The following is a 57,671-nucleotide window of genomic DNA, read 5'->3' on the forward strand; positions in this document are numbered from 1 at the left end:
AGAAGGGCTTACCTGCTGATAAGTATGGCTGCTTAGTACTTCAAATGCGAGGGCTTGCAAAGCATCGCCGGCTAAAATTGCCGTGGCGTCATCAAAGGCTTTATGACAAGTAGGTTTACCTCTGCGTAAATCGTCGTTATCCATAGCAGGTAAATCATCATGGATAAGCGAATAGCTATGCAGCGCTTCAAGTGCTGCAGCAGGGCCGTCTAAGTCAGACAATTGCGCGCCAAGCATAGTACCACAGCTGTACACTAAAAATGGCCGAACCCGTTTACCGCCAAGCAACAAGCTGTACGACATAGCCTCAAGTAAGCGTGCGTCGGTTGTCGTTCGCTGTGCTAACAGCTGGTGAAGATGTTGCTCTACGCGCTGTTGATAAACAGGAATATTAGCTGGATGCACACTAGTTTCCTTGTTCAGGTTCAAAGGGTAACAAGCTTTCCTGTTGCTGTTGTTGCATTAAAATTTGTACCTTTTGTTCAGCCGTCTGTAATAATTGTTGGCTGTGGCGCGCAAGGGTAATACCCCGCTCAAACTGGGCTAACGATTGGTCTAAAGACAGTTCGCCTTGTTCAAGTTGTTGTACTATTTGTTCCAGCTCAGCCAAGGTTTGCTCAAACTGGCTTAAGTCAGCCTTTTTTTTACTCATATCACCCTCACAAAAGTGTGCGCAAAGTTACCTTAGCAGGCTATTATGGTCAATCAGAAAGCATAAGTGAAAGGCTAAATAGATAATTTAATGTAATTTATACTCAATCATTGTGTCTTGCTGTCGATAAACAGCTATCGTCTAAGATAAACTCGTACAGATGACCGTTTTGGCAGTGCTTTAGTTAAGGAGATAAGAGTGGATATAGCTACTCTGGTTGGATTGTTGGGCGCAATTGGTTTTATCATCATGGCGATGATATTAGGAAGTAGTGGCAACGTCGGTATGTTTATGGATACCGTGTCAGTGCTTATCGTATTTGGTGGCTCAATCTTTGTGGTTATTTCCAAATTTACGCTAACGCAGTTTTTTGCTTCAGGTAAAGCCGCGGCTAAAGCCTTTGTGTTTAAGATTGAAGCGCCAGAAGAGCTGATCGAAAAAGCGGTACAACTGGCTGATTCCGCGCGTAAAGGGGGGTTTTTAGCCTTAGAAGAAGCTGAAATTCCTAATGGCTTTATGCAAAAAGGCATTAACATGCTGGTTGACGGACACGATGCTGATGTGGTGCGGGCTACCTTATTAAAAGATATTAATCTTACCGAAAAACGTCACGAAGTGGCTATTGCCTTGTTTAAAAGTTTAGGTGATATCGCACCAGCGATGGGCATGATCGGCACATTAATCGGCTTAGTTGCCATGTTATCTAATATGGACGATCCTAAAGCAATCGGCCCAGCAATGGCGGTAGCCTTATTAACAACGTTGTATGGTGCTTTTATTGCAAACGTTGTTGCTATACCTATAGCGGATAAGTTGTCTATTCGTAATCAGCAAGAAAAGCAGAATAACCAGTTAATTCTAGATGCTATTTTAGGCATACAAGACGGGCAAAACCCGAAAGTGATTGAAGGTATACTGCGCAACTATTTAGCACAAAGTAAACGTGAACCAGCGGCGGAGTAAGTTATGAGTGATGATGCCGAAGACTGTAAATGCCCACCGCCAGGCTTGCCGGCCTACATGGGTACATTCGCTGATTTAATGGCATTGCTGATGTGCTTCTTTGTGCTATTGCTGGCGTTTTCAGAAATGGACGTAATGAAGTTTAAGCAAATTGCCGGTTCAATGAAATTTGCTTTTGGTGTGCAAAATAAAATTGAAGTAGAAGATATACCCAAGGGTACCAGCGTTATTGCGATGGAGTTTCGCCCCGGTAGGCCCGATCCAACACCCATCGAAACCTTGCAGCAACAAACTATAGAAATTACGCAACAGGTTATTGAGTTTCAAGCCGGTGAAGAAGACTCGGCCGGTGGCAGACAAGAGCAACGAGAAGATTTAAGCGGCGGTAAATCGGTAAGTAATGCCGAAGAAATTATGGATGGCGAATCCTCAGCCGCTGAAGCACAGTCAGAAGCCTTGCAAGAGCAAACTAATGAAATGGTGAAAAAACTCGCCGAGCAGCTAGAAAAGCAAATTATTGATGGCGCTATCGAACTTGAATCACTGGGTCAGCAAATTATTATTCGTATTCGTGAGAACGGTTCATTTCCGTCAGGTTCGTCATTTTTACAGCCAAGGTTTAAGCCTATAGTGCAGCGTATTGGTAGTTTGTTAAATGATGTTCCTGGTGAAATTACCGTTACTGGGCATACTGACAATATTCAAGTATCTGACGAGCTACATACCAATAACTGGGACTTATCAGCAAAACGTGCGGTGTCAGTGGCGTCCGAAATGATGAAGGCTGATGGTTTTGATAAAACGCGTTTAGTGGTGGTTGGTCATGCTGATACTAAGCCTTTAGTGCCAAATGATGATGAACTCGGTCGGCGGCGTAACCGCAGGGTAGAAATATCTATTATGCAGGGCAAAGCCAAAGAGTCAGATCCCATTAGCTTAGAGCCAAGCACGCCTTAGTGGCTCATTATTTATCAATAGGTAGCGCAGATTAGGTCTTTAAATAGAGATCAGCTATAATTTGCGCCACTTTTTTCTGCTGATAATGTGTTGCTGTTAGATGATAGAATTTATAATCAAATTACATCCGGAAATTGCGATAAAAAGCAAATCTGTGCGCAAACGCCAAACCCTGCTACTAGAGCGCAATATTCGCACTATTTTATTGCGTGTTAATGATAACACTGAAGTAAAAAATAACTTCGACCACTTAACGGTTCGCTGCCCTAGCGACGATACAGCGCTTAAACAACAGCTAATTGACCGCTTAAGCTGTATTCCAGGCATAGTGCATTTTTCTGAGATGCAATCCAGTAGCTTTAGCTCGCTGCATGATATTTATCAACAGGTTGCAGAAGTTTATGCTGATCAGCTGCACGATAAAACGTTCTGTGTACGCATACGTCGTGAAGGTAGCCATGAGTTTTCGTCTTTAGAGGCAGAGCGCTATGTCGGTGGTGGCTTAAACCAGTTGGTTAGCTCAGCGCGCGTAAAATTAAGTAAACCTGATGTCACCGTTGCATTAGAGATCAGAAAAGATCGGCTAATTATGGTGCGTAAGCAACATCAGGGGATGGGCGGCTTCCCGCTACCATCTCAGTCTGACGTACTGTCACTTATTTCTGGTGGTTACGACTCTGCCGTTGCCAGCTATTTGATGATCCGCAAAGGTTTGCGTACCCATTATTTGTTTTTTAATCTTGGTGGTGCCGCGCATGAGGCCGGTGTGCGTGAAATGGCACATTTAATTTGGCAAAAATACAGCCTGTCACATAAAGTGAAATTTGTTAGCGTAAATTTTGCGCCGGTGGTAGAACAAATTTTAGAGAATATTGATAGCGGCTTAATGGGAGTGGTGCTTAAGCGGATGATGATGCGTGCCGCCAGCGGTGTGGCTGAAAGTTTAGGTATTAAAGCCATTGTTACTGGCGAAAGTATTGGCCAAGTATCTAGCCAAACCATTACTAATTTAAGTGTAATTGATCGTGTTACTGAAACCTTAATTCTGCGCCCGTTGATCTATCATGATAAGCAAGAAATCATTGATATGGCGCGTAAAATAGGCGCTGAAGATATCGCAAAAAGTATGCCTGAATATTGTGGCGTAATTTCAAAAAAGCCTACAGTAAATGCGGTATTAGCAGAAGTATTGGCGACAGAACAAAACTTTGATTTTTCGGTGTTAGATCAGGTAGTACAAACTGCCAAAGTGCTAGATATTCGCACCATAGATTATCAGGCTGATCAGCAAGCGCATGTGGTTTCTGAACTCGCCGAACTGCCAGCAGACGCTATTGTGCTTGATATTCGTAGCCCTGAAGAAACTGACACGAAGCCCTTTAGGCTTGCTAGCCATAAGGTAGAGCAGCTACCGTTTTTCCGTTTAGCATCGCAGTTTGTTAATCTTGATCAGAGTAAGCAATATTATTGTTACTGTGAGCACGGCGTAATGAGCCGTTTGCAAGCGTTAGTGTTGCAAGAGCAAGGCTTTACTAACGTAGCAGTGTATCGGCCGTAACCGCATTAAGGTGCTGTAAAGCAGTTATTTGTTGCAGCAGTTGACGATTATGCGGCACGGCAATGTTATGCTGTGCCGCTTGTTTCACGATGTAGCCGCTTATCGCTGCTATTTCACTGCGCCGCTGATGGGCAATGTCTTGCTGCATAGAAGAGAAGTTTTGCGCGGTGTTGTGAATAACCCTCTGCACGTTAGCTTGTGTTTGGGCAAAATCTAATGGGTAACCGCAAGCCGTTGCTACCTGACAAACTTCAAGCAGTATCGCATTAATTTGTTGTTGGTAGCGACTATCGGCTAACGCACCATTACGACAATTATGTAGAGCACTCAGCGGGTTTATTACCGCATTAATAGCTAATTTTTGCCATAAAAACGGCTGTATATTATCGACTACAACAAGCGGGCCAAGTGCAATATTCATCGCCTGTTGTACTTGGGGTAAGTGCACTTTTGCCGCTGCGTTAAGCGGTGCTAATACGCTATCACCCTGTCCGGTATGCCGCACATTATTACCTTGTTTTAATGCACCATGAGTAGTGGTTAAAAACCATAAGCCTTGGGTGGGGAGCAGAAGTTGTAATGCGGGCTCTATAGTACCCATACCATTGTGGCTAAGCACGAGTTGAGCATCAGCGCTTAGCGCAGGCAGTAAGCTGTGTAGTGCATCAATTACTGAATAGCTTTTTACTGGTACTAATACTGCGTTAAGTGGTGCGATGGCTGAATGAAAATGCAACGCGTGCTGGTTAAATGTAATATCAATAGCGGCAGGTTGCCGCAGCCATAACTTTATCGGCTGTTTGGCGAGCTTAAGTTGGCTGGCGGCGAGTAAACCAATAGCGCCTTGGCCAACAACACACCAGCTTAGCGCCGGCTGCGCGGACGAATTGTGTGCCATAATTTGCGTACCGCATAAAACAACACGACACCAGTAACATCGGCCAGCAGATCGAGCCAATCGCCGTTACGACGCGTAAAGTAATGTTGTACCAGCTCAATAGCGCCGCCATAAGCACCTAGCAGTATAATTGCGGTAACAGGCGTTAGCCTAAAACCTTTCCATAGCAAGCCTGTCAACACGGCAAAAATACCTAAATGCGCCACCTTATCGATATGGGCAAAGCTGCCAATAACACGATGGCCGTTCAATTCAGCTAAAAAGCTTGCAGTAGCGAGCAAGAAACACAGTGCGCATAGCCCGCGATAAATATTTTGTGACACACTTAACCCTCGATCATATATGGCGCTCGGATTGTAGCAGTTTTGTGGTTATAATCTCTAGTAGACTGACTGGCTTAAGTTAAGGAGACGTTTAATGCCTTCGTTTGATATTGTTTCAGAAGTAGAACAGCAAGAAGTGCTAAATGCCGTAGAGAATTCTAATCGTGAGTTAGATACACGTTTTGATTTTCGCGGTGTACAAGCTGAGTTTTCTTTGAAAGACAAAGTGATTACGATGAAAGCTGATGCAGAATTTCAATTGCAGCAAATGCTGGAAATTTTTCTTGCTAAAGCAGTGAAGCGTGGCTTAGATGTGCGCTCATTTAAAGATGGCGATGTTGTACACTCAGGCAAAACCTATAGCCAGACTTTAAGCTTGCTACACGGCATTGAGCAAGATATGGCAAAAAAATTAGTTAAACTAATGAAAGATAACAAGCTAAAAGTTCAGGCGGCGATTCAGGGCGATCAAGTGCGAGTGACTGGAAAAAAACGTGATGATTTACAAGAGGCTATCGCGTTAGTGCGAAGTTCTGAATTAGAACAAGCGTTTCAGTTTACTAATTTTCGCGACTAATTTAGTTACTGCGCTACGCTAGCCATCCAGAGCGCCATTGACATTTTCATACTAGCTATTAGACTGCACGCGGCTCTATTCAAGAGCCGCTTTTTTTGGTGCTGCAATTAACCGCAGGTAAACGGGAATCTGGTAAAAACCAGAGCTGCCCCCGCAACGGTAAACAACTTATCTGTATTCATAGCCACTGTCAGATGATGGGAAGGCGAGTACGGGCATATGCAGGTTGTTAGCCCGGAGACCGGCCAGAAAAAATCCTTCAACTTGATTAAATGTGCGGCGGGCACATTTTCGGAGCTTACATGTTTAAACCTGCTTTGGCGGCCGTGTTGGTCGCATCCTGTTTTTCGGCTAATGCTGAGAACATCGAACATATCAGTATTTACGCTAACCGTACCGCTACGCCGCAACAAGACGTGCTAGCCAGTGTGACGGTATTGGAACGCGATGATATCGTCGCCCGTCAGGCCAACGACTTACCAGCCTTATTAGCGCAACTGCCGGGAATCAATTTATCCCGTGACGGCGGTCGGGGCCAGAACAGCGGCCTGTATATCCGTGGCGGCAATACCGGCCACTCCTTAGTGGTGATTGACGGCGTGCGCAGTGGTTCAGCTACCTTGGGTTATAAAACGTTGTCGATGCTGCCGCTGGAATTGATTGAACGTATTGAAGTTGTGCGGGGGCCGCGCGCTGCCTGGTATGGTGCTGATGCTCTGTCTGGTGTTATTGCTATTACTACACGCAAGGCTCAGGGAGTAGAACTTAATGCCAATGTGGGTAGCTATGGCCAGTTTGGCGCCGATGTTAGTGTTAGCCGGCAAATTGACGATCTTGCTGTAAGAGCAACTGCTGGTTATAGCCAGGCTGATGGTTTTAATGTGCGTAAAGATCTGGACCCGGACCGCGATGGTTATGATCAACGCTTTGCTAAACTGGCTGCCGATTATCAGACCAGTTTTGGTTTGTTACGGGCTCAGTTTGATGTTAATTCCGGCTTTTATCAGTTCGATACAGGTTGGGGCAATGAAGATCAAGCCGATACCCTTAACCGTACTTACCTGCTTGGCTGGGAGCATCAATCGGGGCAGTGGCAGCATCAGGCACAATTAAGCCGGATACTGGATGACGATACTATTTATGGCCCGCAATCACGTAGCCCATTTGTGACTGAGCGTGATGAGTTCAATTATCAAACCGGCACTGCTATCACTGATAATCTGAGTTGGTTAGGTGGGGTGAACTGGTATTCGGAAAACGTTGGCCGTTCTGGCGTTAACTATGTTGAAGACAGCCGCATTAACCGTGCGCTATTTACCGGTCTGAATTTTAAACAAGACAGTGTGCAGTTAGATGGTTCGGTACGGCGTGATTTAACCACGCAGTATGGTGGTAATAATACCTGGCAACTGGCGGCAGGTTACTGGTTTACTGATGCCTGGCAGCTAAGGATTAGTCGCGGTGCGGCTTTTAAAGCGCCAACCTTTAATGACTTATATTATCCGGGTCAAGGTAACTCTAACCCTGATTTAGCTCCAGAACGTACTTTAGCAGACGAAGTTGCAATCAGTTATCGTGTGGCGAATGGTAGTGTGCAACTGGCATGGTTTGAGAATGATATTGATAACCTGATCCAGCTTGATGAGAACTATACGCCGCAGAATATTGAGCAGGCAAAAATTTCGGGTATTGAGTTGGTTGTTCAGGTCGATGTTGCCGGTACGCGGCAAAACTTTGCTTATAGCTGGATTGATACTGAAAACACCTTAACCGGGCAGCGGTTAGCCAGACGGCCGGAAAATACTGTCAACTGGCGTGGTAGCTATGAGCTTAATAAGTGGACGATATTTATTACTGCCGATTATCAAAGTGCAACCTACCAAGGTGCCGACTGGCTATCAGGTAACGACTTACCGCTTGCGCCAAGCCATACTCTTTGGGGGGTTGGTGGTAGTTATACGCTAACGCAGGCGTTAACGTTAAGAGCTAAAGTAGATAATGTGTTTGATAAAAAGTACTACACTAGCCACAGCTACACCGCAGCAGGCGCTAACTTTGGTATTAGCATAAACTACACACCGCAGTAAAATCTATGTATCTGTGCCAGCCGTTTGCGTTTAATACTTTGCAGCCGGCTGGTGCTATGTGTTTGCTATTGCGGTAAATACTGATAATACCGATTTGGGTTTTGTGTTTGTTGCAGTGTTCGCCACAGCTCAGTTGCAAGTTTACTGTGTTGGTTATAAAAAGCTTTGCTAAAGACTAAATAACCAGTCGACTCATATAATGGCGGGTGAATTACCTCTAATTGCTCATTTAGCATATTAGGTAACTGCACGGTGTTAATTTCACATGTTGTAGTGGTGGCATCAACGCGGCCTTGTTGTAATAAATGCAAAGCCTGCTGTTGTGATTGTACTGGCATTATACTAACCCCTGCAGGGAATTCGTGTATAACATAGCCCAAAGGCCTAGCCATCACTATACCATCTTTAATTCGTTGCATGACATTATCGCCGGCACGTTGTACTAGACATGTAGCATGTTGATTTAACGCTAATCGGGAGTCGGGTAGGTTATCATTTTCTAGCGGAAATATTGCAAAGCTGAGGCGTGATTTATCAAAGGTAGCGACTACTGCATCGACTTTGTTTTGCTCTAATAATTGTAAACACCTTAGCCAAGGGCGGCGCTCAAATGTGACTTTAAGTTGAGGTACTAGGGCTATACCTTCTTGTAAGTGTTCAATTGTCGCACCTGGCGGTGTAGGAATTTGCGCACCATTACCCGCATAGTAAGGCAGTAACTGCTTGTCTTCATAGCAAAAACGTAGTTTAACCGGCTCATTGGCGAGCAACATATGGCTAGCACAAAGTAGAGAAAAACTAAGAATATAAGTGAGCTTTATCATTTGAGTAATGCCTTATATTGCTGTCTAAATTTCGCCATCTTTGGCGCAACAATAAACTGACAATAACCTTGCTCTGGTTGCTGTAAAAAATAGCCTTGATGATAGTGCTCTGCAATATAAAATTCTGTAGCGCAGTTTATGGCTGTAACTATATTGGTATTATAAACCTGTTCAGCATTTAGTGTCGTAATTAGCTGTTCTGCACTAGTTTGTTGCTCGCTGTTATGGGTAAAAATAACCGATCGATATTGAGTACCTATATCATTACCTTGTCGGTTTAACTGAGTAGGGTCGTGCAGGCTGAAAAAAATCAAACAAAGCTGCTCATAGCTAATTATGCTGTCATCAAACTCTACTTGCACGACCTCAGCATGCCCGGTGTTACCACTACATACCGCATGGTAATTTGCCTTGTCAGCCGAACCGCCCATATAGCCACTTAACGCCTGTATTACACCGTTAAGCTGATTCATGGCTGCTTCTAAACACCAAAAACAGCCTGCACCAAAGGTCGCTTGTTGTTGTGGCACGGTGTTCTCCTGAACTATAGGGCTTAGGTTGAAATACTATTATACTGGTTTTGCGCAACTGCGGTTATGTCGTAATCATTATTTTGCTGATCTTGAGTAGGTAGTTCAGCGTAATGAGCAGTCTATCGCATAAAATAGGAAAGACAACGTGACTATAGCCATTATTGGTGCCGGTATTGCTGGCGCTATCTGTGCAAGCGAACTAGTACGCAATGGCCATAAAGTTATAGTTTTTGATAAAGGCCGTAGCGCCGGTGGCCGCATGAGCAGCAAGCGCACCGAGAACGGTTATATTGATTTAGGCGCGCAGTATTTTACCGCGCGTTCTGAACTGTTTTCTCAGCAATGTATAACGTGGCAAGCTCATGGCGTTATTATGCCTTGGCAAGCTAAGCTGGCAGTGTATGAAAACGCTGAGCTGACGGCATCACCCGATAATATCGTCAGGTATATTGGTCAGCCCTCGATGCATAAGCCTGTGCAACAGCTACTACAACAAACTCAGCTGGTGCTGGAATGCTGTGTCGATAGAATACATTTTGACGGCAAACACTGGCGGCTATACCGCGACCAACAGCCACTTGGCAGCTTTAGTCAACTGGTCTTGGCCATACCGCAGCAACAAGCTGCGCTATTGTTGGCAAATGTTATTTCGCAATTTAATGTACTGGCCGCAGCCTTCGCTGCAGCCGCATTACAGCCGTGTTGGGCGGTAAATGTTGCCTTGCATCAACCTTCAGGCAATAACTTTGATGGTATTTCTGTTAAAGAAGATGCGGCCTTAACTTGGCTGGCCCGGCAAACTGCAAAACAAGGGCGAGTAACGACGGAGCAATGGTTATTGCATTTTTCGCCAACATTCTCTCAGCAACAACTTGATACAAGCGCTGAGCAAATGGCACTAGCATCGTTATCGCAGTTACAACGGATCTTAGGGCAGCAGTTGCAGGGCACTGTAACGCACTGCCATCGCTGGCGTTATGCGCAGCAAACATCGGATTATCCAATACAGGGTTATTTGCATCACGCTGATATGGCGCTTGCGCTGTGTGGTGATTGGCTAAATGGCGGTAGGGTAGAAAACGCTTGGTTAAGTGGCTACATGTTAGCGCAGCAGTTAAGCGTATGAGCCAGTCAGTGCTTATTATTGGTGGTAGCAGCGGTATTGGTTTAGCCTTAGCTGAGCATTATCAGCGATTGTCAGGCGTTGTTAGTGTTATAAGCCGGCAGAGCGCACCAAGCCATAATAGATGGCATTGGTTTGAAGATAGTTTTAATGATAATGCTCGCAGCGCTGATTGCGTGCAACGCGCGTTGCAGCAACAACCCGATACGATATTTATCTGTAACGGTGTGTTGCATGATATTAATGCTATGCCGGAGAAAACGATTCGACAGCTTAATACCGATATTTTATTGCAACGTTTGCACAGCAATGTGGCAGTGCCGGCACATTATTTACAGTTACTGTTTAGCTATATCAGCAAAAAGCCCAACATTAAACTGTTGGTGCTTAGCGCTAAGGTAGGCAGCATTACAGATAATGCACTCGGCGGGTGGTATAGCTACCGTATCAGTAAAGCGGCGTTAAATATGTTGGTAAAAAATTATAGCATTGAAGTAGGGCGGTTAAATATATCTGCAGCAATAGTGAGTGTGCACCCTGGCACTACTGATACTGCGTTATCTGCGCCCTTTCAGAAAAACGTACCGCCGACGCAACTGCAAACCACACTAAGTACCGCGGCCCGTATGGCGCAAGTTGCACAGTTAGTTCAACCAGAGCAAAGTGGGGCTTTGTTAAATTGGGACGGTAGCGAACTACCGTTTTAACGAAATAATAAAGGCGCGTAATGCGCCTTTATTATTTAATGGGTGAAGAGATTAACGCGGATGAGTTTCATCGGCTTGATGTTCATCAGCGGCTTTGCTTTCTAGGTTGTGTAGTTGTTGCTCTAACCGTTTCGGTGAACCCGTATTACGTGCAATAACCATGTAGGTTACGGGTACTACATAAATGGTCATCAGTGTAGCAAGTGACACACCAGCAAAAATAACCATACCAATAACCATCCGGCTTTCTGAGCCCGGACCCGTGGCAACAATCAGCGGTATGCTACTCATTGCGGTGGTAAAAGCGGTCATTACAATTGGTCGTAATCGTTGTGCTGCAGCTCGTTGGATTGCGCTAGTAAATTCAACCCCCGCATCACGCAATTGGTTAGCAAATTCGACAATTAAAATACCGTTTTTAGCTACCAAGCCGATTAACATGATTAAACCAATTTGGCTGTAAATATTCAGCGACATCCCCGCGAAATATAAGCCTGACAACGCCCCCACTAAACCAAGTGGTACAGTAATAAGAATAACTAACGGGTGAATAAAGCTTTCAAACTGTGCGGCTAACACCAGATAGGTGATCAGTAACGCGAGAATAAATACCATTAGTGTCGAGTCGCCACTTTCTTGATACAGCAGTGACTCGCCTTTGTAATCGATGCCTACAGTGTCATGAATTTCTGTAGCAACAATGTTTTCCAGGTATTCTAAGGCTTCGCCTAAACTATAACCTGGCGCCATACTCGCTGTTAGCGTAATGCTACGCATGCGGTTATAACGGTTTAAGCTTGACGATGTGGCCTCCTCACGCAATGTCACTAGGTTATCTAAAGGTATGAGTTTCCCAGAGGTATCTGAGCGCAAGTACACATTAGTAATACTACCAGGTGCGGTGAAGTCGTCATCTTTACCTTCAATAATAACGTCGTATTCTTTGCCGCGATCTAAAAAGGTGGTAACCCGTCGCCCGCCAAGCATCGCTTCTAGCGAGCGGCCAATTGCGCCAACCGATATCCCTAAGTCGCCGGCACGTTCGGTATTAATTTCGACTAAGATCTGTGGTACGGTTTCTTTATAATCATGATCTAACATCAGAATGTTGGGGTTTTCTGCCGCTTTTTCTATGACAATATCACGCCAGCGTGCCAACTCTTCATAGGTGTTGCCTTGTAATACAAATTGAATTGGCCGACCACCGCCACCGCCGCCGCCTAAACCGCTACGCATAAAGGTAAAAGCTCGCACATCGGGGATCTCATTTAGCTTGTCGCTAACTTCGCCCATCAGCTCCTGGGTCCGTCGTTTGCCGTTGTGCCAATTTTCTGTGCCAACAATAGCAATGCCACCACTATTACCCCAACCAGGTACACGCACTAACAAGCGGTTAAATTCGCCTTGTTGATAATAAGGCATTAAAACATCTTCAATTAAACGCATGTTGCGGCTATTACTGGTATAGCTGGCACCTTCTGCTGGGCTCATCATAACAAAAAAGGTACCGCGGTCTTCCGTTGGTGCTAGTTCGCTGGGTAGTATTTTTACCAACATATAACTGGCAACAAAGCACAAGGTGACCACAATTATCACCGGCCAACGCGTAGCGCACACCACTTCTAGTTGACGTTGATAGGCATTTTCTAACTTATGAAACGCAGCATGAAGCCACAAGCCTAACTTGCTTTCGCGTTTTTGATGGGTAAGTAGTTTGCTACACAACATCGGTGATAGTGTCAGTGCTGTAACACTTGAAAACGCCACTGCAGCTGACATTGCTAAAGCAAATTCGGTAAACAATTTACCAAGCTGGCCTTGCATAAAAACTAAAGGCACAAACACGGCAATAAGCACTAAGGTAGTGGCAACAACAGCAAAACCTACCTCGCGCGCGCCTCGATAGGACGCAATTAACGGATGTTCGCCTTGCTCAATGCGCCGATAAATATTTTCTAGTACAACGATTGAGTCATCTACAACCAAGCCTATGGCTAAAACCATTGCCAGTAAGGTCAGCAGGTTGATAGAAAAGTCTAGCGCGTACAGCACGGTTACCGCAGCCACTAGTGCTACCGGCACCGTCACCGCTGGAATAAAGGTAGCGCGAATATTACCTAAAAATAAGAAGATGACTAACACCACTAGTGCCATAGCAATGGCCAAGGTGTTGTACACTTCGTTTATCGACTCGGCGATAAACAATGACGAATCATAGCCCGATTCTATGGTTGTACCCTGTGGCAAGGTTTCTTTAATCCGTTCCATTTCAGCACGAGCCGCTCGCACTACTTCCAAAGTATTGGCTTTAGATTGCTTAATAATACCAATGCCGAGCAAGTTTTTACCGTCGCCGCGAAATTCGCTTTCTTCGTTTTCAGCGGTAAGCACCACGTTGGCAATTTCGCCTAGGCGCACTAGGTAGTTATTCTCACCGCGCTTAATCACTAAACGGCGAAAGTCTTGTTGTGTTTTGTAGTTACGTACTACCCGAACGGTAAAATCACGATCAGTCGATTTGATATTACCGGCCGGAAGCTCCACGTTTTCGGCGCGTAATACGGCCTCAACGTCTTGTACCGTAACGCCGCGCGAGGCCATTGCATCGCGATCTAACCAAACCCGCATCGCGTAATCACGAGCGCCGCCTAGCTGTAAGCGTGCGACACCATCGACAACTGAAAAGCGTTCAACGATATAACGGTCGGCGTAATCGGTCAGTTCAAGTGAAGTCATGGTTTCGCTGTTCAAAACAAACCAAACAATGGTGTCTTCGCTATCGCTGGCTTTAGATACCTCTGGCGGATCGGCCTGATCGGGTAAATTATTCAGTGCGCGCGATACACGGTCTCGCACATCGTTAGCGGCTGAGTCGATATCGCGTTCAACATTAAACTCAATTGAAATAAACGAGCGGCCATTACGGCTAGTTGAATTGATATTTTTAATACCTTCAACACCGCTAATACGATCCTCTAGCATTTGCGTAATTTTTGATTCAACAATCTCTGCCGATGCACCAGGATAGTTAGTACTAATACTGACAATAGGTGTATCAATATCGGGATATTCGCGCAGTGGCAGCATAGTAAAACAAACAATGCCGAACACAATAAGCAGAATATTTATAACAGTTGCAAAAACGGGGCGTTTAACCGAGGTATCAGACAACCACATAATTAACTCCCAACCTGATTTATGGTAACGCCAGATCGAAGTTTCTGAATACCTTCTACCACTACGACATCGCCTTCATTTAAGCCAGACAATATCTCGACCCAACCTGGTATGCGTTGACCTATGGTAACTTCAGTTTGATGCACGACGTTATTTGCATCGACACTATACACAAATTGCTTTTGCTGTTGGGGTACTAAGGCTTTTTCTGAAATTTGCATGGCCATGCGGTTATCCAGCTCAAGTTGCACATTTAACAGCATGCCTGGGCGTAAACGTAAATCCTCGTTAGGTAATGCACCGTGTACGGTTACCGTACGGGTTATTGGGTCTAAACGGGTATCAATAGCACTAACCTTGCCAAAAAACTCAATATCGCCATAAGCAGAGTTAGTCACAGTTAATGGCATACCTACTTTAATATCGGCCAAGTAATGCTCGGCAACGCTAAAGGCAACGCGCAGCACACTTAAATCGTCTAGCGTGGTAATAACTGTGCCGCTATTTACATAAGCGCCTTCACTCACAAGACGTAAGCCAAGATAGCCGGAAAACGGTGCTGCGATAGTCATTTCAGCCAGCTGAGCTTTAGCTATATCAAGTTGCGCCAGTGTGGTGTTTACCTTAGTTTGTTGTTCGTCTAACAACGACTGCGCAGTGGCTTGGGAGGTAGCGAGGTTTTTAAGTCGCGCCAATTGGCGTTTTTGATCTTCTAACACGCCTTCTAGCTCAGTTACCCGCGCACGCTCTTGCACGTCATGTAACTTAGCAACAATCGCACCGCGCTTAACGTGTTTTCCTTCACTAATATGCAATTCAGTAATAAAGTCATTAGTTGGTGAAACTAAAGCAATAGAATTATTCGCAATACCTGTACCTAACGAGCTGATACTCCGGATCATGGCTTTGGTTTCAACTTTGGCGGTGCTTACGGCGACGGCTGCCGAACCACGTTGTGAATCATTAGTCTGTTTGGGCATAAAATATAAATAGCCAACAAAAACTGTGAGGGCGATGAGAATTACCCAAATTAATTTTGAATGTAGTTTTGTCACAGTAACTCCATGTAACAGAAAATAATAAATACAGGCTTATTGTATGGAAGAAACCGCAATTTAGATTTCCTGTTATCGCAATCACTACTGCATTCGTCGATTAGTTAAGCACCACAATGCTTAGATGCAGGCACAATACCACTAAATTATGCAGAATAATCGCACCAAACCTGCCATCATAAGGTTATAAAAGGTGAAAAAGTGTTGATAAATGCAAGCTATTAAAATAAAAGCCGCAGCTAGCCTAGGTGGTGCTAAGTTAATGTTAGCTTCAGGCGCCATGGCGTTGCTACTAATGGTGAGTTTGCTGTGGGTTAATCAGCTACAACTTTGGCAGGGTTTAGCCTTTGTTGCTGCTGGCTTGGGTATGTTTGCCGGTTGGGCTAAGTTAGCTGAACCAGCCTATTTTTTACAAATGGATGATCTGGGCGTACAGTATAGACATCGCAATGGTAACTGGACATTACCGTGGCAGAGCTTTCTGTATAGTGGTATACCGCAATATGAGCAACGAGCTTTAGCTTATATTGGTTTTAAGGTCACCGATTACGATAGTTTTTTGCAGCATTTGCCACTGCGTTTTGCCGTACGTATTATGTCAGAGCAACGTGCGTTATATATAGAAGCGGTGCGCCAGGGCTGCGAAAGTGGCCGTTGTGCTAGCGAACTACTGGTTGAAGGCGAGCATTTTAATACCAGTAAACAGCAATATACCGGAATTAAAGCCGCATTTGCTTATCGAATGCAGCGCTTGTCGGCGCAAACGGGTTTCGATCTATTTGTATCAGTAACCATGAGTGAAACTGACACACAGCAATTATGTCAGCAAATTAATCAAGCGAGACTACAATTGGTACAGAATACAGTCACCTAGACACTGTTGACGGTCTGTATCATAATATTGGCACTATTACACGTTACGCAGGGTAGTAAATGAATAATTACGAAAAACCGTTTTTGGTCAGTGGCCGCAATACATTGATCCATAAAAACAAAAAACTAGATCTTGTTGTTGTTAATGACGATGGCGATCCATGTATTGTTGTTACGCGTCATGGCGTAAAAATTTTTACTGAGTCGGTACCTGCTAATCGCGCTGAAGCAAAAGAGCGCTATATCGAAGTTGTTGATATTTCGAGCTCTGACGTATTTGGTGAAGTAAAAACATTATTATTTATTCAAGCGATAAATAATAAAGAATATAAAGTCGATTACAGTAAAAAAGACTCAGATTTATTTATTCGTATCCACCAAGAAAACTATATCTAGCATATTATGCTGAAACAGCCCTGCATTGCATAACAGGGCTTGCCTTTGTGCCGTTAATTTGTTTCATTAGAAGAGCTTTCGTGCAGTAACTAAAAAGTGTGAAGCCTATGCAATTTACAGAGCACAACAATAGTATAAAAATTACCGTGCCAGTAAATCTGGATGCGCTTAGTGCGCATGATGTGAATTCACAGTTAAGCGCCGCTGGTTTCGGCAGATATTTTATTATTCATGATCAAATTGCTAATTTGCTGGTCGAATATCAACAAATACAGCAAAAAATTAAAGAACAGCTACAACCTGAAGGCACACCCTTAACTTATCGTATTGCCGAAAAACGTGATGCTGAGCTCGCGTTTATGATAGCGGAAGATCAAATGTCTGCTGCGGCTATTATTACCGCTGCGTGGGGCGGAGCCCCGATATCTGCTAACGCGCTGGTAAAAGGTGCGCAAGAAGCAGGAATAGTTTTTGGTTTTAGTAAAGAACATATTATTAAGCTAGTGACTCATGCCAGTAAAGCTGACCCTGGCAGTAAAACAAAGCTGGTTATCGCTCGCGGTCGCGCTGTAGTGCATGGCCAAAATTCTCGTTTTAAACCGCAAATTCCTGAAATGCAAAGTCGGCGAAATAAGCCGCTAGTACAAACTGAAGAGAAAGCTGACTTACGCGATTTTGGCGTTATTCCCGCGGTTCGTGCTGGCGATACGCTAATGCGTCGACATCCGCCAACGGCCGGTGTTGATGGTATGTTGGTTAATGGCACGGTTATTCCCGCTGTTGCTGGGCAACTGATTGAATGGCAGTTCGGAGATGGCGCTGAACTTTCGCCTAACGATGCTGATTTACTTATTGCCGCGCGTGATGGCTTACCTCGAGTTATTGAAAACGGCGCGACAGTTGATGAAGTTTTTACGGTTAAAAATGTTGATTTAGCAACGGGTCATATTATCTTTAAAGGCTCGGTGGTCATCAGTGGTGATGTTGCCGAGGGCATGAAGGTAATTGCTGGCGGTAATGTGTTTATTAAAGGCTTTGTTGAAGGTACGCTAATTGAAGCTGGCGGCGATATTACTATTGGTGGCTCTATTATTGGCCATCAAATCGCCAACGTTGAAAAAGACACGGAATACAGCACCGAGCTAAAAGCCAACGGCGATATTCAATGCAATATTGCGCAATATGCCAAGTTAACTTGTGATGGCAACGTCTATGTTAATAAGCAAATGATGCATTGCTCGGTTTCTGCAGCTAGGGTATACGCTGGGCCAGAAGATAACCCCAATGGTAAAGTTATTGGCGGTTACTTCTACTTAGATTATGGCATTTTTAGTGGCAATCTTGGCGCGCCATCTAGCAGCAATATTTATATAGAACTCAATCGGTTAATTGACCCAATTGCTGAAAAGCAAGATGTTTTACGTACTAGTATTAGCGCTGCGAAAAAAGATATGCAGGATATTCGTGAACAATTAGAGAAACTGAAAAAAATTGAAGGCAACAATCAAATAGAGCTGCGTAAACAAGCGTTACAGCAAGAGTTTGACGATCATCGCAGTGTTGCTTTGGCATTAATCGAAGATGTAAAGCAGCTTGAAATACAGCGTAAAGAAAAACTAAGCGAAACCTTAATTGTGGTGCGACAGCAATTGTTTGCCGCCGTTGAAGTGCACTTTGGCAGGGATATTGTGCGTAGTCGTCGCGAATATGGCCCATCAAAAATATTATTAATTGATGGCAGCCCAGCAATAGAGCCGTTTTTTTGATAGGGTTAACACAGTGAAACGCTATTATTTACTGTTATTGATGTTAGTAAACTCTACTGGTTTATTTGCTGCTGAGTGCGAAATGGCGTTTGCACACGGTATTCTAATTGCTCCAGATCATATTCGAATTTTGCAAAATAACCGTACTCATGTCCAAATTAATGGTGATCAACAATTATTTATTGGTGGCGAGCTGATTGCGCTAACCGCAGATGATGCTGTGTTACTAAAGCAATATAGCCATGATTTACGTAAATTTGTGCCAGAAATTGTCAGTATCGCCGTAGATGGGGTTGAACTGGGTTTATCGAGTATCGAAGCTATGTTCACGGGTATTGGGAGTAAATCGCAGCAGGCAGAATGGCGAGAGCTGGTACGCGAAACAACCTTTCAGTGGATGTCGCGGTTTGTTCGTACCAATGAGCATTTTTATTTAGCGCCGCAGAGCTTGAACGAGCTTGATTACTTTTTATATGGCGAGCTTAAGCCGCAATTAGATAACCTAGCTAAACACACAGTAGGCGCGGTATGGGGCGCACTGCGCGATGCGCTGCGCCATTCTGATAGTAATTTTGAGCGTAGTGATAACCAAGAGTGGCAGTCGGTTGGTCATTTAGTTGATAAAATAAACTTAGGCTTAGACGCCAAAGCGGTAGAGCTAGAAGAGAAATCAGCGTTGTTTTGTCAGAAGATGCAAGAGTTAGATCAAATAGAACAACAATTACAACAGCGATTACCCGCGTTAAAAGACTACGATGTTGTGGCGAAGAAAAACTAACACCACAGTCATCTAAGCCGATTAAGTACTACACCACACCATATTCATCAGACAATACCGGTGGCATAGCATTATCGACTTCGTCGTTTATGGCATCTAGGGTTTTTTCCGCTTCGTCTAATGAGCTTACTTCCGCTACGTGAAATAGGGCTTCACCTTCGTTTACTAACGGCAAGTTGTTGCGACCAATAATAATGCCATCAAAGCGTGCGGTTACCGCAACTTCAAAGTCAGAATAGGGTGAATAAATATGTGCCATTACATCACCGGTTTTAACGGTTTGGCCTAAACGCACATAATAGCGAGCAATGCCATCATGCTCGGCACGTATCCAGCTACTTTTTTTCGAAAATAATGACTGTGTAATCGGGCGCTTACGGCCGGCGCGTAACATGCCTAAATCGGTCATAACATTTAAAATGCCGCGCACACCCACGTTAATTGATTGCTCATCAAAACGCAGTGCCTCACCGGCTTCATACAGCAAAATAGGAATACCTAAACTGTTCGCTGTGCCGCGCATAGTGCCTTCGCGACTAGCGGCTTTAATAATAATCGGCGCGTTAAATACTTCTGCCATACGCAGTGCCATTTTATCTTTGGCACTGGCGCGCACTTGCGGCAGGTTAGAGCGATGAATCGCCCCGGTGTGTAAATCTATGGCGTGGGTGCAGTTACGTAAAATTTTCTCAGTAAACTGAAATGCCATTCTACTGCCTAACGAGCCTTTTTCACTGCCTGGAAAACTACGATTTAAATCGCGCCGGTCTGGTAAATAGCGCGACTGCTGCACAAAACCGAAGGTATTTACTATGGGCACTACAATTAGCGTGCCTTTAAGTTGGCTTAAGCGTGGCAGTTTTAGTAAGCGCCGACAAATTTCTACGCCGTTAATTTCATCGCCGTGCAAAGCGGCGGTGATCAGTAGTACCGGTCCGTCTTTACGGCCATGAATAACATGGGCTCCGATATTAAGCTCAGTGTGGGTATAAAGTTTACCAAAGGGAATGTCGACCACGGCACGGCTACCCGGCGCAATGCTACTACTGCCTAACACAAAGGGCGCTCTGGTGGTGGTCGTTGCTTGCATTAGCCGGTTCCTTTGGTGTTAAGTTTGCGCTTGTTTTTGTGCGCAGTTACTTTTTGCTCTAAAAAGGCAATGGTCAAGCTGGCAATATCTTTCTCGGTTGCGGTTTCTATGCCTTCTAACCCCGGAGAGCTATTTACTTCCATTACTACTGGGCCGTGGTTAGAGCGCAGTAAATCTACGCCGGCGACGTGCAAACCCATGGTTTTGGCGGCACGAATAGCGGTGCTGCGCTCATCCTTACTCAGTCGTGTAATTGATGCGGTACCACCGCGATGCAAGTTAGAACGAAACTCGCCAGCCTTGGCTTGGCGTTTCATTGCTGCCACCACTTTATTACCAATAACAAAACAGCGAATATCGGCACCGTTAGCTTCGCGAACATATTCTTGGACTAAAATATTTGCATTTAAACCCATAAAAGCTTCTATTACGCTTTCTGCCGCGGTGCGGGTTTCGGCTAGTACCACGCCTATGCCTTGTGTACCCTCTAGTAATTTAATAACTAAAGGTGCGCCGCCAACCATTTCAATTAAATCGGGAATATCGCCGGGCTTATCGGCAAAACCAGTAACGGGTAAGCCAATACCTTGGCGCGCTAGCAGCTGTAAACTTCGCAGCTTGTCGCGGGCGCGGCTTATGGCTACTGATTCGTTAAGCGTAAACACGCCCATCATTTCGAATTGGCGTAACACTGCAGTACCGTAAAAAGTAATAGACGCGCCAATGCGCGGGATCACGGCATCAAAGCCCTCTAACGCTTCACCCTTATGGTGAATAGACGATTTAATACGATTAACATTGATATAACAGGCTAAAGGGTCAATAACCTGCACCTGGTGACCGCGCTCAATAGCGGCTTCAACCAAACGTTTAGTTGAATACAATTCTGCATTGCGCGATAAAATCGCAATTTTCATGCGCTCTCCAATTAGCGGTAATATTATGCGCTATTGTAAAATTGTCCGAGGCAACTGGCAGCAATAATACTACTGTTAATGCTAAATAATTCAGTTGCTTTTTACGACTATTAAGCATAACGCGCCCAAAGCAAGCATTACCACCAGCCGCGTATCTTAAACCAAATTAAACCGGCAACACCGCCGGCGGCCATAGCCGCTAACGTAATAAAATAGCCATTATTCATTTGTAGCTCTGGCATATTAATAAAGTTCATGCCGTAAATACCCACAATAAAGGTTAGGGGAATAAAAATAGTACTTACCATGGTTAGCACTTTCATCCGTTCGTTTATTTGGTGTGACGTGGTGGAAAGATAGCCCTGCACTAAATCGCTTAGTTGATCATAGTACAGATCGGTCATGCTATGCAGCCGTTCAAATTTCTCATAAAAATCGCGTAATTCTGTTTCAGTAAAATTACGCAGCAAGGGGTTCTGCTCTTCATAAATGGCATCGGCAAAGATATCTTTCTGATAGGTTAGATTACGGTTAATTTTTCTCAGTACTGAACGATAACGCATAATCAGCGCCATCTGCTCGTCATTACCACGGTGCAGCATGGCATCTTCCAGCTCGCTTTGTTCATCTTCAAAGTTAATCAGTTTCTCTAAATAGCTAGCAGATACCGTGATAATAATTTGCTTAACCCAATCTGAAATAATAGCGCCATGCTTACTGTCAATATTAGGCGTTAGCTGCGCTAACAACTGCGGGTTATGGCAATCGATACGGCTAACAAGAACTTGCTTGGAGTAAATTAAATTTACCTGAGCGCTGCTAATGTATTCACTAAAATCGATATCGGCATAGCCGCGCATAACTAATAGTGTAAAGTTATCTTGAGCTTCTAATTTGGGCGGGTGACGCTCACGAATAAAATCTTCTACTAGCGTTGGTGCAATGGCAAAACGCTGTAAAACCTGTTGTTGCTCGTCAATACTTGCGTCGTTAAGGTTGATCCACACCCGTGCATCAGCAGAAAGTACGCTTGGCAATTGCGCGAGCGAAATAGGCTGCCAGCTACTGGTTTCAGGTTCAAAAAAGTTAATTAAAATCATAGTGCGGCTTTAGCAAAGAATATTTACTACAGCATACCTATAAAAGCACTGCACGGGCAAATGCCGGATGTAACATCTTGGTTTACGTTAAGACGATAAATTTATACGGCAATTGGTAGGTATGGGTATCACTATTGCTAAAAAAACAGATATAATGCGAATAATTCTTCTTTGAGTTTTGGTTGTCTAATGAGAAATTTTTTATTTTTATGCCTATTATTAATAAGCTTGCCATCCTTAGCGTCGGATAGGCTAATTCAATTAATTGAATACATTGGCGCCGACTATGGTGCTGCCGTGCAGCAAGGTGAAATTGTTAACGCCGCCGAGTTTGCTGAAATGCAGGAGTTTGCTAGTTTAATTCCTGAACAGTTACCTGCCGAGCATCCGGAGTTGCAACAGCAAGCGATGCAGTTACAGCAACTCATTGAAAGCCATGTTGATCACGCACAAATTCAGCAACTGACTGCCAGCATGCGCAAAGCAGTAATTGCGGCGATGCCAGCAATTACCTTGCCGGAAAAATCGCCAGATTTAGCCCGTGGTCAAGCGTTGTATCAAACTAGCTGTGCGATTTGTCATGGCGATACCGGCATGGGTAATGGCCCTGCAGGAATGCAACTAGACCCTTCACCGACGAATTTTCATGAGGTTGAACGTTACCGCGCGCGCAGTGTGTTTGGTTTATTTAATACGATTAGCTTAGGTGTCGAGGACACCGGTATGGCAGCGTTTGCTCACTTAGATGCACAAAGTCGCTGGGATTTAGCCTTTTATGTTGGTGCCATGGCATCAGAAGGCACTAACGTTTCACAATTGCCTGCAGGGCTAATTAATAAAGCCGCAATTTCTGAATTACTTACTGCGACACCAGACGATTTACACAACAGTTCAGGTGAGCAGGGTGCGGCGTTAATGGCACTATTTCGCCAGCAGCCTGACAAGTTTTTCTCGGCTACCGATGTGCGACCGTTACAAATAGCGCAAGATAAGCTGACGTTAGCACTTGAACAGCTACAGCAAAAAGATTACGACGCGGCGTATAACCATGCCGTAGCTGCCTATTTAGATGGCTTTGAGCTAATAGAAAATAACTTAGCTGCTGTTGATAGTAATTTAAAAAGTGTAACTGAACAGCGCATGTTGAAACTAAGGCAGCGTATTAAACAACACGAAGAAATTACTGCCGTTAGTGCCGAAATTGTTGAAATACAGCAATTACTAAAACAATCGCAAAAGGCGTTAGATGAAACTGAACTAGCACCAATAAATGTGTTTTTGTTAGCGCTGCTTATTTTACTGCGTGAAGGTTTAGAAGCATTGTTAGTGGTGGCGGCAATTTATAGCGTAGCGGTAAAAACTAAGCAACCCGCACTGAAGCGTTCAGTGCATTACGGTTGGGTGGCGGCGATAGCGCTGGGTGCCGTCACGTGGTTTGTTGCTAGCTTTATTATTACCGTTTCTGGTGCGTCACGCGAGATGACCGAAGGTTATACGGCGTTAATTGCTGCGGCCATACTGTTTTATATGGGTTTTTGGATGCATAGCAAAACCTCAGCCGTAAAATGGCAACAATTTATTAGCCAAAAAGTAAATAATGCCATGTCGTCCGGCGCGTATTTTGGTTTAGCTTTAGTTGTGTTTTTAGCGGTATATCGTGAAGTGTTTGAAACTATTTTGTTTTATCAATCATTATGGTTGCAAGGTGGCGCGGCGCACCAACTTAGTTTCTTAAGCGGTATTGGCGCAGCGCTATTAGGTTTATTGATTCTGGGTGTAGGCTTATTTAAATTTGCCCTTAAGCTACCATTAAAAACCTTCTTTGGCAGCACCGCTTTCTTGATGATACTGCTTGCCTTTGTTATGACAGGTAAAGGCATAGCCGCGCTACAGGAAGCCGGTACCTTGTCATTGAGCCATATTGCCGTACCAACCATAAGCTGGTTAGGCATATTCCCGACGGTACAAGGCATTTCGGCTCAGATAGTAGTGCTAGTGCTCGCGGCTATTTTATTAATAAAAGCACGTCGTAGCGCTTAAGTGAATTAATGGCTTATTCCTCTTATAAAAAAACAGCGCCTTAGGCGCTGTTTTTTATGGTAAAGCAAGTAAGTAAACTTAAGCTTTTGTTGCGGCAATATATTCGTCAACCAATTGCTCTAATACGTCTAATGGCACAGCACCATTTTTTAATACCGTATCGTGGAACTGACGAATATCAAATTTATCACCAAGTTCAGTTTTGGCTTTTTGCCTTAGCTCAACAATTTTCAACATGCCAATTTTATAAGCAGTAGCTTGTGACGGCATTACGATATAGCGCTCTATAGCCTTTTCTATTGCGCTAGGAGTATTCGGGGTGTTGGCAATAAGATAATCTATCGCTTGTTCACGACTCCACTTTTGCGCATGAATACCGGTATCTACTACTAAACGGCAAGCTCGCCATAGTTCCATAGCTAAACGACCAAAGTCTGAGTAGGGGTCTTGGTATAGGCCAATTTCTTTGGGTAATAATTCAGTGTATAAACCCCAGCCTTCAATATAAGCGGTATAGCCACCAAAGCGACGAAACTTCGGCATGTCTTCTAGCTCTTGCGCTATAGCAAGCTGCATATGATGGCCTGGAATACCTTCGTGATAGGCAAGTGCTTCCATTTCATACTTTGGCATGTCGCTCATGCGATAAAGGTTGGCGTAGTAAATACCCGGCCGGCTGCCATCCATAGAAGGTTGTTGGTAAAACGCTTTACCTGCACTTTGCTCGCGAAATGGCTCGACAGCTTTGGCGATCATTGCGGCTTTAGGTTTAACGATAAACAACTCATCTAAGCGGCCGCGCATGTTATCAATCATTGCTGTCGCATCTTTTAAATACTCCGCTTTGCCGTCAGCGGTTTCTGGATAGTAAAACTGTGGATCAGTTTGCATAAATTTGAAGAATGCGGCTAAATCACCTTTAAAGTCGGTTTTGTCCATAATGTCGTGCATTTCTTGATGAATACGTGCCACTTCATCTAAACCAATTTGATGGATTTGCTCTGCCGTTAGATTAGTGGTGGTAGTACGTTTTAATGCCGCGTTATAAAATTCAGCGCCGTCTTTAAAGCGCCATACACCATCAACCGTGTCTGCTGTTTGCTCAAGCTCAGTTAAATAATTAATTAACTGGTTATAGGCCGGTTTAACACTGGTTAACAGCGCAACTTTGGCTTCGTCTAACAACAGTTTTTTTGCTGAGTCATCAATGTCTAGCTTCGCTACTTTTTTCCGGAAATCAGCAAGTAAGGTGCCTTCATCGCCATTGTCAAACGGCGCACCTTGAATCACGTTTTCACTGGCCGAAATTACCAGTGGAAAAACAAACTTAGGCGCAATAATGCCGGCGTCCGCGCGCTGCTGTAGCTGGTGTTGTAGTTGCTGAAATAGAGTAGGTACCGCATTTAAGCGCGCAATATAGGCTTTAGCATCGCTTACATCGCTGATACTGTGTTGATTGATCAGTAATGACGGCACTTGAGAATGGATACCAAACATTTGGTTAACCGGGTAGTTATACAAACGCCATTTGGCTTCAGCTAATTCTTGCTCTAAATTACGCTGCATTAATAGATAGCTAACACGCGTGTGCTCATCCAGCTTATCGCTATTTATCGCCTGTAATAAAGTTAGGTGCTGCTGAGTTAAAGCTAAACCCGCTTCATAATGGGCATCAGATAAATCCTGCCATTTATCGTAGTCGTCTTTAATGCCTAAGCGCGTTTGCGTTATTGGGTTACGCCGCACATTGTCCATAAAAATTTGTTCAAACAAGGCATTGGCTTTTTCCGACTCACTAACTGCGGTTATCGTTGTGGGTGCGGCGCTGTCTGCGGTTGTGACGCTTTGTTGCGGGCCACAGCCAACAAGTAGCGCCATGCTAACCGCCAGAGGTATTAATGCTTTACGGGGAAAGGTGACCTGTTTCATGTTGTTTCCTGTCATTATTGTTAGAATAGTGAGTTTATTCTACGCAACTGCCAGTAGATGAAAAGGTAAAGTATCGCAGTTAGTGTACTTGCTAACCTGTATTGCTTAAATAAATATCGTCAATAAATCGTTTAAATAACGTGCGCCTTTGTCGGAAATTTGCCAGTGGCTATCCGTTATCGTAATTAATTCCTTTTGTTCAGCTTCCTTTAGCGGCTCGGCAATGGTGCTAAGCGGTAGGCCGGTGTAGGCGGTAAAGTCGCTGATCGGGCAGGGCTCAAGTAAGCGAAACCGGTTCATAAAAAACTCAAACGGCCGGTCTTCAGCCGCAACTTGTTCTCGGCTATCTACATAACCACGGCTTATATCCATATAGCCTTTAGGATGTTTAATTTTTACTGTGCGTAAAATTGCGTTACGCGACGGTAAGGTAATCTTGCCATGCGCACCGCAACCTATGCCTAGGTAATCGCCGTAGCGCCAGTAGTTAAGGTTGTGTTGGCACTGTTGGCCTGTTTTAGCATAGGCAGAAATTTCATACTGCTGATAACCGTGCTGCTGCAACAATTCAAGGCCCTGCTGTTGAATATCCCACAAGGTATCGTCTGGCGGCAATATCGGCGGGCGCGAGGCAAATGCGGTATTGGGTTCAATGGTTAGTTGATACCAAGACAGGTGCGGTGGCGCTAAATCAATGGCTTGTTGTAAATCGGCTAGCGCGCCGGTTAAGTCTTGCTGGGGCAAACCGTGCATTAAATCTAGATTAAAACTTTTTAGCGGTAGCTGCTTGGCAAGCTTGGCCGCGGCGATGGCCTCGTTACTATCGTGAATACGACCTAGCGCTTTTAATTGCGCGGTTTGAAAGCTTTGTACGCCAATAGAAAATCGCGTCACACCTGCATTTACGTAGCCGGTAAAACGCTCAGCTTCTAGAGTACCGGGGTTGGCTTCTAGCGTAACTTCCATATCGGTGTCACAGTTCAGCCGTTGTTTTACGCCTTGCAATATTTGGCCAATACCGGCAGCACTAAATACGCTGGGTGTGCCGCCACCAATGAAAATAGTACTTAAACTGCGCCCACTAACTAGCGATAAATCTTGGTCTAAATCGGCCAGTAAATGGGCAATATACTCTTGCTCAGGAATACCTTGTTTAATCGCGTGCGAGTTAAAGTCGCAGTACGGACATTTTTGTACGCACCAGGGAATATGAATATAAAGTGCTAGAGGCGGTAACTGCAAAGCCACACGTTTATCCTTGCTGTTGTAGCTGATTAAGTAGCTGTGTTAACGCTTTAGCGCGATGACTAAGCTGTTGTTTGCGGGCGGGTGCAAGTTCTGCACTGGTACAGCCTTCACTGGCGACAAAAAATATTGGATCGTAACCAAAACCCGACGTGCCAGCTTGTGTTTGGCTAATTTCACCGTGCCAAACACCGTGGCAAACTATGGGGATCGGGTCTTCGGCGTGGCGGATATATACCAGCACGCAATGAAACTGTGCAGTGCGTTGCTCATTAGGTAGGTGTTTTAGCGTGCTAAGCAGTTTATCGATATTGCTTTGATCAGTAGCCGCTTCACCTGAATAACGCGCCGAATAGATGCCAGGTGCACCATTTAAGGCATCGACAGCCAAACCTGAGTCATCCGCAATGGCGGGTAAGCCGGTTGCTAATGAGGCATGGCGAGCTTTAATAATGGCATTTTCAATAAAGGTTAAGCCGGTTTCGTCTGCATCGGTTATGCCTAATTCTGTTTGCGGCACTATGCTGAAATTCATCGGAGCTAGCAACTGAGCTAGCTCAGCGACCTTACCTTTATTGCCAGTAGCTAATACAATTTTTTGCGTCATAAGTGTGGTTTTAATCTACGTAGAAAGTTTGCTCAAACTTCAGCTGCTGAGATTCATTACCGCTGAAAATAGTGATGATAAAATTAAAGCGTTGTTCATGACGAAATGGCAGCTGTGCTAGGTAGTAAACGGCATCGCCCTCAGTTACTTCGCTAAACGTCAAGCTGGTTTGCCTGCCTTGTAAATCTTTAGCCGTACCCGTAATGCCAACCTTTTGCGCATGTTGAGATGTGGAGTTTAACACTGAAATATTAATAATACCGTTGTATTTGCTGCGTTGCAGCTGGTATTGCTGGGCAATTTCAGGCGTTAGTACCGTAGCTGGAAAAGCAATATAGTGCACATCCCAATTACCCAATTGTTTTTTTTGCTCTGCAGCAACGCTAACGCTTAAGCATAAACTTAATAGCATTATCAGTATTCTAACGTTCATATATCGCTCTTAACCGTTTAGTATTCTTAGGCTAGCTAGTTACATCGCCTGATATTAATAGTTGTGCTACCAGCGGCGGTAGCTGCAGTGGCGCCTGGATCAGCACCATTTTATGTCGGCCTAATTCGCCCTTTTCAATGAATACGGCCGACTTAGCTACTTTAAAACTCTTGGCAAGAAACTTCTGTAAATGGGCGTTCGCTTTACCATCAACTGGCGGCGCGGTAATGGCGACTTTAATTTCATCGCCATGTAAACCTACCCAGTGGTCACGGCTGGCTTTGGGCTGAATATATAGCCTAAGGCGAATGTCAGCACCGGTTTGACTTACTGCGCTCAAACGATGTGAAACCAGCTATTAAATAGGATATTTAAAAACTGTAAGCCAATTAACACCACAAGTACGGATAAATCTAATCCGCCCATTGGCGGCAAAATACGCCGTATTGGGCTTAATAATGGCTCAGTTAGTTGATGCATTAAATATTCTACTGGGCTGCGACCTTGGCTAAACCAGCTTAGTAGCGCACGAATAACCAAGATCCAAAATAGTAAGGTAAACACCTCTTTAACTAAAAAGATAAGTGACAAAACTAAGGTGGGTACTAAAGCAATTTGCCCCGATGGGATAAGCTGTAACAGCAGTAATTTTGTTAACATTACGGCATAAGCTAATACCAAGGTGGCGGTGTCTAACCGACCAATGCTAGGAATAATCCGGCGCAGCGGTAATACAATAAAATTAGTCGCCTTTACCACAAACTGGCTAAAGGGGTTGTAAAAATCAGCCCGCACCAGTTGCAGCCAAAGCCGCAAAATAACTACCATCAGGTAAAGACCAAATACGGTGTCGATAAGAAATAACAAAGCTTGCATCAAACTCTCCAAATAGTAATAGTTACAGGCTTTGCGCCATTTCCTGTGCACGTTTTATTGCGGCATACATGGCGTCTGAAACCATTTTTTCAAGGCCTAAATTGGCAAAGGTACTGACTGCTTCATGCGTAGTGCCGCCTTTAGATGTAACCTGCGCGCGCAAATCGGCAAAACTATGCTCGCTGTTTAGCGCCATTGTTGCTGCGCCAAGTGCGGTTTGCGCCACCATTTTTTTCGCATCCGCACTAGTAAAACCTAACTGCTCTGCTACTTGCTGCATAGCTTGCATAAAAAAGAAAAAATAGGCCGGTGAGCTGCCAGTAACGGCAATAACATGGTCAATTTGCGCTTCGCTATCGAGCCATACTGTCATGCCAGTGCCACTGAACATATGATCAACAAAAGCTTTTTCATAATTGGAGCAACCAGATGGGAATAAACCAGTAACGCCTAAACCAACTAATGAAGGGGTATTGGGCATGGCGCGCACTAAACGAATATTGCCAAGCCATTGTTGGTAACGTGCGGTGGTTATGCCTGCAGCTAAGGTCACAAATAGTTTGTCGGCAATTTCTGGCGCGGCCTCAATTAATGCGCTGCATAGCTCTTGCATCATCTGCGGCTTTACTGCCAATACAATGATATCTGCTTTGGTTACCGCCTCTATGTTGTCTAGTGTCGTGTGAATGCCAAAGTCGGTGGTTAGCGCGGTTAATTTTGGCTGACTGCGGTTAGCGGCAATAATGTTATCTGCTGGGTAGCCTGCATTAACCATTGCTGCAATGACACAGCGAGCCATGTTGCCTGCGCCAATAAAGGCGACCATATTGTCATTCATCTGTTTATTCATTCCTGTTTATAATCTCGAGCACCAAAAATAACCGTACCTAATCTTATCATAGTTGCACCGTATTTTAGTGCTAGTGGCCAGTCGTCTGACATGCCCATCGATAATTCATTGGCCTGTGGCTGCAGTTGTTGCAGCTGCAAAGACAGTTGCTGCATCGCAGCAAAAGCGTGCTCACTATCACCGGGTGCGGGTATGGCCATCAAACCTTTTAGTTCTATGTTGGGTAGCGCGGCAACACTGGCGGCTAAGTTAAACATTTCATCTGCAGCAATGCCGGCTTTACTTGGTTCATTACTGATATTAATTTGCAGCAATACCTTAACTGGTGCAAGGTTTTCTGGCCGCTGCGCTGATAAACGTTCGGCAATTTTTAACCTGTCGATACTGTGTACCCAATGCGCATTTTCAGCCACTAACTTAGTTTTATTTGATTGCAGCGGACCAATAAAGTGCCAAACAATATTGTTATAAGTATTTAATTGTGCTGATTTTTCTGCTAATTCTTGCGGGTAGTTCTCGCCAAACTGGTATTGCCCTGTTTGATAGGCCGTTATAATGGCACTTGTGGGTTTAGTTTTGCTTACTGCGATTAGCTGCACTGTGTCTGATTTAATGCCAAGTAACCCGCATTTTTTGTTCAGGTTCTGATAGGCGAGGTTCAGTTGTTCTGCTATGTTATTCATATTAATTGGCAAATTGGAGTAAAATTGTCATGGATATTACCGAGTTATTAGCTTTTAGTGTGCAACATAAAGCCTCAGATTTACACCTTTCGGCTGGTGTGCCACCGCTTATACGCGTTGATGGTGATGTGCGTAAACTAAATATCCCACCATTATCACATAAAGAAGTACACGCATTAGTGTATGAGATTATGACCGACAAACAGCGTAAAGAATACGAAGAAAATTTAGAATCTGACTTTTCATTTGAAGTACCTAATTTAGCGCGATTCCGTGTTAACGCCTTTGTACAAAACCGTGGTGCGGCAGCGGTGTTTCGTACTATCCCCAGCGAAGTATTAACTTTAGATGATTTAGGCGCACCAGAGATTTTTAAAACCATAGCGGAAAACCCGCGTGGTTTAGTGTTAGTTACTGGGCCTACAGGTTCGGGTAAATCAACCACCTTGGCGGCGATGATCGATTACGTTAACAGTATGCGCCACGACCATATTTTAACCATTGAAGATCCAATAGAATTTGTACATAACAACAAGTTAAGTTTAATTAACCAACGTGAAGTGCATCGTGATACCCACAGCTTTAGTAATGCCTTGCGCTCTGCGCTGCGTGAAGACCCTGACGTTATTTTAGTTGGTGAATTACGAGATTTGGAAACTATTCGCTTAGCGATGACCGCAGCAGAAACTGGCCACTTAGTATTTGGCACCTTGCATACTACTTCTGCGCCAAAAACTATTGACCGTATTATTGACGTATTCCCAGGCGAAGAAAAGGCTATGGTACGTTCGATGTTATCTGAGTCGTTGCGTGCAGTTATTTCACAAACCTTACTTAAAAAAATCGGTGGAGGCCGTATTGCCGCGCATGAAATTATGGTGGGCTTGCCGGCTATTCGTAACCTTATTCGTGAAGATAAAATTGCGCAGATGTATTCTGTGATTCAAACGGGTGCTGCGCACGGTATGCAAACGATGGATCAATGCTTATTAAACCTAGTTAACCGCGGTTTAGTGTCACAAAAAGACGCCGCAACTAAAGCGCAAGATAAAAACACCTTTGGCGCCATGGGCAGGATGTAAATAGCAATGCAGCTAGATAATTTTCTTGAAAAAATGGTGGCTGAAAAAGCATCAGATTTATTTGTTACCGCGGGTATGCCGGTGGCGGCTAAAATTAATGGTGAATTGCTGCCGATTGATGAAACGCCACTAACGGATGCTATGTCGCTTAAGCTGGTATTGTCGGTGATGAACGATAAACAGCAGCAAGAATTTATGACCAGCAAAGAGTGTAACTTTGCTATTGCAAACGATGCCGGGCGTTTTCGTGTTTCTGCCTTTTGGCAACGCGATTGCGCCGGTATGGTAGTGCGGCGTATTGTTACCAAAATACCTAACGTTGACGAACTTGGCCTGCCGCCAATCATGAAAGAAGTGATTATGTCCAAGCGCGGCTTGGTGCTGTTTGTTGGTGGTACTGGTACGGGTAAATCAACGTCACTAGCGGCATTACTTGGTTATCGCAATAGAAATGCTAAAGGCCACATTCTTACGATTGAAGACCCAATAGAATTTGTCCATGACCATCATAAAAGCTTAATTACTCAGCGCGAAGTGGGTATAGATACCGACTCTTTTGAGGCCGCGCTTAAAAGCTCGTTGCGCCAAGCCCCTGACGTTATTTTAATTGGTGAAATACGCTCGCGCGATACCATGGAATACGCCTTAGCGTTCGCTGAAACTGGCCATTTGTGCATTGCTACGCTGCACGCTAATAATGCAAACCAGGCCATTGACCGTATTATGCATTTGGTGCCAAAAGAGATGCATCAAAAGCTATTGTTCGATTTATCACTTAACCTACGCGGCATTGTGGCGCAACAGCTGGTACCTACAGCTGACGGTCAGGGCCGAGTGGCGGCAATAGAAGTGTTGCTTAACTCGCCACTAATAGCTGATCTGATTGCTCGTGGCGAAATGGGTGAAATTAAAGCGGTAATGACCAAATCTCGTGAGTTGGGCATGCAAACCTTTGACCAAGCCTTATATGACTTATATCAGGCTGGCCGTATCAGCTATGCTGATGCGATTCATCACGCCGACTCGCCAAACGACTTGCGTTTAATGATTAAGTTGCGCAGCGGCGATACTAAGGGTGCTGGGTTTTTGACTAATGTTACTATTGAAGGTTTTGAGAAGAAAGACGATTAAATAGGGTAGCGGCATTGAGGTAAATATGAACATTACACAAATAATGACGCCGAGTAATCGACTACTAACCACCACAGCGGATGCCAGTTTAGCGTCACTTAGAGAAATATTTGCTAAAGCAAACTTTCAGCATGTGCCGGTAATAGATGGCACTAATCGCTTAGTTGGCATCGTGTCAGTTAAAGATTACTTTCGTGAGCTAAGTCCAATCATGGACTCGGCGACTGATCCGGCCATTGGTTTATTCATGCGTAGCCGTAAGGTGCATCATGTAATGGTGTCGCCAGTTATTACTATTACGCCACAGCATAGTATTAAACAGGCTGCTGTATTGTTGTTAGAGCACAATATTAGTTGTTTGCCAGTAAGTACCGATGAAAAGCATTTGCTAGGTATTATTTCTTGGAAAGATATTATGCGCGCTGCATTAACAAAGACCGCCGCTACTAGCTAGCTTGCTGGTAGCGCTTATGTAAAATAGCGACCCGAGTTACGTAGGCTTGAGTTTCAGCAAAAGGCGGTATGCCGTTATAACGCTTAACATTGCTGGCGCCGGCATTATAGGCGGCTAGTGCCAGTGGCAACTCACCATCATATTGTTTCAATAACTGTGCGAGATAACGGCTGCCTGCCAAGATATTTTGCTCAGGCAAACTCGCATTCTCTACGCCTAAATGCGCGGCCGTGTTGGGCATTAATTGCATTAAACCAATTGCGCCTTTTTTTGAAATGGTCGTGGGGCGAAACGATGACTCGGCATGGATAACGGCGCGAATTAACGCTGGGTCTAGTTGATACTGGCTAGCTGCTTTGCTAATTAGTTGGTTGTAAGGTCGAAGATACAGCGGCGTAGTATGCCAATTTACCGTTGATACGGGATCACAAGCAAAACAATCATAGCGCACTAGCTGAAACGGCCGATTTAGCGGCTGGCGATCAGAAAAAAAGCCGGTGCCGTCACTCTTAACTGATTTATAGACTAAAGTTTGGGCTAATGCGCTTTTTTTTACCGGTAGTGCTGCGGCCGGTGGTTGATTCGTCGGCGATAATTTCAGTTGTTTTTTACTGTCCGCAGGAATTTCGGCTGCCACCGTTGTTGATAGCAAACCTAGGCTAAAATAAAAAACAGCATAGGCTAGAGGTTGCATATTAGTGTGCTCACTTACTACCGAGGATCGCAAGTAAAGCACTAAGTAAGTAAAAGCTCAAGTTTTTGCCTTAACCATACGACTAGACGGTATTTTCTTTCGTTATAAAAAAGGGTTTAGCCGCGATATTCCTGCGCTTACTGGCTTATCTTTTGGCTTCATTGCACGCTACAATAAGGGCTGTCACTTTACCTCTCTTGTTATCAGGTTTTTCATGTATGTCGGTATTTGTTAATCGGCCATTATTGGTTGCAGTAGCTAGTGTGTTATTAGCTATGGTGACTATTCAATCTGGCGCTTCTATTGCCAAGCAACTGTTTCCGGTGGTTGGGCCTGACGGTACTACTGCACTGCGCTTAGGGTTCTCTGCGCTGGTATTGTGGTTAGTGTTTCGGCCATGGCGTAATTTACCTACTAGCCGCAGAGATTGGTTGGTCGTCATAACCTATGGTCTTAGCTTAGGCGGTATGAATATACTGTTTTATTTTGCTATTGAGCGTATTCCACTTGGTATCGGTGTGGCATTAGAGTTTACCGGCCCGCTGGCGGTAGCGCTGTTTTCTTCTCGGCGTAAGCGCGACCTAATTTGGGTGGGTTTTGCCGTTGCTGGCATTTTATTATTGCTGCCGGATATGCGCGGTAAAGATGCGCTAGATCCTCTGGGGGTTGTGTTAGCGTTGGCCGCGGGCGCGTGTTGGGCTGGCTATATTTTATTTGGCAAAAGAACTAATTCGCAAAGCTCTGGTGGCGCAACGGTGGCACTAGGTATGGCGGTTGCAGCGATAGTTTTAGTACCGATGGGCGCTGTAACCCAAGGTATGGCCTTGTTGACTTGGCAAGTCTTGCCGCTGGGTTTACTGGTTGGTGTGCTTTCCAGTGCGCTACCTTACTCGTTAGAGATGGTAGCGCTAAGAAATATGACGTCGCAGAATTTTAGTATATTTATGAGCATGGAGCCTGCGGTTGCCGCCTTAGCTGGCTTTTTGATTTTGTCGGAACAACTTACCCTTTGGCAGTGGCTTGCTATTGCTTTAGTGATTGTGGCATCGTTAGGTAGTTCTATTACTTCGGCCAAGCCGGCATCGAATAAAACTTGATCTAGCGCTAAGCAGGTTAAGCTATTTTTCGTTATAACTGATACATAACTGCGATTGGAGGTTGTTATGGCGTTTAAAACAGTTGCTCAGCTGATGACAGCTGATCCTTTATGTGTAACCCGAAATGCGAGTTTAAAAGATGCGCATGATCTAATGCGTAGCAAGAATATTCGGCATATTCCGGTAATTGACGATAAAGGTGAGTTAGTGGGTATGCTAACGCAAAAAATTATGATTGCGAAAGTGATGGGCTTAATGGCGCAATATGGTGCAACGGCATTGGAGCGCAAAGAAAAACAAATACTCATAGCTGATATTATGGCGACCGATTTTGCCGCTGTTGCACCACAACAGTCGCTAAAAGATGTTGCCGATTTTTTTGTTAGTAACCGCCACGGCTGTATGCCGGTGGTCGATGAGGCAAACAAGCTAAAAGGTATTTTAACCTCATCAGATTTTGTCCGTTTAGCTGCAGATTTATTAGGCCACTAGCACAGCAAGCTGTGACAAAGAGTTTAAATATAGAATAACGGCAATAAAAAAGCCCCGCAGTACTTTATCGTAGACTGCGGGGCTTTTTGTTTTTACACCAACCTAGCAAGCTAAGTTAGCGTTTATATTATTTAACGCCAAGTTCAACTAACAGTTTATCGGCGCCATCTAGCTTCATTTGCCACAGCATATAACGCAAATCTACCTGAATTGAACGGGTGTTAGCTGGGTTGAAATCCCAATCAGAGATAATAGAATCTAGCGTGCCGTCAAAAGCTAAGCCAACAAATTCTGCTTTGCTGTTTAGTACCGCAGAACCTGAGTTACCACCGGTAATATCTAAGGTTGCTAAATAGTTTACCGGTACTGAATTTAGGCTATCCACTTTATAGGGGCCATATTGCTTGGCTTTAATCGCATCAAGTTGCTTTTGTGGTGCGTTAAATTCGCCTTCGCCGGTTGCTTTAGCTGTAATACCTTGCAGTGTAGTAAAGGGTGCCCAGGCATTGCCATCTTCATTACCGTGATCACGGCCTGTAACATTACCAAAGGTTACCCGCAGTGTGCTGTTCGCATCAGGATAAACGGCCTGACCTTTAGACTGCATAAAGGCAATTTTAGCGCGCATATAACTGGCGTAAGCTTGCTGAATTTTACCACCAAGCTCTTCATCTGCTGCTTCGCGCTTTAAATCTGATTTATACAGCGCTAAAGCTGCTTTAACAAAAACATCATTACTTTGTTTAAACTGGTCAATTGACGCGTCTAATAATGCGGTACGATTGCTTAATTCAGCTAGACCACTATTAGCGTACCAGCTATCAATTAACGCAGTTAACTGTGCTTGGCTCATACCATCTTTAATACCCATAGCGGCATCAAACTCAGCATTACGCTGCTTTTTCGGCTGGGCGGCATATTTACTTAAGTTAGATAAATCTAACGCTTTTTCTACACCAACATCAAAGTTACGTTCCATGCCAGTAACATAGGCTTTAAAACGGGGTAAGTCGCGTTGTTGGAAACCGGCTTTACGCTCTGCATCTGGCTTAGTGCTTTCATGCGCTAAGCGATGTAATGAGCGTGCAACTGACAGTAAACGCGGTGTCGCGTTATCGAGCAGATAATCAGCACGGTCTTGCTGCTGACGTTGTTGTAATAACTTTTCAATGTTTTTTAAATCATCGGCGTAGGCTTTTTTGTTGTCGCGGCTACTGTTAACCCAAGCTGTGAGTTCTTTGTGCTCGGCGGTTTTACGCTGTAAGAAATCGCTATCAGCGTAGCTATCTAGCATGCCTTGGCGGTTTTTCATGTAGTTATTTAAACCAGCAACACGGCTAGCATATTTTAGCGCGGCATCTTTATTGTTAACAGTTTCGCTGGCAATAATGTCTAAGGTGTTTTTATAACTTGCTACGGTGTTTGGGTAAGACCATTCAAAGGTTTCGCTAACTTCACTGGGTAAACGATGACGATTGGTGCGGCCCGGATAACCTAATGCCATAACAAAATCGCCTTCTTTAAGGCCGTCTTTTGCTAGCGTTAAATGAAAGTCGGGTTTGTAAGGTACGTTATCAACATTAAAATCGGCCGATTTACCTTCCGGGCTTACGTAAGCGCGGTAAAAACCGTAATCGCCAGTGTGGCGTGGCCACATCCAGTTATCGGTATCACCACCAAACTTACCCACGCCGGCAGCTGGTGCGTGCACTAAACGTACGTCTTTAATCTCAAGCTGTTTAATTAAATAAAACTCTAAACTGCCATAGTAGGCGGCTACTGAGCAGCGGTGGCCTTCGTCTTTTTCACATTCAGCTACTACGGCTTTTTGGTTAGCTTCTATTGCATCAACCCGTTTTTTACCGCTTAATTTAGCTGTTTTGGCATCAATAATTTTGCTGGTAACATTTTCTACTGCTTTGGTAACGTAAATACGGCTACCCGGTGCGGCAGCAACTTCGTCGCTTAACGAGGCGGCTAAAAAGCCATTAGCCAGTAAGTCGTTTTCTGGTGTTGAGTTATGCGCAACGCTGCCATACACACAGTGGTGGTTAGTTGCGACTAAGCCATTTGGTGAAACAAAAGAGGCAGAGCAACCACCTAAGCTAACCATGGCTGCCATAGGGAATTCGGTTAGTTTAGTTAAACTGGCAGGGTCAAGTGCTAAGCCGGCGGCTTTTAATTCAGTGGCAATTTCAGGCAGTTGCTGCGGCATCCACATGCCTTCATTAGCCATGGCAAAACTGCTGGCCAATGCCAGCATCAAAAGGGATTTTTTCATAACGACTCTTCTAATTGTAATGTTAACAAAAATGTTAGTAAGCGTAACAACGTGCTTATAGTCTGTGCCTAGCTTGGGCTTGTCAAGATACAGACAACTGCTGTTACACTTTAAATCACTGTTTTCAGATAAAAAACGTGGGGCAAACGTTACAGCTAAGTGTTACGTTTTGGCGGTATTATGGCGTTGCTGCAGCACCCTAACTACGTCATTTAACTCTAGTTGTTGGCTGCGCAATAGCACTAGTAAGTGAAAAATCAAGTCAGCAGCTTCATTGGCTAACTCTGCTTTATCGCCAGCCATCGCGGCAAGCGCCGATTCAACCCCTTCTTCACCCACCTTTTGTGCAATGCGCTTTACGCCTTTGGCAAATAAACTGGCCGTGTAGCTACTGCTGGGCTCTGCGCCTTCGCGGCTCTGTATTACCTGTTCTAGCTCATATAAAAAAGCGAGTTGCGGGCTGTTGGCGCTATTGTCGTGCCAGCAGCTTTCTGTACCAACATGGCAGGTTGGTCCGTTTGGTATGGCCAGCACTAAAATACTGTCGGCGTCGCAGTCAATATCAAGGCTAACTAAATCAAGCGTATGGCCTGAGCTTTCGCCTTTGGTCCATAGCCGTGCTTTGCTACGACTATAAAAGGTAACCTTTTTACTATTGAGCGTTTGCGTTAAGGCTAGTGGGTTCATATAACCCTGCATTAGCACCTTACCTGAAATAGCATGCTGTACTATGGCCGGTAGTAACTGATTTTCGGGCCAGCTAAGCTGGCTAATGTCGTTTTTATTCATGTTCATATTCTCCGAGCCTACGTCAAATGTCACTGAAAAAAGTACCTATGCCTTAGCTAACGCTGTGCTAGCCCTTATCGTGGCCGAATGCTAATGCCATCGGCAATCAATTTGGCTTTAAGTGCGGCTATTTCAATAATACCTTTATGAAACACACTGGCGGCTAAGGCGCCATCAACATCGGCGTGCTTAAAAACTTCGGTAAAGTGCGTCATGCTGCCGGCGCCACCACTGGCAATTAGCGGTATGTTACAAAGGTTGCGAATGCGCTGTAGTTGGGCAATATCATACCCTTGGCGCACACCATCTTGGTTCATGCAATTAAGCACTATCTCGCCCGCACCACGTTGTTGCACTTCAGCTACCCAGTCGCTGGTTAGCCATTGCGTTTTCTGGGTGCGGTTTTCATCACCGGTAAATTGGTATACTTGATATTGGCCAGAGGCAACATCAAAAAAGCTATCAATACCCACCACCACACATTGCTGGCCAAAGCTGTTATTTAACTCAGTAATAAGCTGTGGCCGCACTAGTGCTGGGCTATTAATGGATATTTTGTCGGCACCCATCTCCAGAATTTTGCCAGCATCATCAACAGTTTTAATACCACCGGCGACACAAAACGGAATATCAATAACTTCGGCGATACGCTGCACCCAAGTTTTATCAACCACTCGGCCATCGCTGGACGCGGTAATATCATAAAATACCAGTTCATCTGCGCCAGCTTCAGCATAACGCTGTGCTAACGGTACTATATCGCCAATAATTTCATGGTTACGAAACTGTACGCCTTTAACCACCTTACCATCGCGCACGTCGAGACAAGGAATTATCCGTTTTGCCAGCATGCTATGGCCTCCTCAAGCGTAAATTTACCTTCAAGTAATGAGCGGCCTAGAATAACACCGGCTACGTTGCTGCCGATCAGTGCCTGTATATCGGCTAATTTGCCAATACCACCGGATGCTTGCCACTGAATTTGTGGATACTTTGCCGTTAATTCTTGGTACAAGCTTACGTTTGCGCCGGCTAAGGTACCGTCTTTACTAATATCGGTGCACAGCACGTGCTTAGCACCAGCATTTATATACTCCGCAAGTACTTGCTCTAAGGTAATACTCGATTGCTCAATCCAGCCGTGTGAGGGTAGAGTTTTCTTGCCAGCCGCATTTATTGCTACATCTAGCGCTAACACTAAACGCTCTCCGCCGTATTTGTGCAGCCAGCTTTGCACTAGCTCGGGTTGGCGAATTGCTAAGCTACCAATAACTACTCGGTTAGCTCCAGCGTTAAGTAAATCAATAACGTCTTGCTCGGTGCGTACGCCGCCGCCTACTTGAATGTTTAGTGGTGCTGCGTGCATCAATTCAGTAAGTAACGTTAGTTGACGTTTAGTGGCATCTTTAGCGCCTGATAAGTCAACAATATGCAGCCAGCTTGCGCCGGCTCTCGCATACTCGTCACGTAAGCTTTGCGGTTTAAAACGATACTCGGTAGTTTGTCCGTAATTACCTTGATATAGCCGAACTACACTGCCGTCAATTAAATCTATTGCTGGAATTATCACAGCTGCCACTCCAGAAAGTTATGTAGTAAACGTGCGCCCGTTTTACCCGAGCGTTCAGGATGAAATTGCGCACCAATCACATTGTTATTACCAATAACGGCGGCAAACTTAGTGCCGTACTCGCAATTGGCTAAGCTATAATGGCTGGGTGCAACAGCAAAACTGTGCACAAAATACAGATAATCTTGCTCAGTAAAACCTGTCATTAGTGGGTGCGAGCTAATATCGCATAAGGTGTTCCAGCCCATATGCGGTAAGCGTAAGCCGGCACTTTGTAACGGTAATACGTCACCATTAATTAGGTTTAAGCAGGCAACATTACCTTCCATGCTATGGCGATTCAGCATTTGCATACCTAAGCAAATACCCAATAGTGGCTGCTGCAAACTTTGTAACGTGCTAATTAATTCAGCCTGTTGCAACTTTGCCATCGCATTATGTGCAGTACCAACACCGGGTAAAATAACTTTAGCTGCGGCTTTTATAATTTTTGCATTATGGCTAATTACTGCATCGACTCCTAAGCGCTTAATCGCAAAGTAGACCGAGCTAATATTGGCGCAGCCGGTATCAACAATAACCAGTTGTGCCATTACAGCACTCCTTTAGAGCTAGGCAGCGCTTCGCCAGACACTTTAATGGCATTACCAAGCGCACGGCCGAATACTTTAAATAAGCCCTCTACCATGTGGTGTTTATTACCGTCGCTAATGGATAAGTGCAGCGTAATTAACATGGCATCGCTAAGTGAGCGGAAAAAGTGCGGCACCATTTCTAAATTTAGCCCGCCAACACTGCCTGAACCTAAGTTAGCGTCAAACTTAAACATCGGCCGGCCGGATAAATCTAATACGCATTCGGCGCGGCATTCGTCCATGGGTAAAACAAAGCCAAAACGATTAATACCGCGTTTATTGCCCAGCGCCTGCTTTAATGCTTGGCCTAGTGCTAGTGCTGTGTCTTCAACACTGTGGTGATCATCAATATATAAATCGCCAGTCACTTTTACCTGCAGGGAAAAACCGCCGTGGGTGGCAATTTGATCGAGCATATGATCAAAAAAGCCAACACCGGTTTCAAACACGTTATTGCCGGTACTGTCTAAATCGACGCTGATTTTGATATCGGTTTCACGCGTAGTACGCTGCACAGTAGCTTGGCGGCCTTTGCTTAAAATACGTTTAGTAATCTCAGCCCAGCCTAAATTGGCGCGGTCGTATAAAAATGCCGGCAGGCCCATATTTTCAGCCAGCTGCACATCGGTGGCACGATCGCCAATGACGTAAGAATTGGTAAAATCAATTTTGCCTTGCTGCAAATAATCTTTAACCAACCCCAGCTTAGGTTTACGACAGCTGCAATTATCTTGCTCAAAGTGCGGGCAAATTAATACATCGTCAAACTGAACGCCTTGTGAGTTTAGTAACTGCATCATTTTGTTATGTGGCGCATCAAAGGTATTACGCGGGAAGCTGTCAGTACCCAGACCATCTTGATTGGTTACCATAACTAGGCGATAACCGGCGGCCTGCAGCTTTAATAGTGCTGGCACTAAACCGCTCTCGTAAGCCAACTTTTCTAAACTATCAAGCTGCTTATCTATAGCTGGCTCTTCAACCATAGTGCCGTCACGGTCAATAAATAATATCGGCTGGCCTTTCATATGCGCTCCTTGTTTGCGGTGCTGTTCGCTAAATTAAAATATTTGTCCATAGCTGTGGTGAGAGCTTGCATCTCGTTAGCGCTGCCAATAGACACGCGTACTACTTGCGATAAACCCAACTGACTTGATTGATTACGAATTAAAATACCTTGCTCGGCCAGCGCAGCTACGCAGGCGGCAGCGTCGGCCACCTGCAACAGCACGTAGTTAGCGCTGCTTGGCCATACTTGGTTAATACCGGTTCTGGCTTTGGCGTAGGTAATAAAGTTATCGCGCAGCTGATTAAGCGTGTTTACGCTGTTTTGCATCTTTGCTATTGCTTCGGGCCGCAGCGCTTGTGCGGCAATTTGGGCCACAGGCTCAGCTAACGGATAGGGCGCGATCATCTGTTTTAATGCCAAAATAATGTCTGGCGCCGCCAGCGTAAAACCACAACGTAAACCGGCTAGCGCAAAGGCTTTAGACAAGGTACGCAGTATTACAAGGTTGGGGTAATCGTTTAATAAATTTAGCGTTGACGCCTCGGGTGCAAACTCAATATAGGCCTCGTCTACTACCACTAGCGCACTGTGTTTAAACTGCTCTAACACGGCAATAATTTGTTGGCGCGGAATGATATTACCGGTCGGGTTATTTGGGCTACAAATAAACACCAACTTAGGAGATGTGGCAAATAACGCTGGTAAATTAAGTTCAAAATTCGCGGTTAGCGGCACAATATTACAGGCTACATCGTTACTTTGTGCGCTAATGGCATACATGCCGTAAGTGGGCGGGCAAAGGCTAATACTCTCTTGCTTTGGCTGACAAAAACTACGAATTAACAACTCAATCGCTTCATCGGCGCCACGGCTCACTAACACTTGATCCGGTTGCAGCTTGGCGTAGGCGGCATAGCCGTCAATTACCGCTTTGGGCTGACAAGACGGATAGCGATTAAAGCTGCCAGTTAGCTGATACTCTGGTGCTAACGCATTTTCATTGGCGTTTAACCAAATGGCACCACCGCTCATGCTGCTTCTTGCTGAAGCGTAGGGCTGAATTGCTTTTACCGTATCGCGCGCTAGGGCATGTATTTTTGTCGTATTCATCTATTACTCCTTACACTTTTCTAGCGCGGCTAAACGGATACTAACGGCATTAGCATGGGCGTCTAAGCCTTCCGCTTTGGCCAAGGTAACGATGCTGGGGCCAAGATTGCGCATGCCAGTTTCTGACAAGGTTTGTACCGTGTAGCGTCGATAAAAATCAGTTAGCGATAAGCTAGATACCGTTTTACTGTAACCGTAGGTTGGTAACACATGGTTAGTGCCGCTGGCATAATCACCGGCGGATTCTGGTGTCCATTTGCCAACAAAAATACTGGCGGCACTGTCAAATTGTTCGATAAGCTCGGCATCGATATCGGTTTGTATAATTAAATGCTCTGGTGCATAAGTGTTAATAACGCTCACGGCCTGTGCCAGATCACGGGTTAAAATATAGCGGCTGTGTTTAAGTGCTTGTGCGGCAATAGCTTGCCTTGGTAAAGCCATAAGTTGGCGGCTTACTTGAGCTTGCACTGCGGCAATTAAGCTTTGGCTATTACTTACCAACAATACTTGTGAATCAGGGCCGTGCTCGGCTTGCGACAATAAATCGGCAGCAACAAATGCAGGATTAGCATTTGCGTCGGCTAATACCAATACCTCTGATGGGCCAGCAGGCATATCAATAGCTGCGCCTTTACTATCTAGGCTAACTTGGCGCTTGGCTTCGGTAACATAACGATTACCTGGGCCAAAAATTTTGTCTACCTTAGGAATGGTTGCTGTACCATAGGCCAGTGCAGCTATGGCTTGGGCACCGCCAATCGTAAAAATGTCCTTGATACCGCACAATTCTGCGGCATAAATAATTTCTGCTGCTATGGCATCGGCTTGGGTTTTCCCTGGCGGAGTTACTAGCACCACACGTTTACAGCCGGCTAATTGCGCCGGTACACCCAGCATTAATACTGTGGAAGGTAGCGGCGCACTGCCACCAGGGATATATAACCCGACGGCATTAAGTGCGCGGTTTTTAAGTTGGCAAATAACACCTTGGCTAGTTTCTACTTCAATATCACGTGGCAACTGCGCCGCATGAAATTTACGAATATTGTTGTAGGCCAATTCTATGGCGGCTTTACGCTCGGGTAATAAGGTAGCGAGTAGCTGCTGCTTTTTATTGTCACTAATACACAGCGTATTCGTAGTTAGGCCATCAAATTGTTGGCTATAAGCGCACAGTGCAGCATCGCCTTGTTGCTGCACTGTGCTAATAATGGCACTCACTTGAGCGGTTAAAGTGGCCGAGTCATTAAGTTGTGGCCGTGCTAATGCAGCTTGTTGTTCAACATCTGATAGCGCTGACCAGTCAATAATGCTATTCACAATTACAGCATCCATCATTACACCATCATCTTTTCAATTGGCAGCACTAAAATAGAGCTGGCGCCTAGCGCTTTTAGCTGCTCCATGGTTTCCCAAAATAGGCTTTCACTACTAACCACGTGAATAGCAACTAGGTTGTCATTACCGGCTAGCGGCAAAATAGTTGGGTTTTCGGCACCAGGTAATAACGCAATAATTTGTTCTAGTTCTGTGCGCGGTGCGTGCAACATAATGTATTTACTTTCATTAGCTTGCATTACGCCATTAATGCGCGGCATTAGTTTGTTAATTAATTTAAGCTGCTTGTCGTCGCATAGGTTTTTGCGCTGAATAAGCACCGCTTTGCTGCGATAAATAACTTCAACTTCTTTTAAACCATTAGCATCTAAGGTGGCGCCGGTGGACACCAAATCACAAATGGCATCAGCTAAACCGGCGCGTGGTGCTACTTCAACCGAGCCTTTTAACGTAACAATGCGCGCATTTACACCTTGTTGTTTTAAATAACGCGCCAATAAACGCGGGTAAGTAGTAGCAATGGTTTTGCCTTCTAAACAGCTGGAGTTGGCGTAGCTTTCCTCTTGTGGTACTGCGATAGACAAGCGACAGCTACCAAAGTCGAGTCGTTTTAAAATAGTGTAGTCGGCACTGTCGTTATCTAACTTGCGCTGTAGCGACTCTTCTTCCAGCACGTTTTCGCCAACAATGCCTAAATCACAGACGCCGTCCATAATTAGGCCAGGAATATCGTCATCACGTACGCGTAAAATATCGATAGCCATATTTTCAACGTGGGCAATAAGGCGTTGTTCGCGCAGGTTAATTTTTAAACCGCAGCTAGCAAATAATGCTTGAGAGTCAACCGATAAACGGCCAGATTTCTGCATGGCGATACGTAAGCGTTTCGATTCTGTTGCCGGACTCATATAGGTCTCCGTGACGATAATTTTAAATTGATGATGCTAAAAACAAAAATCCCGAGCCTGGGCTCGGGATTATTGTTTATCACCGGAGCGCCAGACATCAGCCCTCCGAAAATATCGGACGGCTAGTCGCTATGGTGATAGACAGTTATAATATTCATTTTGATAAAATCGCTCAATAATTATGTTGTACAAGTTACGGCAGTTTAAAAGTTGATACAAGGTGTATTACTATTAAATTTAAAAATAAATAAGATAAAATAAAATAAATATTAGTTAAAACAATGGTTTGGTTTTATTGTGTTTTTTGTTACATATTAAAATTATTTGCGCTGTTATTTTTTAGTGTAAAAAAAGAGCAGGTTGTATAGTCATTAGTTTTTGGGTTCTGGTTGCGTTTATTGCCGCCTTTTTGTGAATACAACCTGTAAAGTTAGAGTAGGCGACAAGCACGACTGGCTGCAGGCTATTAAGTTGTTGCAACAGAATAATAAATATTTGGTATACTGAATTCATAAATGCATAACAGCAGATAATTATGGTTATTGAATATAAGACACGCACCCAAGTTGTGGTAGAAGTGATCCGTGAAAAAATTCTTACCGGCGCTATTAAAGCTGGCGAGCCACTTCGACAGGCCGCTTTAGCGGCGGAACTGAACGTTAGTCGTATACCGATACGAGAAGCATTATTGCAATTAGAAGCAGAAGGTTTGGTAGAGTTTGAAGCGCACAAAGGGGCTACAGCAACCAAGTTAACCGCTGAGCAGGTTACAGAGTTATTTGAATTAAGAGCTTTACTGGAAGCCGAATTATTGCGTCAAGCCATACCCAAATTTACTGAAGCAGATTTAGATAAAAGCGAACAACTTATAGCACAAATGGCAGCGGCATTTGATGATGGGGCGACAAAAAGCTCTTGGAGCGAGTTAAATACACGTTTTCATCTTAGTCTATATTTCGCCGCAGATAGGCCTTTAACTTATGAGATTGTGCAAAATTTAATTATGAATTCAGATCGTTATATTAGAGTGCATTTATTATTAGCCGGCGGTATAGATAAGGCAGATCCTGAACACAGAATGTTATTAAACTATTGTCGTAATAGGCAAATAGACGAAGCATGTCAGTTATTACGTAGTCACATTACGGCCGCGGCTAAAGAAATTATTGCGGTACTACATAAATAATTGTGTATTCTCACGTAACTAAGCCAAGGGCAGCTTATAGCTGCCCTTGGCTTTTAATACTTAATTTAACGTAACGGTCAATGTTGTGTCTGGCCTTTCGTTATTGGCATGGACACTAATATAAATCCAACCTACAGGTAAAGCTTGTGTAGTAACAGACTCGTTACTATTTGCCTGAGTTGATTTTTGTTGATAGTCATTTGCTGTTGGCCAACTAGCATTACTGAAATATAAGTCAGCATTACCTTCGTTAGGGCCATATAAATTGAAAGTATAACTGGCATTAGCAACGCTGTTATACATGTAGAAATAAGTGTAATCGCCATTACTTTCTTGGCTTACGCAATACTGATTGTCTGCTTCAAGTTGAACATAGCTAACCGCGCTTTGCGTATTGCATGCGTTGGGTTGGCTAGTGCCACTTTCAGTAGTTGCTTTAAGCGACACGCCAGTAAATGCGTTGTAGCCATAGCTTGAAACATACCAACGGCCGGCTGCAGGTAAATTAAACTCACAGCTTTCGTTGTTGCCGGTTCTGTATGGTCGACAATCAAAGCTGTTAGTGTCTGGCTGCTGCGCGAATTTTACGTATAAGTCAGCATCACCGTTACCACCAGATTGTGTAATAGTAAGCTTACTTTGCCCCTCTGCAACGTCTATGTAATGATGTAACCATTGGCTTTTAGGGCCGGTTAAATTTAACTTAGCTTCGCCATTAATTAGTTCATTCTCGCCAGGAGTAGGCGTGTTTGGACCACCAATAGTCGTTTCTGGTATGCTATCGTCGCTTTGCACAGTGCTTAACCAAGATGACCACTCGGCATCTAAACTAGTGCCAAGCGCGTTAACAGCAGTTAAATATGCATCATAATCACCAGCTTTAAAATGCACTAATAACTGATTAACGACTTCTGGTTTGCGCTCAAACATAAATCGTACGGCTAAATACCCCCAGTGATAAACACGCTCTGTGCCACTAAAGTAATTATTCTTAAATATATCACTGATTTTATAACGCTTTGAACTAGCAATCTGAATAGCTTGATCATTTCTATTTTTCTTTGATACATATTCTGCTAGACCCTCAATCCACCAGACAGTGTTATGCGTGTCTGTTCTTGCATCGCCAAAATCGCCTTTTAAATTGAAGCGGCCATCGAGGTAATGCACCATTTCATGGGTTAAATTCCAGATTGTAAAGTCTGGTCTTAGCCATTCGGCTTCATAAGCAATAAAACGCGCTTGGTTATTAGGTAATGCCGGGTTTCCCTCAAGATACATACCACCATTATCGGTATCAATGCCAAAAAAAAGCCCAGCATATAATCCATAATCATCGCTGCTATTAAACACTACCATCTCTAAGTTGGTGTTTAAATCATCAGCAACAGGTTGCTGATTAGTCGCTAAAAATTTATGAAAAAAGGTTTCTTGTTGTGTAACGGTATCACACGACTCATTAAGCTCGCTGCTGGTCATATCTTGGGCGCGGAACTTCATTGAACTATTACAGGAATGATTGATATTTAATACCTGTTGCTCGAGTTGTTCTGAGAAACCACAAATGTTAAATTCAGAACAGCGGTTATAATAATCGAGAGTAGAGGCGGCTTTTAACCATACACTGGCACCTTGTCCATTCATGCTGTATTTACTGAGTATTTGTCCTACTTCGCTCGTAACAAGGGCTGACGTTGCTGTATTGTTATATTGTAAAAATCGGCTTAACTCAGCTGCGGCATTTTCTTGCATAAAAGCGGAGTCAGAATTAAGCATCCAATCCGATGTGGCAAAATTACTAAGCTGTTGGATCAAGGCGCTGTCATTTGTTGCTGCTTGTACAAAGCTTGCATCGTAATGCCCACGAAATAGTATTGTAAATACACCATTAACGGCAGAGCGCATATTCCAACTTGCGGCCATATTGTTATCCCAACGGCTTAGCCATTGTTTGACCACATAAAGGTAGCGCGCGTTTTCACCTGCACTGTCTATTAAGGTCAATGCATCTTGAATGTTTTTACCGTGTATATCAGAGCTGGTGTAAAACTGAGGATTAGCAAAAAGATTGTCTAACGCTGAACGTACAGCCGTTTTAACCCAGTTTGGGTATTCTGGAATAGCGGTAGGGTTATAATACTGAACGTAATAGCCCGTTCGTAAAAAATAGTAAAGCTTACCAATTGTTTCTTCTGACGCGGTTGCTGGATTATAGCTATTGGCCAATGCCGCAGTAGCATTGGCAACACTGTACATTTTATCTGCTTGAAAAGCGGCAAGGGCATTAGCGTCGCCATTAAACAGTGCATCTATACAGCTTGAAGGATTGTTGAGTATATGATCAACCAGTGCTTGTCCAGTTTTGCTGCCATAACCACTAGTAACAGTATCACAACTATCGGCTTGAATAGTGACTTGCCCTGATAAACGTAATTGCTGCGCAGTATGAGCTTGGTAAAATGCCTGCTCTGGCTTTGCTTTAGCTTTTAGAGCATCAGGTTTAGGCTCTACGGGTGCGGTAACTTTGCTATTAGGCGTGTGATTGTCATAGGAGTTAGTAGCTAAAGGAGCCGGCTTGTCATTTGCTACTGCCACTGAACTGTATACTGAAAGCGCTAGCGCAATAGCACTGAGAGTGAGTTCAGTTCGTTGTTTTATTTTCATTATTTATTCCTGTTTATAGTATGTAATTTAGCCAAAGTAGGCAGATACAACTTAGCTTTTACGTATACTGTATACAATGTGTTATATATAACAAAAATGTATATAATGTAAATTAATTGCATAACTAAAATAGGAACTTGAACTTACTCGAATGCATCAGCCACATGTATTACATGCAGCTGATGCATATTATTGCAGTTATAAAACACAGAATGTTTAATTAAGTTATCACCCAAAAAATGCTTTTTGAATGGCCAAATTTTAGCCGTTTTTTGTTTTACGCTGGCGTGGCAGCAGCACTAAACCGCTAGCAAATAACAGTGCTGTGGCGGGTAATGGCACTTGTGTTGTATTAACAACATTAATGGTTGTGCCCTGTAACGTTAACGGCAAATAATCATTGTTAAAGCTAAGTAAGCCTGTACCTGAGGCGAGTAATCCTAAATCGAACTGACCTGCAGTTAATGCGCTAAAACTAAGCCGAACTAACGTGAACATTGAGCCCTGTTGTGTAAGTAACAAGCTGGTGTCAGCTGAGAAGTCAGCGTAGTCATCAAGTTGCAATATACCGTTGGCTGCATCGTGGCTATGCCATTGATATGAGCCTAAGCCATCATCAAAGCCTTGACCAAATTGCCAGCTTTGTAACGTCAGTTGCAAAGGTGAATAAAGTAATTCAGCAAAAAAGCCGCCCAGTAACTGCTCAAAGCCACTTACATTCAGATCAACGGTAACGGTATCGCCAACATTGTAGCTGGCTTGATCAGCTTCAAGTGTAATGAATGCCGCATTGCTGTGATAACTTGTCAGTAGTAATAGTGCACAAGCTAGGCTGTTAAATAGTTTTTTCATAGTAGTCTCCGTTAATAAGTTTATTGGCTAATAGCACAACGAGGTAAGGTACATAATTGCATCATGGCTCTGATGTCACGTTGATCGACGTAGTTGTCGTTATTAAAATCATACCTATTACTTAAGGTTGAACCATGACGAAGCAGCTGGTTAAATAGATCAATGTCGCGTTGGTCGATTGTGCTATTTTGGTCTAAATCGGCTGGGTGGTAACTGTTGTTACAAACGCCGTTACCAGCAACTAAACAATCTAGCCAAGTATGAAATTCTGTATCTAAGTTGGTGCCCCAACTGGCAAGAATATCGGCGTAAGAGGTGTATTCTGGTAATTCTACTTGCTCGCTTTGTGGCTGGCCACAAGTCCAAACCCAGTAACCGCTAGACCATTCACTGTCGTCATAAAGCCATAACCAATTATTAGCAATGGCGTCGGGCTTTGTCTGCCAACTCCAGGCAAATAGGCAAGGGCTATCAGAAATCGCATATTTAGCAGCACGTAGGCTAGGCAGTAGCACGTTATTAACTTCTGCAAGTTGTTGCTCAAACATAAAACGTGTTGCTAAATAACCCCAGTAATAAATACGCGTTGTATCGCCGTTGTTATAGGTGGTTTGGAATATTTCACTTAATTGGTAGGTTTTATTTTTTGCTACGTTAAGTGCCGTGGCATTGGTATCGCGATATGATAAATATTCAGCTAGACCTTCACTCCACCATACCGAATTGCTTGCTTGATCATTAAAGCCGCCCCATTGGTTAAAACGGCCGTCTAAATAATGTACATATTCGTGTCTTAAATTCCATACTTCAAAATAATTTAGCCATTCTGCTTGATGAGCAATAAAGCGTGCTTGATTACCCTCATCAGATGGCGTGCCCTCTAGATACATACCGCCGTTATCAGTGTTGATGTTAAAAAAATTACCGGCATGGCTTTTATATTCTGCCGATGAATTGAAAATAACAACTTCTAAATCGGTGTTGTTATCATTTAGTACCGGCGTGTCGGTAGTGGTGTTAAATAGGCTATGGAAATACTGTTCTTGCTCAGCTAGTTCACTACATATATGTAATAAATTATTCGCACTTAGCGGCAGTTGATAGCGCACTTTTAAGCTGCTGCTACAAGTGTGCTGGCCAGATAAAACGTAGCTTTGCAAATCGAAATTACAAGCTGTGCCATATAAAGCGCAGTTGGCGTTATCGTAAAGCTTTACCATAGCTTGGGCATTTAACCAGCCATTAGCACCTGTACCGTCGTAGCTATATTGGCTTAAAATTTGTTGTAATGCTGGGCGAACCGTATCGGCAATAGCGCCACCAAATATCATTAGTCGGCCTAGTTCGCTAACGGTATCACTCCACTGATATTCCCTAGTGTGGCCTACTAGCCACACTCCATCTGTAACAACGAAATCTATTAAATTATTAATAATTTGTGGATTGGCTAATAACACATTCTTAGTTGCCTGATCAGCATTTTTAACAGCATTAAAGAATTGTGTTAGCAGCTGGGTCATACCGTTTTCTTCATAACTAACACCCCAGTTATTGGTTCTAGATACAGTATTAGCATAGCCGCGAATAGCTTCACTAAAGCGCGCCAAGTGCGGTAGCGCATTAGTGCTACTGCTATTAATTAAAATTAGCATTTCGTAACGCAGCATAAAGTTACGTGAACTGCTGCCGGTAAAGTTAATAAACTGCTCGCCCGCAAAATACTGGTTAAATGCATTTTCTAATTCAGCTTTATAAGCGGCAGTAAAATTATGATTTTTATCAGCCCAATGTGTAGCTCTAAGATAAGTAACCAACTTTTCTAAATCAGCAGCACCAGTAGCATCTGAACCATCAAAGTTTGGCAATCGGGCGGTTATGGCTTCAACAATAGTTTGCAATTTAGTATCGGCAAAGTGCTCAGTGCCGACAAAAGCGTCATTATACAAACCATATAAACAACTGCTAAGCGAGGCGTTTATAACGGCATTAACTAGGTCTGTACCATATAAAGGTAATAACTGCGCAGGATTGTTACAGCTTGCAACATTGTTAATTACATTGGTTGTCGATACGCGGCTATTTTGTTGATTAGTTGTATTGGCGTCTGTTATTGCTCGTATTGGTACGTCATGCGAATGTTGCTGGCGAATTATTTTATCTACCTCAGCCGGTGAAACTAGCCGTGGTGGGTGAATATACTTCTGTTCTGACTGCTGCGCCTGATTGTGCTTTAAATCACTTTCTAATTGTGCTGGGTAAGAGGGCGTTATGGGCTCTGAGGCCCATAGTGCACCGCTGCTTATTAATAAGCTAAGCAGTAGCGTATTTGCTTTCATGTCGCTGTTCCTTTGGATTAAGTATTATTATTTTAGGTTAGCTTGCAAGCTACATTAATCTAGCATATTAAATAATGTATACAATATATCTGATAATTCTGTTTTGAACTAAGTAATGGTTAATCCTCTTGAAATTTTGCATAAGAAATAATGGGTACTAAATAGACACTATGCTTATTTAATGCCCACATTTATTCTGTTTGGTGTAGTAAATGGAAATGCGCTTCGTTTACGATTAAATGCTCGGGATGCAAATAGCGTCGGTATAGATAACGGCCTAAAGGCTGACTTGTATGCTGCGGCTTGTTGGTTGGCAGTTGTTTTATTTGCAGCAAAAATTGTTTAAAGCCGGCTTGTTCGGTTTTTTCTAGTTTATGTAAAGCATCTAAGTAGCCAGCAAAAAAATCTTGCTTTAATAATGTCGCTAATTGCTTTAAAGCATCAGGTTTATGCTGTTGTAAATAGCGCCATGCAAAGTAAGACCAACGATAAATCATATCGACACCATCGTTGTAGGTGCTAGCAAAAATTTGCTCAAGCGAGGGTAAGTCGCTAGCTGCAGTTTTGTGTAGCATGGCTATGGCCTGTGGGTTATCAGTTGGCTGTGAAAGTAGCTCTGCCATACCTTCTGCCCACCACACACTGTGGCTAGGTGTATGGCCAAAAGGCCCATAGTTAACAAAGCGACCATCTAGATAATGAATGTATTCATGTTCAAGATTCCAAACGGCGAAAGGACTCGGTTGCCAATAGCGTTGAAACGAAAAAAATCGAGCTTGGTTATCAGGATCAGCAGGTGTTCCTTCTATGTACATGCCGCCGTTGTTGGTATTAATGTTAAAATATAAACCGCCGTAATAATTGTAGTCGCTGTAGTTATCAAAAATAACCACCTCCAAGGTGTTATTAAAATCGTTAGCGACAGGTTGATGTTGGGTAGCCAATAGTTGATGAAAATGCTGCTCTTGCGCCATCATTTGTTGACAGCTATTGATAAGCTGGCTAGGGCTAATCGTTTTCGCTCGGATCACTAATTCATCATGGCAGACATGGCGTAGTGGTAGTGCGTCAGTAATGTTTGGCTGCAGGCAATGTTCGGCAAAATCTAGCTCGCATTGTTCACGAACACGAAATGAATTCGCTAGATAGTGATTAAATAGCTGTTTATATAAGTTATCTTTTAAGGCAGTGTGTTGTCGCAGTGCGGTTAATACTTGGCTATCTAATTGTTTCTGCGCCGGTTCATCTAATAAAATATGAATATAGGCCAGCGCCCAGACAATATGGTCAAGTTGCCAGTCGTTATTTTGCGGAATTAAATCAAGCAAGGTGTTAATTAGCTCGGTGTTGCTACTAATAGCTTGTTTTAGGTCGGTTGTTGCTCTTGCAGAATAGGCCGTGAATGCTAGGCTGCGAATGGCTTCCCACCAGCTATAGTGCTGTTGTAATTCATTACTTAATGGGCTTTGTAATATTGGCAACAAGGCTTTTGACTGGTTTGGCCAATAGCTAACTAAACTGGGATTAGCATAAAAGCGGTAAAGTAAAACGGCATAGTGTTCTTGCAGGCGCCATCCAGTTTTAGTATTAAAAATAGCGGTTTGAGCTAGCTGCTCCAGAAACTGGTGCAGTTTAAGTAATGATTGTTTATTTAGTTCACTGGTATCACCATAGTAAGAAAAATACCGAAAAAACTGCAATGGTTGGTCTAATTTTTCAACGAAACTAGTATTTTGTTGCTGGCTTAATAACAGTGTGAGTTGTTCTATATTGCTATTAAAAGATTGTTGAGTATATCGGCTTGGTTGTTGCCACGTTGCGGCTGGAATCGGTTTGGTTTTTTCTACGTTTGGTGCAGTACTGGCGACACTAAGTGTGCTAACCGGCAACAAACAGCTAAGTAGTAGTATAGCCGAAGCGGCAATCTTCATACGGTGCTCCTAAAGCAGCGATAAAAAAAGCTTCCGCTTGCGCGGAAGCAAATAGTGCAGTTATGTCGTCATCATAACTAAGTAGGGTAGATTAAAATTCATAGCGCAAAGTTAATGAAACACTACGCTCTGCTTGCAACGCACTAGCCACACCCCAATTTGGGTTTTCTATATAGCCGTTTGGCGTAGAGAGTTGATTAGCCTGGTTCACTGCAATAGGTGTGTTGAAGTTAAACAGGTTATAAACCGTTGCTTTAACATTAAACTGCTGGCCGGCAATGGTGGTGCGGTAGTTTAACGAGGCATCGAACTCGTAAAACCAATCAAGCGTACCGGCACTGCCACGTGGCGCAGGGTTGCCTTGCCAGTCGTAGAAATACAAGTTGTCTTGGTAATAGTTGCCACTACAATCTCGCCAAATACTTTCAGCGCTGCAGCTGTCTACACCTAGCGGGTGATGTAAACTTAGTTTATTTTTTGGCTGACCTGACGATGCTCTGGCTACTACGCCAACTGACCAGCTATCATTGATGTCATAAATACCACTAAATTTGAACGCATGCCGGCGATCGTTGGGTAAGTTACCTGCGGCATAATCCATAAAATCGCCGTAGTCATAGCCGGCAGTCCAACCCGGATCAGCCTGACCATTATCAGATTTTACTAAGCCCTCAGTATTACCCCAACTGTGCGACCAAACGTAAGAGGCATTCAGCCCAAGGCTATCAAATACTCTGCCTTCTAGGCTAAATTCCCAAGCTAAATATTTTCGGCTAGCAGCCGGTAGCTCCATGTCAGCAGCAGGCACATAGATATGATCAATTTGACCATTACCGCTAGCATCATAATTTAACTCAAGGGCTCGTCCGGGGTTAATTAAGATCCAAGAATCTGGATAATTTACAATACTAGTTCCGGTTTGTTCGCCCCATTTGTTAATAATTGGCACTGGGTCAACATCGTCGATAGAGGTTTTAAGATCGCGGTAAATCAATCTAGCACTAGCCGTTAGTTTTTCGCTAACCTGTTGCTCATAACCTAGTGTAAATTCGTCAGAATACATGGCCTTTAAATTGGCCGAGCCTAACGTCGCGGGATCTGCATAGCCACCACCTGCTTGAGTAATATGCGTATGCAGTAGCTGGCCGCGGCTAGGTGAGCCATCTGCCGAAATAACTGGAATGCCATTATCTAGCTGTGCAGTTTGGTATATATAAGAAACATCGCTTTGGCCACTGGCTAAACGAATATTCATATTACTAGGAATAGGCTGATAGTAACGGCCAAAAGTACCGTATACTTTGCTTATACCCGTGCTTGTTGGGTCCCAAATTAATTGCAAACGCGGTGCAATTTGGTTATCTAAATCTAAGTAAACTTCGCCACCGGTGGTGGTGTTTTCAAAGCTACCGTAACGCACACCGGCATTTAGCACTAGATTATCGTTAATATTCCAGCTGTCCTGAATATAAAACGCGAGTGAATTAACTTCGCTGGTGCCATCGCTTGCACGAACTCGTTGCCGTACATAGTTACCTGGTGCTACGCCGTAAGCATTGGTAGCACTATAAGATTCGTAATACCACCAACCGCGGGCATCGCCTACGCCGTTTTGCGTTTCGTTGTAGTTAACTTTTAGTTTTTCACTATCCATCCCAAACTGAATGGTATGGTTATCAAGTAGCCAAGTTACGTCTAAACGCAGCTGGTCACGTGTATATTCTTCATAAGTAATATTAGAATCAGTCCACTGACCAAGACGCTGGCCGGTGGCCGGTAAAACCGAGTTCCAAATTCCTGGTAGGGTATTTGACGGCACTGGATTACGGGAGTCTTTAACTCGGCCATAGGTAGCAGCTAGCGATAAGTCATCGGTTATAAAACCCTGATAGCGAGCTGAGTACATTTTGCCGCCGGTTTCACTAACCGTACGACCAATGTTATTACCTTGGCCTGCTGTAGTATCCCAGTTAAAGTTTTCATAATTGTTATCAACGCTATTATCTAGTGCCGTAGCGGTTAACGTGTGCTCATCAGTAATGCGCCAGTCTAGATTAACAAACCAGCGGTTTTTTTTCTGAGTAAACTCAGTAAACTGGGTATTTACACTATTTATATATTGCGACTTATAGCGGGTCGGGTTAAACAACGCATAGTAAAATAGTTTGTCTTGCACTAGTGCACCAGCAGCCCACACGTTAGCATCGGTATAGCTTTTTTCAAATTGCTCGTTATTAATTGCTACGGTACCGTCGTTATTAAGCACAGTGTCATGGGCAAAGTGTAACGCGCTAGGGTCAAGCCGTATTTGTGCACCAGCACGAAAATCATTATTACCTGATTTGGATACGGCATTTACTACACCACCAATAAAGCGGTCATATTCAGCGGAAATACCACCCGTTTTTACTTGAGTTTGCGCCACAACTTCCCACGGTAGCTCTATAGACCCCATGCCTCTGCGTAGCTCAGTAATATTAATACCGTTAAGAAAGTAGCCGTTTTCAGCAGCTGAGCCACCACCAAAACTAGAAGGACCGAAGGCTGAACTGCGAGTAACGCCTGGAGTTAGTAAGGCGATACTTTCAAACCCAGTACTTACGGGTAGTAGCTCTAGCTTTTCTGAATTAAAGGTTAAGCCCGCGGTAGAGTCAGACGTATCAACACGTTTTAGCATTGAACTGACTACAGCAATACGCTCAATTTTTTCGCCGCTGGTTAATACTGGAGCAAATACTTCTGCTTGGCCCAAGCTAATAGTCAGCTTATAGTCATCAATCATCGTGGTACCGTTTTGTATTACGGTAACCTGATACTCACCTACTGGAAGTGCTCGCAACACATACTCACCTTTATTGTTGGTTTGTACGTTGCGAGTAAAACCTTGGCCTAAATGGCGCAAATTAATACTAATGTTTTCTAATTGCTGACCGGTTTCAGAGGTAACAACCCCTCTAAGTAAACCGGTTGTATTATCCTGTGCCATTGCTGGAGTTGTTGTTAAAGCCAGCGCCAACGAACTGGCCAGTAGTGACAGCTTTAGTGCTTTTGTTCCTGTATTCATGCTACTGTTCTCTTGTTATATAATATTA

General features: G+C 44.0%; 52 protein-coding genes and 1 riboswitch (1 of these 53 cut by a window edge). Of the genes, 18 read left to right on the top strand and 34 right to left on the bottom strand.

Annotated features, from left to right (window positions below; translation table 11 throughout):
- Window positions 1-405, bottom strand: the 5' end (the start) of a protein-coding gene (ispA, locus tag MN199_RS03940; protein ID WP_132582595.1) for a (2E,6E)-farnesyl diphosphate synthase. 483 nt of this gene lie to the left of the window's left edge; only the first 405 of its 888 coding nucleotides appear in the window; the start codon lies at window positions 403-405; its stop codon lies off the left edge, out of view.
- A gap of 1 nt (window position 406) precedes the next feature.
- On the bottom strand, window positions 407-652 hold the full coding sequence (xseB, locus tag MN199_RS03945; protein WP_132582597.1) for an exodeoxyribonuclease VII small subunit: 246 nt from the start codon (window positions 650-652) through the stop codon (window positions 407-409).
- 198 nt (window positions 653-850) lie between these two features.
- Here xseB and pomA point away from each other — a divergent pair, with 198 nt between their 5' ends.
- The 3 genes from pomA (at window position 851) to thiI (ending at window position 4,130) form a co-directional block, all read left to right on the top strand.
- Complete coding sequence (gene pomA, locus MN199_RS03950; protein ID WP_132582599.1) at window positions 851-1,615, top strand: flagellar motor protein PomA; 765 nt, start codon at window positions 851-853, stop codon at window positions 1,613-1,615.
- A gap of 3 nt (window positions 1,616-1,618) precedes the next feature.
- Window positions 1,619-2,572, top strand: coding sequence for a flagellar motor protein MotB (locus MN199_RS03955; RefSeq protein WP_335738466.1), 954 nt, complete (start codon window positions 1,619-1,621; stop codon window positions 2,570-2,572).
- Between the two features lie 100 nt (window positions 2,573-2,672).
- Window positions 2,673-4,130, top strand: coding sequence for a tRNA uracil 4-sulfurtransferase ThiI (gene thiI, locus MN199_RS03960; RefSeq protein ID WP_335738467.1), 1,458 nt, complete (start codon window positions 2,673-2,675; stop codon window positions 4,128-4,130).
- Here thiI and MN199_RS03965 read toward each other — a convergent pair.
- The gene (locus MN199_RS03965) at window positions 4,105-5,028 is read right to left on the bottom strand and encodes a ketopantoate reductase family protein (protein ID WP_335738468.1); all 924 of its coding nucleotides are present in this window, start codon (window positions 5,026-5,028) and stop codon (window positions 4,105-4,107) included. The genes thiI and MN199_RS03965 overlap by 26 nt on opposite strands.
- Window positions 4,995-5,351 (bottom strand): VanZ family protein, encoded by a 357-nt coding sequence (locus MN199_RS03970; RefSeq protein ID WP_335738469.1) that lies wholly within the window; start codon window positions 5,349-5,351, stop codon window positions 4,995-4,997. The genes MN199_RS03965 and MN199_RS03970 overlap by 34 nt, the downstream gene beginning before the upstream one ends.
- A 94-nt stretch (window positions 5,352-5,445) precedes the next feature.
- On the opposite strand from MN199_RS03970, the gene MN199_RS03975 reads away from it, so the two are divergent.
- Both MN199_RS03975 and MN199_RS03980 read left to right on the top strand, forming a co-directional pair.
- Window positions 5,446-5,928, top strand: coding sequence for a YajQ family cyclic di-GMP-binding protein (locus MN199_RS03975; RefSeq protein ID WP_132582609.1), 483 nt, complete (start codon window positions 5,446-5,448; stop codon window positions 5,926-5,928).
- Window positions 5,929-6,007: 79 nt separating this feature from the next.
- Window positions 6,008-6,192: riboswitch (cobalamin riboswitch) on the top strand.
- A gap of 38 nt (window positions 6,193-6,230) precedes the next feature.
- The gene (locus MN199_RS03980) at window positions 6,231-8,015 is read left to right on the top strand and encodes a TonB-dependent receptor domain-containing protein (RefSeq protein WP_335738470.1); all 1,785 of its coding nucleotides are present in this window, start codon (window positions 6,231-6,233) and stop codon (window positions 8,013-8,015) included.
- A gap of 65 nt (window positions 8,016-8,080) precedes the next feature.
- Here MN199_RS03980 and MN199_RS03985 read toward each other — a convergent pair whose 3' ends face one another.
- Window positions 8,081-8,839 (bottom strand): amino acid ABC transporter, encoded by a 759-nt coding sequence (locus MN199_RS03985; protein ID WP_335738471.1) that lies wholly within the window; start codon window positions 8,837-8,839, stop codon window positions 8,081-8,083.
- On the bottom strand, window positions 8,836-9,369 hold the full coding sequence (msrA, locus tag MN199_RS03990; protein WP_132582615.1) for a peptide-methionine (S)-S-oxide reductase MsrA: 534 nt from the start codon (window positions 9,367-9,369) through the stop codon (window positions 8,836-8,838). The genes MN199_RS03985 and msrA overlap by 4 nt, the downstream gene beginning before the upstream one ends.
- A gap of 148 nt (window positions 9,370-9,517) precedes the next feature.
- Between msrA and MN199_RS03995 the strand changes: the two genes are divergently transcribed.
- Together MN199_RS03995 and MN199_RS04000 are read left to right on the top strand one after the other, a co-directional pair.
- Window positions 9,518-10,498, top strand: coding sequence for an NAD(P)/FAD-dependent oxidoreductase (locus tag MN199_RS03995; protein WP_335738472.1), 981 nt, complete (start codon window positions 9,518-9,520; stop codon window positions 10,496-10,498).
- Window positions 10,495-11,202 carry an SDR family NAD(P)-dependent oxidoreductase gene (locus MN199_RS04000; protein WP_335738473.1) on the top strand — a complete coding sequence of 236 codons (708 nt, stop codon included), beginning with the start codon at window positions 10,495-10,497 and terminating at the stop codon, window positions 11,200-11,202. Before MN199_RS03995 ends, MN199_RS04000 begins: the two co-directional genes overlap by 4 nt.
- A 51-nt stretch (window positions 11,203-11,253) precedes the next feature.
- On the opposite strand, the gene MN199_RS04005 is transcribed toward MN199_RS04000, so the two are convergent.
- Together MN199_RS04005 and MN199_RS04010 are read right to left on the bottom strand one after the other, a co-directional pair.
- Entirely contained in the window at window positions 11,254-14,379 is a 3,126-nt protein-coding gene (locus tag MN199_RS04005; RefSeq protein WP_335738474.1) for an efflux RND transporter permease subunit, read from the bottom strand.
- A 2-nt stretch (window positions 14,380-14,381) separates the two neighbouring features.
- Window positions 14,382-15,434: an efflux RND transporter periplasmic adaptor subunit gene (locus MN199_RS04010; RefSeq protein WP_335738475.1), complete on the bottom strand. Its 1,053-nt coding sequence runs from the start codon at window positions 15,432-15,434 to the stop codon at window positions 14,382-14,384.
- Window positions 15,435-15,645: 211 nt separating this feature from the next.
- Between MN199_RS04010 and MN199_RS04015 the strand changes: the two genes are divergently transcribed.
- The 4 genes from MN199_RS04015 (at window position 15,646) to MN199_RS04030 (ending at window position 19,247) form a co-directional block, all read left to right on the top strand.
- The gene (locus MN199_RS04015; RefSeq protein WP_335738476.1) at window positions 15,646-16,308 is read left to right on the top strand and encodes a DUF2982 domain-containing protein; all 663 of its coding nucleotides are present in this window, start codon (window positions 15,646-15,648) and stop codon (window positions 16,306-16,308) included.
- Between the two features lie 59 nt (window positions 16,309-16,367).
- Complete coding sequence (locus MN199_RS04020; RefSeq protein ID WP_132582626.1) at window positions 16,368-16,703, top strand: hypothetical protein; 336 nt, start codon at window positions 16,368-16,370, stop codon at window positions 16,701-16,703.
- Between the two features lie 107 nt (window positions 16,704-16,810).
- The gene (locus MN199_RS04025; RefSeq protein ID WP_335738477.1) at window positions 16,811-18,469 is read left to right on the top strand and encodes a DUF342 domain-containing protein; all 1,659 of its coding nucleotides are present in this window, start codon (window positions 16,811-16,813) and stop codon (window positions 18,467-18,469) included.
- Between the two features lie 13 nt (window positions 18,470-18,482).
- The gene (locus MN199_RS04030) at window positions 18,483-19,247 is read left to right on the top strand and encodes a DUF2884 family protein (protein WP_335738478.1); all 765 of its coding nucleotides are present in this window, start codon (window positions 18,483-18,485) and stop codon (window positions 19,245-19,247) included.
- Between the two features lie 28 nt (window positions 19,248-19,275).
- Here the strand turns inward: MN199_RS04030 and MN199_RS04035 are convergent, their stop codons facing one another.
- From MN199_RS04035 to MN199_RS04045, 3 genes are all read right to left on the bottom strand, one after another.
- Complete coding sequence (locus MN199_RS04035; protein WP_335738479.1) at window positions 19,276-20,337, bottom strand: succinylglutamate desuccinylase/aspartoacylase family protein; 1,062 nt, start codon at window positions 20,335-20,337, stop codon at window positions 19,276-19,278.
- On the bottom strand, window positions 20,337-21,254 hold the full coding sequence (rimK, locus tag MN199_RS04040) for a 30S ribosomal protein S6--L-glutamate ligase (RefSeq protein ID WP_335738480.1): 918 nt from the start codon (window positions 21,252-21,254) through the stop codon (window positions 20,337-20,339). The genes MN199_RS04035 and rimK overlap by 1 nt, the downstream gene beginning before the upstream one ends.
- A 137-nt stretch (window positions 21,255-21,391) precedes the next feature.
- Window positions 21,392-22,354: a magnesium transporter CorA family protein gene (locus MN199_RS04045; RefSeq protein ID WP_132582634.1), complete on the bottom strand. Its 963-nt coding sequence runs from the start codon at window positions 22,352-22,354 to the stop codon at window positions 21,392-21,394.
- Window positions 22,355-22,543: 189 nt separating this feature from the next.
- On the opposite strand from MN199_RS04045, the gene MN199_RS04050 reads away from it, so the two are divergent.
- On the top strand, window positions 22,544-24,394 hold the full coding sequence (locus tag MN199_RS04050; protein WP_335738481.1) for a cytochrome c/FTR1 family iron permease: 1,851 nt from the start codon (window positions 22,544-22,546) through the stop codon (window positions 24,392-24,394).
- A 78-nt stretch (window positions 24,395-24,472) separates the two neighbouring features.
- Here MN199_RS04050 and MN199_RS04055 read toward each other — a convergent pair whose 3' ends face one another.
- The 8 genes from MN199_RS04055 to MN199_RS04090 all read right to left on the bottom strand — a co-directional run bounded on the left by MN199_RS04055 (window position 24,473) and on the right by MN199_RS04090 (window position 31,017).
- Window positions 24,473-26,323, bottom strand: coding sequence for a DUF885 domain-containing protein (locus tag MN199_RS04055; protein WP_335738482.1), 1,851 nt, complete (start codon window positions 26,321-26,323; stop codon window positions 24,473-24,475).
- Window positions 26,324-26,428: 105 nt separating this feature from the next.
- Window positions 26,429-27,571 (bottom strand): radical SAM family heme chaperone HemW, encoded by a 1,143-nt coding sequence (hemW, locus tag MN199_RS04060; protein ID WP_335738483.1) that lies wholly within the window; start codon window positions 27,569-27,571, stop codon window positions 26,429-26,431.
- A 4-nt stretch (window positions 27,572-27,575) separates the two neighbouring features.
- Window positions 27,576-28,175, bottom strand: coding sequence for an RdgB/HAM1 family non-canonical purine NTP pyrophosphatase (gene rdgB, locus MN199_RS04065; RefSeq protein WP_335738484.1), 600 nt, complete (start codon window positions 28,173-28,175; stop codon window positions 27,576-27,578).
- A 10-nt stretch (window positions 28,176-28,185) separates the two neighbouring features.
- Complete coding sequence (locus tag MN199_RS04070) at window positions 28,186-28,608, bottom strand: DUF4426 domain-containing protein (protein WP_335738485.1); 423 nt, start codon at window positions 28,606-28,608, stop codon at window positions 28,186-28,188.
- A gap of 31 nt (window positions 28,609-28,639) precedes the next feature.
- Entirely contained in the window at window positions 28,640-28,948 is a 309-nt protein-coding gene (yggU, locus tag MN199_RS04075; protein WP_335738486.1) for a DUF167 family protein YggU, read from the bottom strand.
- A complete protein-coding gene (locus tag MN199_RS04080) occupies window positions 28,945-29,484 on the bottom strand; it encodes a YggT family protein (protein WP_335738487.1) in 540 nt (179 codons plus the stop codon). The genes yggU and MN199_RS04080 overlap by 4 nt, the downstream gene beginning before the upstream one ends.
- Window positions 29,485-29,506: 22 nt before the next feature.
- Window positions 29,507-30,322: a pyrroline-5-carboxylate reductase gene (gene proC / locus MN199_RS04085; protein WP_335738488.1), complete on the bottom strand. Its 816-nt coding sequence runs from the start codon at window positions 30,320-30,322 to the stop codon at window positions 29,507-29,509.
- A gap of 8 nt (window positions 30,323-30,330) precedes the next feature.
- Entirely contained in the window at window positions 30,331-31,017 is a 687-nt protein-coding gene (locus MN199_RS04090; protein WP_335738489.1) for a YggS family pyridoxal phosphate-dependent enzyme, read from the bottom strand.
- A 29-nt stretch (window positions 31,018-31,046) separates the two neighbouring features.
- On the opposite strand from MN199_RS04090, the gene MN199_RS04095 reads away from it, so the two are divergent.
- From MN199_RS04095 to MN199_RS04105, 3 genes are read left to right on the top strand one after another with little or no spacing between them, the layout of a single operon-like run.
- Window positions 31,047-32,099 (top strand): type IV pilus twitching motility protein PilT, encoded by a 1,053-nt coding sequence (locus tag MN199_RS04095; RefSeq protein ID WP_132582654.1) that lies wholly within the window; start codon window positions 31,047-31,049, stop codon window positions 32,097-32,099.
- 6 nt (window positions 32,100-32,105) lie between these two features.
- The gene (locus MN199_RS04100; protein WP_132582656.1) at window positions 32,106-33,230 is read left to right on the top strand and encodes a PilT/PilU family type 4a pilus ATPase; all 1,125 of its coding nucleotides are present in this window, start codon (window positions 32,106-32,108) and stop codon (window positions 33,228-33,230) included.
- Between the two features lie 25 nt (window positions 33,231-33,255).
- The gene (locus MN199_RS04105; protein ID WP_335738490.1) at window positions 33,256-33,684 is read left to right on the top strand and encodes a CBS domain-containing protein; all 429 of its coding nucleotides are present in this window, start codon (window positions 33,256-33,258) and stop codon (window positions 33,682-33,684) included.
- Here MN199_RS04105 and MN199_RS04110 read toward each other — a convergent pair.
- Entirely contained in the window at window positions 33,677-34,378 is a 702-nt protein-coding gene (locus tag MN199_RS04110) for a lytic transglycosylase domain-containing protein (RefSeq protein ID WP_335738491.1), read from the bottom strand. The genes MN199_RS04105 and MN199_RS04110 overlap by 8 nt on opposite strands.
- 218 nt (window positions 34,379-34,596) lie before the next feature.
- Between MN199_RS04110 and MN199_RS04115 the strand changes: the two genes are divergently transcribed.
- Window positions 34,597-35,475, top strand: coding sequence for an EamA family transporter (locus MN199_RS04115; protein ID WP_132582662.1), 879 nt, complete (start codon window positions 34,597-34,599; stop codon window positions 35,473-35,475).
- Between the two features lie 66 nt (window positions 35,476-35,541).
- On the top strand, window positions 35,542-35,967 hold the full coding sequence (locus MN199_RS04120; protein ID WP_132582664.1) for a CBS domain-containing protein: 426 nt from the start codon (window positions 35,542-35,544) through the stop codon (window positions 35,965-35,967).
- A gap of 127 nt (window positions 35,968-36,094) precedes the next feature.
- Here the strand turns inward: MN199_RS04120 and MN199_RS04125 are convergent, their stop codons facing one another.
- From MN199_RS04125 to hisG, 9 genes are all read right to left on the bottom strand, one after another.
- A complete protein-coding gene (locus tag MN199_RS04125; protein ID WP_335738492.1) occupies window positions 36,095-38,248 on the bottom strand; it encodes a S46 family peptidase in 2,154 nt (717 codons plus the stop codon).
- Between the two features lie 162 nt (window positions 38,249-38,410).
- Window positions 38,411-39,043 carry a bifunctional phosphoribosyl-AMP cyclohydrolase/phosphoribosyl-ATP diphosphatase HisIE gene (gene hisIE, locus MN199_RS04130; protein WP_243695566.1) on the bottom strand — a complete coding sequence of 211 codons (633 nt, stop codon included), beginning with the start codon at window positions 39,041-39,043 and terminating at the stop codon, window positions 38,411-38,413.
- 68 nt (window positions 39,044-39,111) lie between these two features.
- Entirely contained in the window at window positions 39,112-39,888 is a 777-nt protein-coding gene (gene hisF, locus MN199_RS04135; protein WP_335738493.1) for an imidazole glycerol phosphate synthase subunit HisF, read from the bottom strand.
- The gene (hisA, locus tag MN199_RS04140) at window positions 39,870-40,607 is read right to left on the bottom strand and encodes a 1-(5-phosphoribosyl)-5-[(5-phosphoribosylamino)methylideneamino]imidazole-4-carboxamide isomerase (protein WP_335738494.1); all 738 of its coding nucleotides are present in this window, start codon (window positions 40,605-40,607) and stop codon (window positions 39,870-39,872) included. The genes hisF and hisA overlap by 19 nt, the downstream gene beginning before the upstream one ends.
- Complete coding sequence (hisH, locus tag MN199_RS04145) at window positions 40,604-41,200, bottom strand: imidazole glycerol phosphate synthase subunit HisH (RefSeq protein ID WP_335738495.1); 597 nt, start codon at window positions 41,198-41,200, stop codon at window positions 40,604-40,606. The genes hisA and hisH overlap by 4 nt, the downstream gene beginning before the upstream one ends.
- Window positions 41,200-42,270: a bifunctional histidinol-phosphatase/imidazoleglycerol-phosphate dehydratase HisB gene (gene hisB / locus MN199_RS04150; protein ID WP_335738496.1), complete on the bottom strand. Its 1,071-nt coding sequence runs from the start codon at window positions 42,268-42,270 to the stop codon at window positions 41,200-41,202. Before hisB ends, hisH begins: the two co-directional genes overlap by 1 nt.
- Window positions 42,267-43,361 carry a histidinol-phosphate transaminase gene (hisC, locus tag MN199_RS04155; RefSeq protein ID WP_335738497.1) on the bottom strand — a complete coding sequence of 365 codons (1,095 nt, stop codon included), beginning with the start codon at window positions 43,359-43,361 and terminating at the stop codon, window positions 42,267-42,269. Before hisC ends, hisB begins: the two co-directional genes overlap by 4 nt.
- Window positions 43,362-43,364: 3 nt before the next feature.
- The gene (gene hisD, locus MN199_RS04160; protein ID WP_335738498.1) at window positions 43,365-44,702 is read right to left on the bottom strand and encodes a histidinol dehydrogenase; all 1,338 of its coding nucleotides are present in this window, start codon (window positions 44,700-44,702) and stop codon (window positions 43,365-43,367) included.
- A complete protein-coding gene (gene hisG / locus MN199_RS04165; protein ID WP_335738499.1) occupies window positions 44,702-45,610 on the bottom strand; it encodes an ATP phosphoribosyltransferase in 909 nt (302 codons plus the stop codon). The genes hisD and hisG overlap by 1 nt, the downstream gene beginning before the upstream one ends.
- A gap of 535 nt (window positions 45,611-46,145) precedes the next feature.
- Between hisG and MN199_RS04170 the strand changes: the two genes are divergently transcribed.
- Entirely contained in the window at window positions 46,146-46,796 is a 651-nt protein-coding gene (locus tag MN199_RS04170; RefSeq protein ID WP_335738500.1) for a GntR family transcriptional regulator, read from the top strand.
- 60 nt (window positions 46,797-46,856) lie between these two features.
- Here the strand turns inward: MN199_RS04170 and MN199_RS04175 are convergent, their stop codons facing one another.
- From MN199_RS04175 to MN199_RS04195, 5 genes are all read right to left on the bottom strand, one after another.
- Window positions 46,857-49,460, bottom strand: coding sequence for a M9 family metallopeptidase (locus MN199_RS04175; protein WP_335738501.1), 2,604 nt, complete (start codon window positions 49,458-49,460; stop codon window positions 46,857-46,859).
- A gap of 261 nt (window positions 49,461-49,721) precedes the next feature.
- The gene (locus MN199_RS04180; RefSeq protein ID WP_335738502.1) at window positions 49,722-50,312 is read right to left on the bottom strand and encodes a PEP-CTERM sorting domain-containing protein; all 591 of its coding nucleotides are present in this window, start codon (window positions 50,310-50,312) and stop codon (window positions 49,722-49,724) included.
- Window positions 50,313-50,332: 20 nt separating this feature from the next.
- On the bottom strand, window positions 50,333-52,648 hold the full coding sequence (locus MN199_RS04185) for a collagenase (protein WP_335738503.1): 2,316 nt from the start codon (window positions 52,646-52,648) through the stop codon (window positions 50,333-50,335).
- A gap of 191 nt (window positions 52,649-52,839) precedes the next feature.
- Window positions 52,840-54,579, bottom strand: coding sequence for a collagenase (locus tag MN199_RS04190; protein ID WP_335738504.1), 1,740 nt, complete (start codon window positions 54,577-54,579; stop codon window positions 52,840-52,842).
- 91 nt (window positions 54,580-54,670) lie between these two features.
- Window positions 54,671-57,643 carry a TonB-dependent receptor gene (locus MN199_RS04195; protein WP_335738505.1) on the bottom strand — a complete coding sequence of 991 codons (2,973 nt, stop codon included), beginning with the start codon at window positions 57,641-57,643 and terminating at the stop codon, window positions 54,671-54,673.
- Between the last annotated feature and the right edge of the window lie 28 nt (window positions 57,644-57,671).

Origin of the sequence: Rheinheimera metallidurans, assembly GCF_036983985.1 — a bacterium.
In the GTDB taxonomy this organism is placed as follows: domain Bacteria; phylum Pseudomonadota; class Gammaproteobacteria; order Enterobacterales; family Alteromonadaceae; genus Alishewanella; species Alishewanella metallidurans.

What these genes read in the sequence shown, in the direction of transcription:
- xseB (WP_132582597.1), bottom strand. Translation starts at nt 652, where the DNA reads ATGAGTAAAAAAAAGGCTGACTTAAGCCAGTTTGAGCAAACCTTGGCT.
- MN199_RS03955 (WP_335738466.1), top strand. Translation starts at nt 1,619, where the DNA reads ATGAGTGATGATGCCGAAGACTGTAAATGCCCACCGCCAGGCTTGCCG.
- thiI (WP_335738467.1), top strand. Translation starts at nt 2,673, where the DNA reads ATGATAGAATTTATAATCAAATTACATCCGGAAATTGCGATAAAAAGC.
- MN199_RS03965 (WP_335738468.1), bottom strand. Translation starts at nt 5,028, where the DNA reads ATGGCACACAATTCGTCCGCGCAGCCGGCGCTAAGCTGGTGTGTTGTT.
- MN199_RS03975 (WP_132582609.1), top strand. Translation starts at nt 5,446, where the DNA reads ATGCCTTCGTTTGATATTGTTTCAGAAGTAGAACAGCAAGAAGTGCTA.
- MN199_RS03980 (WP_335738470.1), top strand. Translation starts at nt 6,231, where the DNA reads ATGTTTAAACCTGCTTTGGCGGCCGTGTTGGTCGCATCCTGTTTTTCG.
- MN199_RS03985 (WP_335738471.1), bottom strand. Translation starts at nt 8,839, where the DNA reads ATGATAAAGCTCACTTATATTCTTAGTTTTTCTCTACTTTGTGCTAGC.
- MN199_RS04000 (WP_335738473.1), top strand. Translation starts at nt 10,495, where the DNA reads ATGAGCCAGTCAGTGCTTATTATTGGTGGTAGCAGCGGTATTGGTTTA.
- MN199_RS04005 (WP_335738474.1), bottom strand. Translation starts at nt 14,379, where the DNA reads ATGTGGTTGTCTGATACCTCGGTTAAACGCCCCGTTTTTGCAACTGTT.
- MN199_RS04015 (WP_335738476.1), top strand. Translation starts at nt 15,646, where the DNA reads ATGCAAGCTATTAAAATAAAAGCCGCAGCTAGCCTAGGTGGTGCTAAG.
- MN199_RS04020 (WP_132582626.1), top strand. Translation starts at nt 16,368, where the DNA reads ATGAATAATTACGAAAAACCGTTTTTGGTCAGTGGCCGCAATACATTG.
- MN199_RS04025 (WP_335738477.1), top strand. Translation starts at nt 16,811, where the DNA reads ATGCAATTTACAGAGCACAACAATAGTATAAAAATTACCGTGCCAGTA.
- MN199_RS04035 (WP_335738479.1), bottom strand. Translation starts at nt 20,337, where the DNA reads ATGCAAGCAACGACCACCACCAGAGCGCCCTTTGTGTTAGGCAGTAGT.
- rimK (WP_335738480.1), bottom strand. Translation starts at nt 21,254, where the DNA reads ATGAAAATTGCGATTTTATCGCGCAATGCAGAATTGTATTCAACTAAA.
- MN199_RS04045 (WP_132582634.1), bottom strand. Translation starts at nt 22,354, where the DNA reads ATGATTTTAATTAACTTTTTTGAACCTGAAACCAGTAGCTGGCAGCCT.
- MN199_RS04050 (WP_335738481.1), top strand. Translation starts at nt 22,544, where the DNA reads ATGAGAAATTTTTTATTTTTATGCCTATTATTAATAAGCTTGCCATCC.
- MN199_RS04055 (WP_335738482.1), bottom strand. Translation starts at nt 26,323, where the DNA reads ATGAAACAGGTCACCTTTCCCCGTAAAGCATTAATACCTCTGGCGGTT.
- rdgB (WP_335738484.1), bottom strand. Translation starts at nt 28,175, where the DNA reads ATGACGCAAAAAATTGTATTAGCTACTGGCAATAAAGGTAAGGTCGCT.
- MN199_RS04070 (WP_335738485.1), bottom strand. Translation starts at nt 28,608, where the DNA reads ATGAACGTTAGAATACTGATAATGCTATTAAGTTTATGCTTAAGCGTT.
- MN199_RS04080 (WP_335738487.1), bottom strand. Translation starts at nt 29,484, where the DNA reads ATGCAAGCTTTGTTATTTCTTATCGACACCGTATTTGGTCTTTACCTG.
- proC (WP_335738488.1), bottom strand. Translation starts at nt 30,322, where the DNA reads ATGAATGACAATATGGTCGCCTTTATTGGCGCAGGCAACATGGCTCGC.
- MN199_RS04090 (WP_335738489.1), bottom strand. Translation starts at nt 31,017, where the DNA reads ATGAATAACATAGCAGAACAACTGAACCTCGCCTATCAGAACCTGAAC.
- MN199_RS04095 (WP_132582654.1), top strand. Translation starts at nt 31,047, where the DNA reads ATGGATATTACCGAGTTATTAGCTTTTAGTGTGCAACATAAAGCCTCA.
- MN199_RS04100 (WP_132582656.1), top strand. Translation starts at nt 32,106, where the DNA reads ATGCAGCTAGATAATTTTCTTGAAAAAATGGTGGCTGAAAAAGCATCA.
- MN199_RS04105 (WP_335738490.1), top strand. Translation starts at nt 33,256, where the DNA reads ATGAACATTACACAAATAATGACGCCGAGTAATCGACTACTAACCACC.
- MN199_RS04110 (WP_335738491.1), bottom strand. Translation starts at nt 34,378, where the DNA reads ATGCAACCTCTAGCCTATGCTGTTTTTTATTTTAGCCTAGGTTTGCTA.
- MN199_RS04115 (WP_132582662.1), top strand. Translation starts at nt 34,597, where the DNA reads ATGTCGGTATTTGTTAATCGGCCATTATTGGTTGCAGTAGCTAGTGTG.
- MN199_RS04120 (WP_132582664.1), top strand. Translation starts at nt 35,542, where the DNA reads ATGGCGTTTAAAACAGTTGCTCAGCTGATGACAGCTGATCCTTTATGT.
- MN199_RS04125 (WP_335738492.1), bottom strand. Translation starts at nt 38,248, where the DNA reads ATGAAAAAATCCCTTTTGATGCTGGCATTGGCCAGCAGTTTTGCCATG.
- hisIE (WP_243695566.1), bottom strand. Translation starts at nt 39,043, where the DNA reads ATGAACATGAATAAAAACGACATTAGCCAGCTTAGCTGGCCCGAAAAT.
- hisF (WP_335738493.1), bottom strand. Translation starts at nt 39,888, where the DNA reads ATGCTGGCAAAACGGATAATTCCTTGTCTCGACGTGCGCGATGGTAAG.
- hisH (WP_335738495.1), bottom strand. Translation starts at nt 41,200, where the DNA reads ATGGCACAACTGGTTATTGTTGATACCGGCTGCGCCAATATTAGCTCG.
- hisB (WP_335738496.1), bottom strand. Translation starts at nt 42,270, where the DNA reads ATGAAAGGCCAGCCGATATTATTTATTGACCGTGACGGCACTATGGTT.
- hisC (WP_335738497.1), bottom strand. Translation starts at nt 43,361, where the DNA reads ATGAATACGACAAAAATACATGCCCTAGCGCGCGATACGGTAAAAGCA.
- hisD (WP_335738498.1), bottom strand. Translation starts at nt 44,702, where the DNA reads ATGATGGATGCTGTAATTGTGAATAGCATTATTGACTGGTCAGCGCTA.
- hisG (WP_335738499.1), bottom strand. Translation starts at nt 45,610, where the DNA reads ATGAGTCCGGCAACAGAATCGAAACGCTTACGTATCGCCATGCAGAAA.
- MN199_RS04170 (WP_335738500.1), top strand. Translation starts at nt 46,146, where the DNA reads ATGGTTATTGAATATAAGACACGCACCCAAGTTGTGGTAGAAGTGATC.
- MN199_RS04175 (WP_335738501.1), bottom strand. Translation starts at nt 49,460, where the DNA reads ATGAAAATAAAACAACGAACTGAACTCACTCTCAGTGCTATTGCGCTA.
- MN199_RS04180 (WP_335738502.1), bottom strand. Translation starts at nt 50,312, where the DNA reads ATGAAAAAACTATTTAACAGCCTAGCTTGTGCACTATTACTACTGACA.
- MN199_RS04185 (WP_335738503.1), bottom strand. Translation starts at nt 52,648, where the DNA reads ATGAAAGCAAATACGCTACTGCTTAGCTTATTAATAAGCAGCGGTGCA.
- MN199_RS04190 (WP_335738504.1), bottom strand. Translation starts at nt 54,579, where the DNA reads ATGAAGATTGCCGCTTCGGCTATACTACTACTTAGCTGTTTGTTGCCG.
- MN199_RS04195 (WP_335738505.1), bottom strand. Translation starts at nt 57,643, where the DNA reads ATGAATACAGGAACAAAAGCACTAAAGCTGTCACTACTGGCCAGTTCG.